The 57,220-nt window shown below is 60.8% G+C and carries 50 protein-coding genes (1 of these 50 cut by a window edge); 31 read left to right on the forward strand and 19 right to left on the reverse strand.

Annotation, left to right across the window (positions count from 1 at the left end):
- Positions 1–399: 399 nt before the first annotated feature.
- From BLQ12_RS24830 to BLQ12_RS24845, 4 genes are all read right to left on the reverse strand, one after another.
- Positions 400–2,319 (reverse strand): LTA synthase family protein, encoded by a 1,920-nt coding sequence (locus tag BLQ12_RS24830; protein WP_092215346.1) that lies wholly within the window; start codon positions 2,317–2,319, stop codon positions 400–402.
- A gap of 217 nt (positions 2,320–2,536) precedes the next feature.
- A complete protein-coding gene (locus BLQ12_RS24835) occupies positions 2,537–3,529 on the reverse strand; it encodes an MBL fold metallo-hydrolase (RefSeq protein ID WP_092215348.1) in 993 nt (330 codons plus the stop codon).
- Between the two features lie 2 nt (positions 3,530–3,531).
- A complete protein-coding gene (locus BLQ12_RS24840; protein ID WP_092215350.1) occupies positions 3,532–3,948 on the reverse strand; it encodes a secondary thiamine-phosphate synthase enzyme YjbQ in 417 nt (138 codons plus the stop codon).
- A gap of 189 nt (positions 3,949–4,137) precedes the next feature.
- A complete protein-coding gene (locus tag BLQ12_RS24845) occupies positions 4,138–4,977 on the reverse strand; it encodes an amidohydrolase family protein (RefSeq protein ID WP_092215352.1) in 840 nt (279 codons plus the stop codon).
- Here BLQ12_RS24845 and BLQ12_RS27170 point away from each other — a divergent pair.
- On the forward strand, positions 4,960–5,193 hold the full coding sequence (locus BLQ12_RS27170) for a hypothetical protein (RefSeq protein ID WP_139164105.1): 234 nt from the start codon (positions 4,960–4,962) through the stop codon (positions 5,191–5,193). The two genes, BLQ12_RS24845 and BLQ12_RS27170, sit on opposite strands and share 18 nt — an antisense overlap.
- Positions 5,194–5,348: 155 nt before the next feature.
- Here the strand turns inward: BLQ12_RS27170 and BLQ12_RS24850 are convergent, their stop codons facing one another.
- Positions 5,349–7,067 carry a class I adenylate-forming enzyme family protein gene (locus BLQ12_RS24850; protein WP_175470058.1) on the reverse strand — a complete coding sequence of 573 codons (1,719 nt, stop codon included), beginning with the start codon at positions 7,065–7,067 and terminating at the stop codon, positions 5,349–5,351.
- 259 nt (positions 7,068–7,326) lie between these two features.
- Here BLQ12_RS24850 and BLQ12_RS24855 point away from each other — a divergent pair, with 259 nt between their 5' ends.
- On the forward strand, positions 7,327–8,805 hold the full coding sequence (locus BLQ12_RS24855) for an HD-GYP domain-containing protein (RefSeq protein WP_139164106.1): 1,479 nt from the start codon (positions 7,327–7,329) through the stop codon (positions 8,803–8,805).
- Positions 8,806–9,067: 262 nt separating this feature from the next.
- Here the strand turns inward: BLQ12_RS24855 and rsgA are convergent, their stop codons facing one another.
- The gene (gene rsgA / locus BLQ12_RS24860; protein WP_092215358.1) at positions 9,068–10,135 is read right to left on the reverse strand and encodes a ribosome small subunit-dependent GTPase A; all 1,068 of its coding nucleotides are present in this window, start codon (positions 10,133–10,135) and stop codon (positions 9,068–9,070) included.
- A 315-nt stretch (positions 10,136–10,450) separates the two neighbouring features.
- Between rsgA and BLQ12_RS24865 the strand changes: the two genes are divergently transcribed.
- Both BLQ12_RS24865 and BLQ12_RS24870 read left to right on the forward strand, forming a co-directional pair.
- Positions 10,451–11,557, forward strand: a complete 1,107-nt coding sequence (locus BLQ12_RS24865) for an NAD(P)/FAD-dependent oxidoreductase (protein ID WP_092215361.1) — start codon at positions 10,451–10,453, stop codon at positions 11,555–11,557.
- 316 nt (positions 11,558–11,873) lie between these two features.
- Positions 11,874–12,701, forward strand: a complete 828-nt coding sequence (locus BLQ12_RS24870; protein ID WP_092215362.1) for an MBL fold metallo-hydrolase — start codon at positions 11,874–11,876, stop codon at positions 12,699–12,701.
- A gap of 258 nt (positions 12,702–12,959) precedes the next feature.
- On the opposite strand, the gene BLQ12_RS24875 is transcribed toward BLQ12_RS24870, so the two are convergent.
- From BLQ12_RS24875 to glnD, 4 genes are all read right to left on the reverse strand, one after another.
- Positions 12,960–13,907 (reverse strand): GGDEF domain-containing protein, encoded by a 948-nt coding sequence (locus tag BLQ12_RS24875; protein WP_139164107.1) that lies wholly within the window; start codon positions 13,905–13,907, stop codon positions 12,960–12,962.
- A 409-nt stretch (positions 13,908–14,316) separates the two neighbouring features.
- On the reverse strand, positions 14,317–16,494 hold the full coding sequence (locus BLQ12_RS24880) for a glutamine synthetase III family protein (RefSeq protein ID WP_092215366.1): 2,178 nt from the start codon (positions 16,492–16,494) through the stop codon (positions 14,317–14,319).
- Positions 16,495–16,964: 470 nt separating this feature from the next.
- The gene (locus BLQ12_RS24885; protein ID WP_092215368.1) at positions 16,965–17,303 is read right to left on the reverse strand and encodes a P-II family nitrogen regulator; all 339 of its coding nucleotides are present in this window, start codon (positions 17,301–17,303) and stop codon (positions 16,965–16,967) included.
- A gap of 33 nt (positions 17,304–17,336) precedes the next feature.
- Complete coding sequence (gene glnD, locus BLQ12_RS24890) at positions 17,337–19,937, reverse strand: [protein-PII] uridylyltransferase (protein WP_092215370.1); 2,601 nt, start codon at positions 19,935–19,937, stop codon at positions 17,337–17,339.
- Positions 19,938–20,557: 620 nt separating this feature from the next.
- Here glnD and BLQ12_RS24895 point away from each other — a divergent pair.
- The 14 genes from BLQ12_RS24895 (at position 20,558) to metK (ending at position 35,609) form a co-directional block, all read left to right on the forward strand.
- A complete protein-coding gene (locus BLQ12_RS24895) occupies positions 20,558–22,627 on the forward strand; it encodes a methyl-accepting chemotaxis protein (RefSeq protein ID WP_175470059.1) in 2,070 nt (689 codons plus the stop codon).
- A 336-nt stretch (positions 22,628–22,963) separates the two neighbouring features.
- On the forward strand, positions 22,964–23,647 hold the full coding sequence (locus BLQ12_RS24900; RefSeq protein WP_092215374.1) for an ABC transporter ATP-binding protein: 684 nt from the start codon (positions 22,964–22,966) through the stop codon (positions 23,645–23,647).
- A complete protein-coding gene (locus BLQ12_RS24905; protein ID WP_139164109.1) occupies positions 23,644–24,912 on the forward strand; it encodes a hypothetical protein in 1,269 nt (422 codons plus the stop codon). The genes BLQ12_RS24900 and BLQ12_RS24905 overlap by 4 nt, the downstream gene beginning before the upstream one ends.
- A 620-nt stretch (positions 24,913–25,532) precedes the next feature.
- Positions 25,533–26,036 (forward strand): tRNA (cytidine(34)-2'-O)-methyltransferase, encoded by a 504-nt coding sequence (locus BLQ12_RS24910; protein WP_092215378.1) that lies wholly within the window; start codon positions 25,533–25,535, stop codon positions 26,034–26,036.
- 316 nt (positions 26,037–26,352) lie between these two features.
- The gene (locus BLQ12_RS24915) at positions 26,353–27,117 is read left to right on the forward strand and encodes an MBL fold metallo-hydrolase (protein ID WP_092215380.1); all 765 of its coding nucleotides are present in this window, start codon (positions 26,353–26,355) and stop codon (positions 27,115–27,117) included.
- Between the two features lie 55 nt (positions 27,118–27,172).
- Positions 27,173–27,835, forward strand: coding sequence for a precorrin-2 dehydrogenase/sirohydrochlorin ferrochelatase family protein (locus BLQ12_RS24920; protein ID WP_092215382.1), 663 nt, complete (start codon positions 27,173–27,175; stop codon positions 27,833–27,835).
- A gap of 42 nt (positions 27,836–27,877) precedes the next feature.
- Positions 27,878–28,699: a cytochrome c biogenesis protein CcsA gene (gene ccsA, locus BLQ12_RS24925; RefSeq protein WP_226860088.1), complete on the forward strand. Its 822-nt coding sequence runs from the start codon at positions 27,878–27,880 to the stop codon at positions 28,697–28,699.
- Between the two features lie 93 nt (positions 28,700–28,792).
- Positions 28,793–30,061: a glutamyl-tRNA reductase gene (gene hemA / locus BLQ12_RS24930; RefSeq protein WP_092215386.1), complete on the forward strand. Its 1,269-nt coding sequence runs from the start codon at positions 28,793–28,795 to the stop codon at positions 30,059–30,061.
- A 69-nt stretch (positions 30,062–30,130) separates the two neighbouring features.
- Positions 30,131–31,087, forward strand: a complete 957-nt coding sequence (gene fabD, locus BLQ12_RS24935) for an ACP S-malonyltransferase (protein WP_254782113.1) — start codon at positions 30,131–30,133, stop codon at positions 31,085–31,087.
- Between the two features lie 171 nt (positions 31,088–31,258).
- A complete protein-coding gene (dksA, locus tag BLQ12_RS24940; RefSeq protein WP_092215388.1) occupies positions 31,259–31,621 on the forward strand; it encodes an RNA polymerase-binding protein DksA in 363 nt (120 codons plus the stop codon).
- Complete coding sequence (locus BLQ12_RS28105) at positions 31,611–32,486, forward strand: PHP domain-containing protein (RefSeq protein ID WP_226860090.1); 876 nt, start codon at positions 31,611–31,613, stop codon at positions 32,484–32,486. The genes dksA and BLQ12_RS28105 overlap by 11 nt, the downstream gene beginning before the upstream one ends.
- A complete protein-coding gene (gene rnc, locus BLQ12_RS28110) occupies positions 32,483–33,187 on the forward strand; it encodes a ribonuclease III (protein WP_226860091.1) in 705 nt (234 codons plus the stop codon). Before BLQ12_RS28105 ends, rnc begins: the two co-directional genes overlap by 4 nt.
- A gap of 36 nt (positions 33,188–33,223) precedes the next feature.
- Positions 33,224–34,309, forward strand: a complete 1,086-nt coding sequence (locus tag BLQ12_RS24950) for an elongator complex protein 3 (protein ID WP_092215390.1) — start codon at positions 33,224–33,226, stop codon at positions 34,307–34,309.
- Positions 34,310–34,436: 127 nt separating this feature from the next.
- On the forward strand, positions 34,437–35,609 hold the full coding sequence (metK, locus tag BLQ12_RS24955) for a methionine adenosyltransferase (RefSeq protein WP_092215392.1): 1,173 nt from the start codon (positions 34,437–34,439) through the stop codon (positions 35,607–35,609).
- A gap of 200 nt (positions 35,610–35,809) precedes the next feature.
- Here metK and BLQ12_RS24960 read toward each other — a convergent pair whose 3' ends face one another.
- Both BLQ12_RS24960 and BLQ12_RS24965 read right to left on the reverse strand, forming a co-directional pair.
- A complete protein-coding gene (locus BLQ12_RS24960; protein ID WP_092215394.1) occupies positions 35,810–36,694 on the reverse strand; it encodes a TP0624 family protein in 885 nt (294 codons plus the stop codon).
- A gap of 122 nt (positions 36,695–36,816) precedes the next feature.
- Positions 36,817–38,385, reverse strand: a complete 1,569-nt coding sequence (locus BLQ12_RS24965; RefSeq protein WP_092215396.1) for a SpoIID/LytB domain-containing protein — start codon at positions 38,383–38,385, stop codon at positions 36,817–36,819.
- A gap of 94 nt (positions 38,386–38,479) precedes the next feature.
- On the opposite strand from BLQ12_RS24965, the gene BLQ12_RS24970 reads away from it, so the two are divergent.
- The 3 genes from BLQ12_RS24970 to BLQ12_RS24980 are packed head-to-tail and all read left to right on the forward strand — an operon-like array spanning position 38,480 to position 40,934.
- Positions 38,480–39,301 carry an MlaE family ABC transporter permease gene (locus BLQ12_RS24970; RefSeq protein ID WP_092215398.1) on the forward strand — a complete coding sequence of 274 codons (822 nt, stop codon included), beginning with the start codon at positions 38,480–38,482 and terminating at the stop codon, positions 39,299–39,301.
- 14 nt (positions 39,302–39,315) lie between these two features.
- Positions 39,316–40,029 carry a P-loop NTPase family protein gene (locus tag BLQ12_RS24975; protein WP_092215400.1) on the forward strand — a complete coding sequence of 238 codons (714 nt, stop codon included), beginning with the start codon at positions 39,316–39,318 and terminating at the stop codon, positions 40,027–40,029.
- Entirely contained in the window at positions 40,026–40,934 is a 909-nt protein-coding gene (locus BLQ12_RS24980; protein WP_092215402.1) for an MlaD family protein, read from the forward strand. Before BLQ12_RS24975 ends, BLQ12_RS24980 begins: the two co-directional genes overlap by 4 nt.
- Before the next feature lie 219 nt (positions 40,935–41,153).
- Here BLQ12_RS24980 and mobB read toward each other — a convergent pair whose 3' ends face one another.
- Positions 41,154–41,636, reverse strand: coding sequence for a molybdopterin-guanine dinucleotide biosynthesis protein B (gene mobB, locus BLQ12_RS24985; protein WP_092215404.1), 483 nt, complete (start codon positions 41,634–41,636; stop codon positions 41,154–41,156).
- Between the two features lie 240 nt (positions 41,637–41,876).
- On the opposite strand from mobB, the gene BLQ12_RS24990 reads away from it, so the two are divergent.
- Positions 41,877–42,398 carry a shikimate kinase gene (locus BLQ12_RS24990; protein ID WP_092215406.1) on the forward strand — a complete coding sequence of 174 codons (522 nt, stop codon included), beginning with the start codon at positions 41,877–41,879 and terminating at the stop codon, positions 42,396–42,398.
- Between the two features lie 46 nt (positions 42,399–42,444).
- Here BLQ12_RS24990 and tatC read toward each other — a convergent pair whose 3' ends face one another.
- Complete coding sequence (tatC, locus tag BLQ12_RS24995) at positions 42,445–43,263, reverse strand: twin-arginine translocase subunit TatC (RefSeq protein ID WP_092215408.1); 819 nt, start codon at positions 43,261–43,263, stop codon at positions 42,445–42,447.
- Positions 43,264–43,338: 75 nt separating this feature from the next.
- Positions 43,339–43,623 (reverse strand): twin-arginine translocase TatA/TatE family subunit, encoded by a 285-nt coding sequence (locus tag BLQ12_RS25000; protein WP_092215438.1) that lies wholly within the window; start codon positions 43,621–43,623, stop codon positions 43,339–43,341.
- 357 nt (positions 43,624–43,980) lie between these two features.
- Here BLQ12_RS25000 and BLQ12_RS25005 point away from each other — a divergent pair, with 357 nt between their 5' ends.
- On the forward strand, positions 43,981–44,766 hold the full coding sequence (locus BLQ12_RS25005) for an IclR family transcriptional regulator (RefSeq protein ID WP_175470060.1): 786 nt from the start codon (positions 43,981–43,983) through the stop codon (positions 44,764–44,766).
- Here BLQ12_RS25005 and BLQ12_RS25010 read toward each other — a convergent pair.
- Positions 44,736–45,257, reverse strand: a complete 522-nt coding sequence (locus BLQ12_RS25010) for an adenine phosphoribosyltransferase (protein ID WP_092215410.1) — start codon at positions 45,255–45,257, stop codon at positions 44,736–44,738. The genes BLQ12_RS25005 and BLQ12_RS25010 overlap by 31 nt on opposite strands.
- 335 nt (positions 45,258–45,592) lie before the next feature.
- Positions 45,593–46,345: an S-methyl-5'-thioadenosine phosphorylase gene (gene mtnP, locus BLQ12_RS25015; protein ID WP_092215411.1), complete on the reverse strand. Its 753-nt coding sequence runs from the start codon at positions 46,343–46,345 to the stop codon at positions 45,593–45,595.
- A 328-nt stretch (positions 46,346–46,673) separates the two neighbouring features.
- Here mtnP and mtnA point away from each other — a divergent pair, with 328 nt between their 5' ends.
- The 6 genes from mtnA to pabB all read left to right on the forward strand — a co-directional run bounded on the left by mtnA (position 46,674) and on the right by pabB (position 52,886).
- Complete coding sequence (mtnA, locus tag BLQ12_RS25020; protein ID WP_092215412.1) at positions 46,674–47,798, forward strand: S-methyl-5-thioribose-1-phosphate isomerase; 1,125 nt, start codon at positions 46,674–46,676, stop codon at positions 47,796–47,798.
- Positions 47,789–48,283, forward strand: a complete 495-nt coding sequence (ahbB, locus tag BLQ12_RS25025; protein WP_092215414.1) for a siroheme decarboxylase subunit beta — start codon at positions 47,789–47,791, stop codon at positions 48,281–48,283. Before mtnA ends, ahbB begins: the two co-directional genes overlap by 10 nt.
- A 170-nt stretch (positions 48,284–48,453) precedes the next feature.
- Positions 48,454–49,290 carry a protein phosphatase 2C domain-containing protein gene (locus BLQ12_RS25030; protein WP_092215418.1) on the forward strand — a complete coding sequence of 279 codons (837 nt, stop codon included), beginning with the start codon at positions 48,454–48,456 and terminating at the stop codon, positions 49,288–49,290.
- 15 nt (positions 49,291–49,305) lie between these two features.
- Positions 49,306–49,992, forward strand: a complete 687-nt coding sequence (locus BLQ12_RS25035; RefSeq protein WP_092215420.1) for an FHA domain-containing protein — start codon at positions 49,306–49,308, stop codon at positions 49,990–49,992.
- 7 nt (positions 49,993–49,999) lie between these two features.
- Positions 50,000–50,593: an anthranilate synthase component II gene (locus BLQ12_RS25040; RefSeq protein WP_092215422.1), complete on the forward strand. Its 594-nt coding sequence runs from the start codon at positions 50,000–50,002 to the stop codon at positions 50,591–50,593.
- Positions 50,586–52,886 carry an aminodeoxychorismate synthase component I gene (gene pabB, locus BLQ12_RS25045; RefSeq protein ID WP_092215424.1) on the forward strand — a complete coding sequence of 767 codons (2,301 nt, stop codon included), beginning with the start codon at positions 50,586–50,588 and terminating at the stop codon, positions 52,884–52,886. Before BLQ12_RS25040 ends, pabB begins: the two co-directional genes overlap by 8 nt.
- A gap of 90 nt (positions 52,887–52,976) precedes the next feature.
- Here the strand turns inward: pabB and BLQ12_RS25050 are convergent, their stop codons facing one another.
- Positions 52,977–53,597: a TetR/AcrR family transcriptional regulator gene (locus tag BLQ12_RS25050; RefSeq protein ID WP_092215426.1), complete on the reverse strand. Its 621-nt coding sequence runs from the start codon at positions 53,595–53,597 to the stop codon at positions 52,977–52,979.
- Positions 53,598–54,114: 517 nt separating this feature from the next.
- Between BLQ12_RS25050 and yhbY the strand changes: the two genes are divergently transcribed.
- On the forward strand, positions 54,115–54,444 hold the full coding sequence (gene yhbY, locus BLQ12_RS25055; protein WP_139164110.1) for a ribosome assembly RNA-binding protein YhbY: 330 nt from the start codon (positions 54,115–54,117) through the stop codon (positions 54,442–54,444).
- Between the two features lie 327 nt (positions 54,445–54,771).
- On the opposite strand, the gene BLQ12_RS25060 is transcribed toward yhbY, so the two are convergent.
- On the reverse strand, positions 54,772–55,191 hold the full coding sequence (locus BLQ12_RS25060; RefSeq protein WP_092215429.1) for a hypothetical protein: 420 nt from the start codon (positions 55,189–55,191) through the stop codon (positions 54,772–54,774).
- A gap of 327 nt (positions 55,192–55,518) precedes the next feature.
- Between BLQ12_RS25060 and BLQ12_RS25065 the strand changes: the two genes are divergently transcribed.
- Positions 55,519–57,220 carry the 5' end (the start) of a hypothetical protein gene (locus BLQ12_RS25065; protein WP_092215431.1) on the forward strand. It continues 1,778 nt past the right edge of the window, so only the first 1,702 of its 3,480 coding nucleotides appear in the window; it begins with the start codon at positions 55,519–55,521; its stop codon lies beyond the right edge, outside the window.

The raw sequence follows: 57,220 nt of genomic DNA on the forward strand, positions 1-57,220 counted from the left end.
TCTGTTCGGGGAGGAGCCCCGAAGGGTGATGGGAGCGTTTTATATTTAAGGTGTCTGGCTGGCGTGTTTTGTCGGGGCGCGTGTTTAAGATACTCATTTCTGGGCGCCCGTTCGGCGGTTGAATGGGGCCATGGGGTCGGATTGTCGGGGTGGCCCATGGTTATTGCCATAGTAGCTCAAACCATGGGATTTGCGTAGAAAAAAAGTGCGGGGCTCTTACCGGAGGGCGCAGATGGCCTCCGGCGGCCCTGCCGGGGGCTAAACTTTTAAAAAGTTTAAAAAACAGATTCAGTTTAATCTGAATCAATAGCGAATGTGATTTTCCCTGAGGAACGAAGGGGAAAGCGCATTCGCAACCTGCTTTCGAGGTGGCACACCTCGCCGCCGGAGGCATCGTTTTTAGTTTGTGCCCTTCACGTTGGAAGGGGCTTTAAAGATGTCGAAAAAGTCCAGGGTCCTGCCTTCAAAGAGCAGATTCTGGGAGCGCTGGGTAAAGGCCAGGGCTTCTTTTACCATCCGGGCGTGGACGGCATCGGCGGCCACGGCCGTGAGCGGGTCCAGCGGGCCGCCGCGCAGGAAGGTGTTCGCTTCCCCGGACCCCAGGATGTTGATCTCCACCACGTGGTCCCCTTCCACCCAGCCCAAAAGACCCTGGTGATAGTAGTCGGCGGCCCGGGGGCCCTTTTTGAGCAGGGAGCGGCCGGTAAAGGCCGGTATTTCTCCTTGCAGCAGGTGCGCCACGGTGGGGGCGATGTCCCGCTGGGAGACCAGGTCGTTAAGGGCCTGGGGGGGCACCGACTCGTCGGTGGCAAAGAGGGTAAAGGGGATAAGGTACTGGGTCAGGGCCGGACCGTCGATTCCGGCGGTGTGGTCGGCCAGGAGGACAAAGAGGGTGGGACCGAAATCCGGGTCCGCCTCGTAGGCAGTGATGAACCCTTCCAGGGCCTCGTCCGCAAAGCGCAGGACGCTTAATTTTCGGTTCAGCGGGGTGTCCATGCCGAAGGCGGGGGGCACTGAAGGGGGCAGGGAGTCGTCGTGGGTGGTGCAGGTGTTGATCCCGGCCAGAAAGGGCTGCTTTGTGGTCTTGAGGGTCTTCAGGATAAAGGCGTAGAGATCCTGGTCGTACACTCCCCACTGGTTGGTGCCGAGGGGCCGTTTTTTGATCTCTTCCTTGCCGAAGCTCTGCTGGAACCCCAGCCTCTGGGCAAAGGCCCCGGTGCCGCTGGTGTCCTTGCGCGTCCCCTGGAAAAAGAGGGTGTGCCAACCGCTGTCCGCAAGGCTCTGGGCCAGGCTCTGGTAGGGGTAGGTGGTGAGCTGGCTCTTGGCCAGGGTCTGGCCCAGGGGGTTCTGATAGGAGCAGAAGGTGGTGAAGATCCCCTCGGTGGTGCGATGACCGCCTGCTATCATGGCGTCGGCCCGGAGCCCACGGTCCGCCAGGCTGTCGAAAAAGGGGGTGGTCTCGTGTTTGTACCCGTAGCTGTGCATCAGGGATGCCGGCCAGCTTTCAAGGAGGAGTACCACCACGTTCATGGGGCGAAAGGTCAGGGCCTCTTCGGAAGGGGCATCCGGGTAGAGTCGGGTGAGAATCCTGCGCTGGTCGTCCCGGGAGACGGGTGCCGGTAGAGGGACCTGGGTCACCTTGCCCCGGTTGCGAAAAAGGTAGTAGAGGCCACTGTAGCCGCCGTTAAGGGCCAGGTCGGCCAGGACAGGGTCCCCGATTTTGTAGGCGAAAAGGGGCTTCATGGGAAGGTCGGTGACACCGCCGCGCACGGAGATGACAAGGACGGCCGCGGCCATCAGGCAGGCCAGAGGTCCCTTAACGAAGCCCAGTCGGGTCGGGGTCTCCTTTAAAATCCAGCTTCGGGTTTTGAAGATGGTTCCGACGGCCAGGCCCAGCACAAGAAACCCACCCATGGTGATGGGGGTGTATTGGGAGAAGGCTGTGGCCACAAGGCTTCCCAGATCTGTGGCCGCATCCGAGAGCTCGTAGCCGATGTGGCGGTTGGCATCATGGAAGTACATGATGTCCGAGGTCTGGAGGGCCACCACGGCCGTTGCGGACAGGGCCAGGGGGGCCAGGGCCCATGGTCGTTTTTTGAGGCCGAAAAAGAGAAGGGCCCCCAGCAGGAGGCTCAGGAGGGTGAAGATGGCCGCCAGGGCAACATCGAACCGGAGGCCCCAGGCCAAGGCGTAGCCCACCTCGCCGAGAGAAATGCCGGGGAAGCCTTCCCGGTGGCAGAGGTAGAAAAACAGGCGTAACAGGGTTCCCAGCCCGGTTAACCCGATGAACGACACAGAAAACAAACGAAGCCACACCATGATGTCTTGAACCTTTAATGGTAAATGATTCGGTAATTATTCAACCCCAAATAGCCTCCGGGGCCCTGCTGGAGGTCAACTGAGCAGCTAACATGAGTGTGTGGAAAGTCCCCCCACCCTAAACGAATGGCCCCAACGCAAAATGCAAAGTTTATCCCATGGCTGGTGGCATTGTAAATATCTACGGCACGTCGTGACCTTTGGCATGCCTTTTCCTTTACAGCGGGTGGTAGCGCCAGAGCCCTTTTTCCGCGGTGCGGGCCACGTCCCCTTCCTGGAGGAGGTACAGAAGGGTGGCTTCGATCCAGCCCTGGGCGATGCTGCGTTTTAAGGGCGCCATGCGCGGGTAGTAGTGACGGACCAGGCTCCTGCCGGTGAGCCCCCTGGGGCCTGCGGCCTCCACCTTTTCCCTGATCTCGGTGAGCCGTTTTTTTCGGTGGGCGATGAGCTGGGTGGTGCGCTTGACGGGGTCGGTGACGGGTCGGCCGTGGGCCGGGAGGATGAGTCGCAGCCCGGGCAGCTCCCGGATGGTCTCCAGGGTTTTCTGGTAGGCGATGAGGTCCGATCGGGGCGGGCCCAGCCAGGTGGTGATGTGGGATAAGACGTTGTCCCCGCCGAGGAGGATGCCGGTCTCCGCGTTCCAGAGCATGATGTGGGCGTCGCAGTGCCCCGGGCCGGCCAGGACCTCCCAGGTGCCCGCGTCGGTTGCAAGGTGATCCCCCACGGCCAGGGGGGAAAAGGGGCCGGTGACGGCCCGGATGCCCATGGACAGGGAGAAGGCTTCGTCGATGAGGCGTCCCCCCAGGGCCCGGCATGCCTCGTTGAGGGCGCCTGCCCTGGGCCGAAGGGCGCTTGTCCCTTCCCGGTATGCCGCCCGGTAGCAGGCCCGGGTGCGGACCAGGGGCACCATGGCTTCGGTGAGCAGGACCCGCATGGGGCGCTTGTCGGCCAGGGCCGAGGCCCCGGAAAAGTGATCCCAGTGGGCGTGGCTGGGAAGGATCTGCCGAACCCGTGAGCCGGTCTCCCGCTCCAGGTCTTTAAGGCACCGAGCCACATGGGCCACCGCCCCTTTGGTCCCGGAACCCGCGTCAAACAGGAGCCCGTCCGTACCGGGCAGGGCATACAGGTTCATGGCAAAGGGGACCCAGCCTTTTCGAACTTCCTGGCGGATCCGAAACACCCCGGGCGCCATTTTTTCATATCCGGCCATGCCTACTCTCCGATGATTTTCACAAGGACCCGCTTGGGCCGCCTGCCGTCGAACTCTCCGTAAAAAATCTGCTCCCAGGTGCCGAAATCAAGGGCGCCTTCGGTGACGGCCACCACCACCTCCCGGCCCATGACCTGGCGCTTCATGTGGGCGTCGGCGTTGTCCTCTCCCACGTTGTGGCGGTATCCGCTCACCGGCTCGTGGGGAGCCAGCTTTTCCAGCCACACCTCATAATCGTGGTGGAGCCCTTTTTCGTCGTCGTTGATAAACACCGAGACCGTGATGTGCATGGCGTTGACCAGCACCAGGCCCTCCTTGACCCCGCTTTCGGCCAGGCAGGCCGAAACCTCCGGGGTGATGTTGATAAAGGCCCGCCGGGCAGGCACCTCAAACCAAAGCTCTTTTCGGTAACTCTTCATGGATCGTCGACGACCTTCCAGAATGTCCAAACAGTTGGCAAAATCTGTTTGTTAAACTTTTTAAACGTTTGGCCCCCGGCAGGGCCGCCGGAGGCAAATTGGTGCTGAATAGTTACTTTTATTTTAGGGTATTGCCTCAGGGAATGTGATGAGCCTGAGGAACGAAGGCTCAAGAGCATTCCCGATCTTTTATATTCCGAAGAGGTCCGCGGCGTTTTTCCCTAAGATTTTTTGCCTCAGGGCCTCGTCTGCCACGTTGCCTTGGACCTCTTTGAGGTAGCGGGAGGGCCGGATCAGGGGGTAATCGCTTCCGAAGAGGATGCGGTCTTCCCCTGCAAGCTTTGCTGCTGTTTCGTATATCTCGGCATCGTAGAGGTACGGGGAGGCGGCGGTGTCGAACCAGAGGTTTTTCAGGGTCTTTTTGGCCTCTTTTTTGAGCAGGTTGAAAAAGAAGATGCCCCCGCCCCAGTGGCAGAGGACGATGCGGTTGTCCGGGTAGCGGGCGGCCAGGTTGTAGATTTGCCCTAAGGTGATGGGGGTTTTGCCCGGGTAGGGGTGGCCCACGGGCTCGTTGGTGTGGATCACCACCGGCACGTTTGCTTCCCGGCAGAGGCCCATGACGGGTTCCATGAGGGCAAGGGCCTCAGAGTCGATGCCGGAGTGGTAAAAGGCCAGCTCCCCTACCCCTTTGAGCCCTGCATCCAGGCAACGGGTGGTCTCGGCGGCCGCGCCCTTGGCGCTCAGGTCAAAACAGGCCATGCCGATGAGCCGGTCCGGAAATTTTTTTACGGCTTCGATCACTGCGTCGTTGTTGTCCCGGAATCGTTTCTCGCTTCGCCAGGGAAACCCGAAGATCACCGATTTGTCCACCCCGTCTTCGTCCATGACGGCGATGAGGGTCTCGGCGTCCACCATGGTGGACTTGGGGGATTCGTAGAGCAGGGCGAACTCGGGTTCGTCGGCCAGGTGGGCGGCGCGGTTTTGTATCACCTCGTCCTGGAACACATGGGTGTGGAAATCAATGACCATGAAAATCTCCTCCCGTGGAATGCGTTTGGTGAAAAAGAAGCACAATTTCCACGTGTTGTAACACCGCTGACGGAAAATGAAAACGTCAAAGCCGGTGCAGGGCCTTTGTGTGACTCTGGAAGGTACACCGGGGGCAACCCGTTTTTGCGATGTTTTGCCTTACGTGGTTTGGAGGCATCGCCTTGCATGAATGAAGCAGAGCGGCATAAAGGATAAATTTACAGGGTGAAACGCTCTCAATGGTGGAGGCAGAGCCTCCGTGCATCATTCCCAGGCGGAGCCTGGGAACGAAGGCGAAAGAGCATTCACAAACCTGGGGTCCAGGGGATTTATCCCCTGGCCGCCGGAGGCTTGTTTTTGCTCTGTACCTCCTACCTGTCCCACCCCCCCTGTTCCCTGAGTTCTTCCACAATCTCCTCGGCCTGGTGGGTGAGGGTCAGCAGGTCCACCTTGTTGACTTTGTTGACGGGAAATTGTTCGCCCACGGGCCAGAAGTGGACGTGGCAGGGGCGCTTGTAAGAGGCGATCTGTTTGCAGTGGGCGGCCAGCTCCTCTTCGGTGATGCCCCCCTCTTCCGTGGGCTGGACAAAGGCAAAGACCCCGTCGGTGAAGAGGTCGTGGGGGGCGCCCACCACCTGGGCCTGGCTCACCTTGGGGTGGCGGGTGAGGTGGTCGGCCACCTCGTCCGGGAAGACCAGGTAGCCCTTGGGCTTGATGACGAACTTGCGGCGCCCGGCAAAGACGATGGCCTCGTAGCCGCCCATGGGTTTTAAAGACCCCATGTCCCCTGTGTAGAGGATGCCCTCGGTGGTGCGGCAGGCCCGGGTGGCCTCTTCGTTGTTGACGTAGCCTAAAAAGACAATGCCTCCCTCCACGCAGATTTCACCCACCTCGCCTTTGGGCACCACCTCGCCTGCGGTGCCATCCGGGTTCATGGGCTTGCGGATGGTCACCGGGGCCAGGTCCGGGAAGAACTGGCCCACCTGGCCGGACATTTCGGAAACGGAGAGTCCTTTGGGGGTGGCGGAGAAGAAGCCCCCGGACTCGGTCATGCCGTAGGCCGTGCCGAAGAGGGGGGACATCTCGGCCAGCTGCTCCAGAAAGGCGGTGTCCACGGCGCTGCCGCCGTAGAGGGCAAAGCGCAGGCTTCTGCGGTCGTAGGTCTCGTAGTCGGGCAGGGCCCAGAGCATGCGGAAGTGGGTGGGTACCCCGCCGATGAAGGTGCTCCGGTAGGTTGCCAGGGCTTCCATGGCCTTGTCCGGGGCGAAAAAGCCCATGGAGCAGACGGAGCCGCCCGCGAACCAGGCGCTCATGGGGCCCTGGGAGGTGCCGGCCACGTGGCTGGTGGGCATGACGTTCAGGAGGCGGAAGTTGGTGCCGTAGAGGCTGGCTCCCCGGCCGGCCACCATGTTGTTGATGAGGATGTTCTCGTGGCAGAGCAGGGCGGGCTTGGGGTCCCCGGTGGTACCGGTGGTGAAGATGATAAGGGCCGGGTCGCGTGTGGTGAGGGCGTTTTCCACGTTGCGCACAGCGCCTCGGAGGGCGGTGTCCTGCTTGAGGGCGGCAAGGGCTTCTTCCCCGAAGAGTCTGTCGAACCCAAGGGAGCCCTCGGCCATGTCCCCGGGCAGGCCAAAGGGCATCCACTGAACGATGTGGGTAACCGAGGGGCACTCCTGCCGGACGGCTTGAACCACCTCGGTGAAGTCTTTCATGGGGGTGGTGCCCGGACAGAAAAACGCTTTGGCCTGCACTTTGCCGATGTCCCGCACCACCTCGTGGGGCTGGAGGCGGATGTCCACAGGAGAGATGATGACCCCGGCCTTGAGGCAGCCGTAGACCAGGAGGAAGAATTCCGGCACGGCCAGGAACTGGGTGACGAGGATGTCGCCTTTTTCAAGCCCCATCTTTGTCAGGGCCATGGCGTAGAGGTCGCTTGCCTCGTCAAACTCCCGGTAGGAGAAGCATTGGCCGGTTTCCGCCGATATGAGGGCGTCGTTTGAAGGGGTGAGTTTCGCCCATTTGCGGACATAATCCGAGATGAGGGGGAGCTGCCAGCTGTCGTAATCTTTGATCTCCGTGCCTGTCGTCATTTTCTCTCTCCTTTTCCTTTGTTCGCATACCAAACAACCTTCAAGGTCATAAACCTCTGATGCGGGTGGTGTAAAGCTTTTTGGGGCAAGGGGAGCCCGGTGGTGAAAAGCCTGGGAACAGGGGCATGGTGCCAAGCGGCGGAAATAGCGCCCTGACAGGGCCTCAACGCATTGACATAAAAACATATTCCATGCCACGATTGGGTTGCGCCACGTCCTGTCAAACACGCAAGGGCTTTTCATTTTTATGGAGGTGTTCATGCGATACCGGGTTGTCAGCGAAGAGCTGGAGCACGACGGTCGGGCCTCGATCCATTTTGCCCTGCTCGTCTGCGTCATGGGGGTGTACGGGGGGCAGGTGTGCCCGGTGGTGGAGAGTTTTCCCCTCTGGCTCTGGGGGCTTCACCTGGTGGTGCTGCTTTTGGTCTGCCGGGGGCTTCGCATGGCATCAAGCCGGTGGGTCTTCACGCGGGTGGGGCTCCAGCGGCAGGTGGGGGTGCAGCTGGTGGTGGACCTTTGCCTCTTTGCCCTGGCCGGGTACGGCATCGGGGTGCACAACATGGTGCGCTACGGGGCGGACATGGAGAGCACCCTCAGGCTGGGCACCGGGTTTTTGATCATGGGGTTTTTCATCGGCGCGGACCTGGCCCTTACCCAGGATCGCCTCCTGGCCCTGCGGCGCGGGGGCAACCCTTTGGCCGTTGCCGTGCCGCTCTTGACCGTCCCCCAGAAGTTTACCCTGGTGACGGTGATCTCTCTGTTTTCCGTGATGGTGATCCTCTACTTCGTCATCTCCTTTGACCTGAACTGGCTCATGACCGTGGGCATCGACAACCTGGCCATGGCGCGGCGGGCGGTCCTGGTCGAGATCGGTTTCATCATTCTCATCCTGGCCGCCTACACGGCCAATCTTATCGTCACCTATGCCAAGAACCTTCGGCTCTTTGTCTCCGAGGAGACACGGACCCTCACGGACGTGGCCCAGGGGAACCTGGACACCCGGGTGCCCGTGGCCTTTAACGACGAGTTCGGCATCATCGCAGGGTACACCAACCGCATGATCGAGGGCCTTAAAGAGCAGAACGCCGCCATGGAGCTGCTCCGGGATGTGATCATCAACAGCATGGCTACCCTGGCCGAGACCCGGGACAACGAAACCGGCGCCCACCTTCGCCGCACCCAGCACTACGTCCGCCTGCTGGCCGAGGAGCTGGCAGAACCCCACGGCCTGGATGGCCCCCTCATCGACCTTTTTTACAAGACGGCTCCACTGCACGACATCGGCAAGGTGGGGGTGCCCGACGCCATTCTCCTGAAACCCGGGCCCCTGACCGAGGCAGAGTTTGAGATCATGAAAAAGCACACCACCTACGGGGAGGAGGCCATTGCCCGTGCCGCCGAGCAGATGGGGGAAGACGCCGCGTTTCTCATTCATGCAGGGGAGATCGCCTCGGCCCACCACGAAAAGTGGGACGGCAGCGGCTACCCCAGGGGCCTGGCCGGCACGGCCATCCCCTTGTCCGCCCGCCTCATGGCCCTGGCCGATGTCTACGACGCCCTGCGCTCGGAGCGGGTCTACAAAAAGGCCTTCTCCCACGAAGAGGCCAAAATGTTTCTCTTGGATCAGGGGGGCTCCCACTTCGACCCCGACGTGGTGGCGGCGTTTTTGCGGTGTGAGGCGGCCTTTATCCGGGTTGCCGAGCGGTTCCGGGATGAGGGGGAGGAGGCGCTTTCATGATGGGGGGAGGGGGCAGGGCCAACGCCTTTAGATTTTGCCTCCGGCGGCCAGGTGGGGGCATCTGGAAACCCTATGGCGAATGCATGGAGGTTGTCATTTTTTGGGTGTTATCGAGGCATTCGCGTGACGTGTGACATGTGGCAACCGCCTCTGCAGGAGAGGCGGGTTTTATCGTTTACTTTCATTATTTCCGACATCGGTGGATCATCATCGCTTAAAGGGCCAACACTGCTGGGGGAACGATATTTTTTTGGCCGAGCCTCTACGTCCTTTTTTTCGCGTCTTTCAGGTATTTGGCCACGTCCCGCCACTTCTCTTTTTCGATGCGGTCGGCGGTTTTTGCGTCCCGGTCGGAGAGGAAGGTGAGTTCTAAACGCATTTTAAGGAAGTTGAAGAGGCGGTCCGGGGCCAGGGTGCCCTCTTCCACGGCGCGGATGACGTTGCAGCCGGGTTCCTGCTGGTGGGAGCAGTCGTTGAAGCGGCAGCCTGCGGCGAGGTCTTCGATGTCGGGGAAGGTGTCTTTGACGCCGCCCTCTTCGTCGGAGAGGGAGATTTCCCGGATGCCGGGGTTGTCGATGATCATACCCCCGGAGGCAAGGAAGATCATGTCCCGGGTGGTGGTGGTGTGCATGCCCTTGCCGTCGAAGTCGCTCACCTCGCCCACGATGCGGATCTCATCACCTGCGATGGCGTTGACCAGGCTGGACTTTCCGGCACCGGACGAGCCCATGAGGCACACCGTTTTTCCCTCGCTGATGTAGGGGGCCAGGGCGTCCACCCCCGAACCGTCCGTGGAGGAGATGAGGTGCACGGGCACGTCCACGGCGATTTCTTCCACCTCGGCCTTGAAGGGGGCGGGGTCGTCGTGGAGGTCGGCCTTGTTCAGGATCACCACCGGGGCCATGTTGCTGTTGTAGATGAGGGTGAGGTAGCGCTCGATACGCCGCAGGTTGTAGTCCCGGTCCAGGCCGGTGACGATGAAAACCGTGTCGATGTTGGAGGCGATGACCTGCTTGGCCTTGGGGGCGGCGTCCAGCTTGCCGCGCCGTCCGGCAGCTCCCCTTACCAGCTGGTTTTTCCGGGCAAAGACCCGGGTGACCACCCCGTCCTTTTCAATGACAAAATCACCGGGAACGGGGAAAAGGGTGTTCTTGCCGTGGCCCCGGACGATGCGTCCCCGGGCCTTGACCACCACCTCTTCCTCTCCGTCATGGATGCGGACGTGGTTTTTCTGCAGGCCCGTGACCCGCGCAAGGCGGCCGTTGACCTTTTTCAGGGCCTTTTTCTGGTCTTCAAAAAACGTATCCCATCCCATGGTGGAAAGGTGCATCTGATCTTGTCTCCTTGGCTTGCGGGGGCTTTTTGCCTCCGGCGGCCCTGCCGGGGGCCAAACTTTTATGTGAATCCTGCTTTCAAGGTGGGGTGCCTTGCCACCGGAGCTCTTCCGGTTCACGTCAAGGGAATTCCAAAGACCCTCGTTGGTCCGTGCTTACACAAAGCACATCATACACCATTGCGGCTTTTTTTGCGCCGGCTTCCTCGCCTCGGCGGCCCCATTTCCTTGCCCTGATCGCCCTGAGTGATATAACCGAACGCAAGCGGGTGTCAACGTTTTCCAACCCAGGATCAAGGAAATGAAATCACCATGGATTTTGACGTGACCGTTGTGGGTGCCGGGGTGGTGGGGCTGGCCGTGGCCGAGGCCCTTTCGAAAGTCTTTGGCCGGGTCCTTGTCATCGACAAAGAGGAAGGCTTCGGCAGGGGCGTGAGCAGCCGCAACAGCGAGGTGATCCACGCGGGGATCTACTACCTCCAAGGGTCCCTTAAGGCCCGGCTCTGCGTGTCGGGCAGGGAGTTGCTGTATGGGTTCTGTGAGCGGCACCGGGTGCCTCACCGCCGCTGCGGCAAGCTGATTGTGGCCACCTGCGCCGAGGAGATTGCCGAACTGGATCGCCTTGAGGCCAACGCCCGCGCCTGCGGGGTGACGGATTTAGAGCGGCTCACCTGGGCCCAGGTCCGGGCCATGGAGCCCAATGTCCGTGCCCGGGAGGCCCTTTATTCGCCCTCAACAGGCATCGTCAGCGCCCACGGCCTCATGCGAAAACTCTTCGCCCGGGCCAAAAAGGCGGGCACCCTTTTCTCCTTTGAAACCGAAGCCGTGGCTGTGGAGACCGAAGCCTCGGGCAGCCGCCTGACGGTGCGCTACCGGGACGGCCGACAAGAGGCCGTCACCACCGGACTTCTCATCAACGCCGCCGGTCTTTTTTCAGACCGCGTGGCAGGCTTCATGGGCCTGCCACCGGAAACGGCGGCCCTTCACTGGTGGAAAGGGGAGTACGCCGCCCTGGACCTGCCCGCAGGCCATCTCACCACCCTGGTCTACCCGGTGCCCGAACCGGCCAACCAGGGCCTGGGCACCCACGCCACCTTAGGCCTTGACGGCACCGTTCGCCTGGGCCCCAACGCCCTTTACCTTCCCGACAAAGAGGAAGACTACCGGGTCGACCCCAGCCACCTGGCTGATTTTCACCGGGCTGCAAGCCGCTACCTGAAAGGGATTGCCCCTTCCATACTCCGCCCGGACATGGCAGGTATCCGCCCCAAGCGCCAGAAACCCAATGATCCGGCGGCAGACTTTCTCATCCACAGCGATCCCCTCAAAGGCCATGTCCACCTCATCGGCATCGAATCCCCGGGCCTCACCGCCTCCCTTGCCATTGCCAGGGAGGTGTGCGCCCTGATCGGGGGGTAGGCAGGGGATGGGGAAAAGAGCCTCCGGCGGCCAGGGGAAAAATCCCCTGGACCCCAAGGTCGCGAATGCTCCGGGGCTCGTACCTCGCCCCGTCACATTCGCTGACGGGCTGCGCCCGTGGACAACTGGCGCGTCGTTTGTTTTTTTGAAGAATGAAAAGGGTCTTTTTCGCAGAAACGGTTATCGGGTCTTACACGTCACGCGAATGCCCCGAAAACGTAGTACAATGACAGCCTCCATGCATTCGCCATAGGGTTTCAAGGTGCCCCCACCTTGCTGCCGGAGGCAAACTCGAATATTTCCCAAGGAGCATCTGATGAAACTGACCATTCTCGTGGACAACACCACGATCATTGACCGCTATTTTCTGGCCGAGCCGGCCTTTTCCGTTCTGATCGAAGCCGATGGGCAGAGGGTGCTCTTTGACTGCGGGTACAGCGATATTTTCTTGAGGAACGCGGAGAAGATGGGGGTGGATCTGTTGCACTTGGACCACCTGGTGTTCTCCCACGGTCACGCGGACCATACCTGGGGGGTGGAGCCGTTGATGCGGGCCTTTTCCGTTGCCGCCATGGAGGGGCGGCCCCACCATCGGCCACAGGTCACGGCCCATCCTGAGGCGTTTGCCACCCGCACCTTTCCGGGTATGGGGGAGATCGGGTCCCTGGTTTCCGCGGAGAAGCTTGGCGAGCATTTTCCCATGGGCCTGACCCGGGAGCCGGTGCAGCTGACGGAGCGCCTCTGGTTTCTGGGGGAGATTCCCCGGGAGAACGATTTTGAGGGAAAAAGCCCCCTGGGGGTCATGAACGGGGCGCCGGACATGCTTTTGGACGACACGGCCCTGGCCTGGAAGGGGGACAAGGGGCTGGTGGTGATCACCGGCTGCTCCCACGCGGGCATCTGCAACATCGTGGAGCATGCCCGGCGGGTGTGCGGAGAGGACCGGGTGACAGACATCGTGGGAGGGCTTCATCTGCTTTCCCCGAGCCCCCACCAGCTGGAAGGGACTCTTGCGTACATGAAATCGCTCAACCTCTCAGCCCTTCACGCCTGCCACTGCACCGATTTCCCCTCGCGCAAAGCCCTGGCCGAGGTGGCCCCCCAGCAGGAGGTGGGCGTGGGGCTTGTGCTGGGGTATGAGTAAATCGGACGCCACGGATTTCTTTAAAAAAGCGCCGCCGGAGGCAGCCAAGTTAAAGATGCCTCCGGCGGCCCTGCCGGGGGCTAAACTTTTAAAAAGTTTAATAAACAGGTTTTAAAAACAGATTCGGTTTAATCTGAATCAATAGCGAATGTGATTTTCCCTGAGGAACGAAGGGGAAAGCGCATTCGCAATCTGCTTTCGAGGTGGCACACCTCGCCGCCGGAGGCATTGTTTTTGTTTTTCCTGAGCCCTCTGTGGTTACCCCAGGATTACGCAGTTGCGCCCTTTGGCCTTGGCGGCTTTGAGGAGGCTGTTGCAGCGGTCGAGGCAGGTGTCCTGGGTCTCTTCGGGGGCGAGGTTGGTGGCCCCGGCGCTTAAGGTGACCCGGGGATCGGGCTCGTTTTTCGTGGTTGCCTCCACGATGTGCCGGATGGATTCCACCACCTCCACGGCGCCCATGAGGGGGGTGTCGGGCAGAAGCAGGAGGAACTCGTCGCCTCCCCAGCGCCAGACAAGGTCGTGGGTTCTCAGACGCGCCTTGAGGAGCCCGGCCAGGGTGACCAGAAGGGCGTCGCCCCGGGCGCGGCCCATGGTGGCGTTGTACGGCCGGAAGTGGTCCAGGTTGCAGAGGATGAGGGACAGGGGGTGGTGTGCCCGTTTGTGGCGGGCGATCTCCTGGTGGAACCGATCGGCAAAGGTGCAGCGGTGGAGGAGGCCTGTCAGAGGGTCGGTGAGGGCTTCCCGGGCAAGCTGGCTGGAGAGGGCTTCGGCCCGTTCCGTCTCTTTTTCTAGGTTCCGGCGGGTCTCCATGAGGGCGAGGTGGGACTCCATGGTGTGCCGGAACTCGGTGAGCAGGGCCCGGTGGCTGAAGGGGTTGGGTTTTGTGTCCATGGCGCAGAGGGTACCGAACACCCGGCCGTCGGCGTGGCATATGGGTTCGGCAAGGAAGGCTGACTCCTTTGGGGTACCCATGCCCTGGGCCAGGGCAGACGCCTCTTCTGTCCATGGGGGTGCCGCATCGTCCCGGCTCACCATCACCGTTTCCGTGCCGTTTGCACAGAGGCGCATGACAAGGACCACGGGCACCTCCAGCAGGGAGCGGAGCAACGAGAGCATTCGTTGCCAGGCTTCCTGTATGTCGGGGGGGAGCTCGTCTGTCTCCGGTGGCCGGGTGTCTGTGTGTCGGGCGGTTTGGGACCTAAGCACGTGCGGGTATCCTTCATATCGGGGTGGTTCAGGTACAGGGGGGCGGCACATGATGCCCACCGCACCAGGCTCTTCGCCTTTGGGGCGGCGAAGCAAGGTGTCGGCTGTCTGTGATCAGTGTCTCCGTGAGGCCCTGCGGGGTGTTCCTCTTTTATGGGCCAGGTGCCGAGATTTTGCAAGGGGGGATCGAGGTTCTTTGGTGGGGAACGGCAGGTGGTTGAAAAAATAAAAAAAGGGAGGCCGTCATCGGCCTCCCCTTTTTCGTTTTGGCACAGGATCATGCCGGCGTGCGGGACGCCCCCGGGAAGATTCCCGGAGGCGGGCCCTTTGCGTTCGATCCATCCGCATAAAAAGAACGCGCACGTTAATCGTGGGGACCCGGGGCCCAAGAGGGGGTCCGGGTTCCGTGCTATTTCATGAAGAGCATCTCCTGGTAGGTGGGCAGGGGCCAGAATTCATCGGCCACCATCTCTTCGATGGCGTCGGCAACGGCCCGGAGCTCGCCCATGGCGGGGATGACCTTTTCGCAGCAGTGCTTGGCTTCGGCAAGTGTGTCGCCGTGGTGATCGGCCATGAGGGCCTTGAGGTGCGCTGACGCGGCCCGGAGTTCCGCCGACAGGGAGGTGATGCGCGCCAGGGACTCATCGTCGCAGGGCAGGCCCAGCTCCCGGAGCTTGATGCAGTTGTCGGCCAGCATGGTCTGGTGGGCCACGGCTGCCGGGTAGATGAGGGTGTCGGTCATTTTGATGGATGTCTTGGCTTCCACGGCGATTTTCAGGTTGTACTGCTCCAGGTAGATCTCGGTTCTGCTCTCCAGCTCGGCCTTGGAGAGGACCTTGAATTTGCTGAAGAGGGCCACGATGTCCTCGTCTATGAGGGTGGGCAGGGAGTCCGGTGTGGTCTTCAGGTTGGGAAGGCCCCGTTTTGCCGCCTCTTCCTGCCAGGCGTCGGTGTATCCGTCGCCGTTGAAGATCACCTCGCCATGGGCGTCAATGATCTCTTTGATGACCTCTTTGACCGCATCGTTGAGCTTGGCGCCGTCGCCCCCGGTGCGTCTTTCCAGCTCGGTGGCGATGTAGTCGATGGAGTCGGCAAAGATCGTGTTCATGGCCACAAGGGGGCCGGAGACAGACTGGGCGGAGCCCACGGCACGGAACTCGAACCGGTTGCCGGTGAAGGCAAAGGGGCTGGTTCGGTTGCGGTCTCCTGCGTCCTTGGGAAGGCGGGGCAGGGAGTCCACGCCGATGTTCAGGGTGCCGCCGCCCTGGGATGAGGTGGCGTCTCCGTTTTTGATCTGCTTGAAGACCTCGGTGAGCTGGTCCCCCAGGAAGATGGAGATGATGGCCGGGGGCGCTTCGTTGGCGCCCAGGCGGTGGTCGTTGCCCGCTGTGGCTGCCACGGCGCGCAGGAGCTTGGCGTATTTGTGGACCCCTCGGATTACCGCGGCACAGAAGACGAGGAACTGGGCGTTCTCGTGGGGGGTTTCTCCGGGATCGAGGAGGTTGCCCTGGGAGGCGTTGCCGAAGGAGTAGTTGACGTGCTTGCCGGAGCCGTTGATGCCCGCAAAGGGTTTTTCGTGCAGGAGGCAGGCCAGGCCGTACTTTCGGGCGACTTTTCGCAGGGTGACCATCACCAGCTGCTGGTGGTCTGTGGCGAGGTTGGCTGTCTCAAAGACCGGGGCGAGCTCAAACTGGGAGGGGGCCACCTCGTTGTGCCGGGTCTTGACGGGGATGCCGAGCTTGCAGAGTTCTCGTTCCACCTCGCACATGTAGGCCAGGACCCGGTCGGGGATGGCGCCGAAGTAGTGGTCGTCGAACTCCTGCCCTTTGGGCGCAGGGGCCCCGAAGAGGGAGCGACCGGCGGCCAGGAGGTCCGGCCGGGCGGTGACGAAGTTGCGGTCGATGAGGAAGTACTCCTGCTCGGCCCCGCAGGTGGAGTTGACGATTTTGTTGGAGTCGTCCCCGAAGAGCCTCAGGATGCGCTGGGCCTGGGTGTTGAGGGCCTGCATGGAGCGCAGGATCGGGGTTTTCTTGTCCAGGGCCTCGCCGGTCCAGGAGACAAAGGCGGTGGGGATGCACAGGGTGGCCCCGTTGGGGTTCTCCATGATGTAGGCGGGGCTGGTGACGTCCCAGGCGGTGTATCCCCTGGCTTCAAAGGTCTCACGCAGGCCGCCGTTGGGAAAGCTGGAGGCGTCGGGTTCCCCCTGGATGAGGGTGGACCCGGAGAACTCGGCGATGGCGTTGCCGGCCAGGTCGGGCATGAGGAAGCTGTCGTGCTTCTCGGCGGTGAGGCCGGTTAAGGGAAAGAAGACGTGGGCGTAGTGGGTGGCGCCGTTGTCCAGGGCCCAGTCTTTCATGGCCGAGGCCACCACGTCCGCCACCGAGGCGTCCAGGCGGGTCCCTTCTTCCATGGTGGTGCTGATTTTCTTGAAGATGTCCTTGGGCAGGCGCTTCTTCATGATGGAAATACTGAAGACATTGTCCCCGAAGAGATCAATGGACGATGAGTTTTTAAAGTCAATGGTTGTCTCGAACGAGTAGTTGTTGATGGCCCTGATGGCTTCCCTTCTCACCGTGTTGCCGTTCATAATGCTCTCTCCGTCTTGTGGATTGATGAAGCACCGTTGCCCTTTGGGGGGCGTTTGCGCGGTTTCGTTATCGTGGTCCCGAAACAGTTCCGCAACGGGTTATGGGGGGATGATATTGCAACAGGTGTGCCAAGATAGGTGTTGGCAGGATAGGATGCTGTTATCCAAGAATATTTCATTTGATGCCGCGGGGCAAGGGGGAATGTTGAATATGACATTTTTGTGAGAAGCTGCCGGAAAGGTCTTACAAAAGTGTCGGTTGTTCCCGGTCTGTTCCAGGAAAAAGCCATGAAATCCGGTGTTTTTTCCCACTCGAAGAACACGGATGGGGGGCATTTCGGGGCGTTTGGGTAGATCCAGCATGTGCAGAGGTCACAGGCGACAAAAATGTAAACGGCCCACGCCTTGCCTTGGGGCACAAAAAAAGGGGGGGCTGTGAGGCCTCCCCCTTACCGATGGACCGGATGCTGTTAGAGGGCGTCGTAACCCTCTTCGCCGGTGCGGACCCGAATGGCGCGTTCCACGGGGATGATAAAGATCTTTCCGTCACCGATTTTGCCTGTGTTGGCCACGGTGCGGATGGTCTCCACGATCTGGTCCACCCGGGAGGCTTCGGTGATGATTTCGATCTTGAGCTTGGGCACGAAGTCCACATCGTACTCGGCACCCCGGTAGATCTCCTTGTGGCCCTTCTGGCGTCCGTAGCCCTTCACCTCTGAGACGGTCATCCCCTGGATGCCGATCTCCCCTAAGGCTTCTTTGATTTCGTCGAGTTTAAACGGCTTGATAATCGTTTCGATTTTGCGCATACCCCACTCCTTTTCTTTATGATCCCATGTTTTTTATAATCGCATTCGTAAAATGGCTTCAAGGATGGCCTCCTTGACCCGGGCGATGGCGTCCGCCCCGATCACCTTCTGGCCGTCCACGGTGCGCACGTAGAAGATATCCACCACCTGGTCCACGTGGGTGGTGATCTTGGCGTAGTGAATGTTGAGGTCCAGGTGGAAAATGGCGTCGGTGACGGCAAAGAGCAGGCCCGGAAAGTCGTCGGAATAGACCTCGATGATGGTGAAAAAACTCGACCCGAGGTTGTCCAGCTCCACCCTGTCGGGCTTGTCGGAGATGGTGATCTTTTTACGGATGGCCGGGTTGAACTCCTTTTCCATGAGGGCCCAGTGGATGTCCAGGCGTCCGTCCAGGGCCTCCTTGATGTTTTTTTCCACCCGCTCCCAGCGCTCCTCTTCCCGGGTGAGGTCGAAAAAGGGCTTCACCGTGAAGATATCAAGGGCTGTGGAGTACCCCCAGGTGTAGACCTGGGCGTAGAGGATGTCGAGGTCGTTTAAGGTAAAGACCCCTGCCAGTTTGGAGAAGAGGCCGGGGCGGTCGTTGCCGCAGACCTCGGCACGCCGGGAGGCGCTCCCCTCCTTTCTCTTGATGCTTAAGGTCACCCCTTCTTTTCCCATCATGAAATAGAGGCGCAGGTGCTCCACGATCTCCTCCACCGAGGCGTAGAGGAGGTACCGGGGGGGCATGGTGTGCAGGTACTTTTCCACCTTTCCCGTGTTGACCAGCTTGAGCACGGCCTGCTTCTTTTTTTCGATGCAGCGTTCGCTCTTGGCCGTTGCCAGTTCGCCCTTTTCGATGATGTCCAGCACCTTGAAGAAGAGGTCCCGAAGCAGGTTCTCCGTCCAGGCGTTCCAGGCCTTGGGGCCGGTGGAGATGGAGTCGGCCACGGTGAGGAGGTAGAGCATCTTGAGCCGGTTGGGGTCACGGATGGTCCGGGCACAGGAAACCACCGTCTCTTCATCGTCGATGTCCCGCCTGCGGGCCACGTTGACGAGGTAAAGGTGGTGCTGGATGAGAAAGACGATGTCATCCACCTTTTTTTTGCCCATGCCCCAGGAGAGCAGGAGTTTTTTTGCCAGACGGGCCCCGGAGATGCCGTGGTCCTCTTCCCCGGGTTCCCCTTTGCCGATGTCGTGGAGCAGGGCGGCCCAGAGAAGTCGGCCCTTGCCCTGGACCTCGCCGAAGATTTTTCCGTAGAGGGTGCAGAGCTCGGATTTGGGGTCTGAGAATTCGTTGATGGTCTGGACGGTGTAGAGGCTGTGCCGGTCCACGGGGTAGATGTGGTAGCGGTTGTACTGAATCCTGTTGACGATGCCCTCAAAGCTGGGGATCAGGGTCTCCAGAAAGCCTGAGATCAGCATCTTTTCAAGGACGTTGAATTTTTCCGTGGCCGTGGAGAGGATGCGTTCCATGGCTTTCATGACGGTGACATCGCGTCTGAAGCCCCGGACCAGGTGGCTGAACTCCCCGATGGTGCGCAGGGCGTCGGCCCCCAGGGCGTACTGGAGGCGGGCGCTCTCCTCGAAGAGGTCCATGATGAGGGAGGGGCGGTTCACCACCTCGGCGGGATCGGCGAAGTTGACCAGGCCGCCGTCGGAGATGATGCCGGCCTTGCGGGAGCGTTTGAGGAGGCTGCGCCCCAGAAAGCCCTTGGTGGATCGGGTGCACTGGGTGAGCATGAGGGTGAGGTGGTGCTTGATGAACTCCATGTGGCCGTGGAGCTCTCCCATGAAGCGCTCCACGGGCTTCTGGCCGTGGGTGTGGCCCCGGAACCGCATGGCTTCGGCAAGCTCCACCTGGTGCTCGAAGTGGATCTGGTCGAGTTTGCGACCGCTCATCAGGTGGAGGTGGTTTCGTACCTTCCAGATAAAGGCCAGGGCCTCTTCCAGGCGCTTGAACTCTTTGTGGGAGAGGAAACCCGCGTACTCCATGTCCCGGGGTTCCCGGGCCGCCACCAGCACACGGGAGAGCCAGTACATGCTGTGGTAATCCCGCAGGCCCCCTTTGCCGTTTTTGATGTTGGGCTCCATGAGGTAGGAGGCGTCCCCGAAGGTCTCGTGGCGGCTCCGGCACATGTCGTTGATCTGGGTGACGATGCGCTTGGGGTTGCCCTCCACGAAGCGGCTGCGGAACTGCTGAATAAAGGCGCTGTAGATGGGGGACATCCCGCAGAGGAAGCGGGCGTCCAGGATGGAGGTCAGGACGTGGAGGTCGTTGGCCGCCATCTCCAGGGTTTCGGGGATGGATCGCGTGGCGTAGCCCACCTCCATCTTTAAGTCCCACAAGGGGTAGATGACTTCCTGGATGAGGCCTCCGGCTTCGTCGGGCACCTCTTTGTCAAACAGAAAAAGGATGTCCACATCGGAGTGGAGGCAGTGCTCCCGCCGTCCGTATCCCCCCAGGGCCACGATGGAGAAGGGGTGACCGCCCATGGCCAGGGCCTGGCCGGATTCACTCTCACCAAAGCATTGGGAGAAGTAGTTGTCCACGGCCACGGTGCTCTCCATGAGCAGGGCACTGCCCCGCCCTTTGCGAACGAGGGCTTGTAGTTTTTCCCGTGATTTTTTTAACTCGACGGTTGCCGATTGTACCATAATTGCACCCCGATATCACCCGTGGCCGCCTGTCCCCATCTTTAAAGTTGTGGAGAAGAAAAAAAGGACGCCCCGGACTTCCGGGGAGGGTCCCCGTGTCCTGGTCTGCGTTTTCCTTTCGGCGATCTGGTGATCATCCTTTCTGAATTGCTCTTCACTGCACTGGGGGTATCATATTTCCATTTTCGGATTTTTTCAAACACCAAAATGAACTGACAATTTTGTAGATTTTTTGATCCCGGTGCCGGAAAGGCCCGGGCCGGGAGGAGACAGCCTCCGTGTTCCGGCCCAAGGGGTGGAGGCGCAGCCTCCCAGTGGCAGCCATTGGTTCCCTGGGACCTCAGGAAAAATATGTCAGTGGTTTTTCAATCATCCCTCAACCATCCCCCGGGTGTGTCCGATTTATTTGATAGAATATTTTATAAAGTTCAGCCACCTGTTGCCTGAGCGATCCCTTGACAGCCGGGCGGCCTGAACAGGAAACCCCATGGTGCCGTGCGTCTTCCCCCCCTGGAAATCCGGTGAGCTTCCCCTCCCGTTTCGGGGAGCGCGGCACGTGGGTTTTGATGTGGTTTCACCTCAAGGCGGCCCCCTGCCGGGGGGCCGAAAAGGATGTGTGTATGTTCAGTAAGCTCAATATCAAGGCCAGGCTGCTGCTCTTTGTCTGCCTGGTCACCGTGGTCTCGTTTTCCGTCACCGTCTGCGTGATCTCCTTCAAGGCGTTTCACTCCTCAAGGGAAGAGACGCTCGCCTACACCCGGGAGATGGCCTATCGCCACGGCGGCGAGGTGGGAGCGCAGATCCAGACCGCAGCCGATGCGGCGCGGTTCATGGCCGAGGCCATGGCCGGCCTGGCAAGCGACGGCACCCCTCCGGAGCGAGCCCGGCTCAACGCCCTTTTAAAAGGGGTGTTTGATAAAAACCCGGATTTCTGGGCCGTCTACACGGGGTGGGAAAAAGATGCCCTGGACGGTCGGGACGCATCGTTTGTGGATACCCCCGGCAGCAACGGGGAGGGGCGCTACCAGGCCCTGTGGCTTCGCGGGGTCTCCGGAAACACTCTGTCCACCTTGAAGACCTATGCAAAAGACGACCCCAAGGGCAAGTGGTACTGGATCCCCATGACCTCGGGCCATGTCTATGTCTCGGAGCCCAATGTGTACAACGTGGGGGGAAAGGACCGGATGCTGGTGAGCATCGTGGCGCCCATCCGGGTGAACGGCAAGTCCGTGGGGGTCTGCGGCGTGGACTACGGCATGGACCGGTTTGCCGCCATGGTGGGGGAGATCGCGCCCATGGGTTCCGGGTACGCGGCCCTTGTCTCCAACGAAGGCAAGGTGGCGGCCTACCCGTCAGCCGAGGCCGTGGGCAAGAACATCCGCGAGCTCGGCATGGGCGATAAGGTTGCCGCCGCCGTTGCCGGTGGGGAAGAGACCCGGTTTGTCTCCTCGGCCAATGCCCTTGGAAAAGAGGCCTTCACCGTGTTCACCCCCATTGCCATCGATGGGTGTGCCACCCCCTGGAGCCTTGCCGTGACGGTTCCCATGGACAAGGTGCTGGCCGGAGCGCGTCATATCCGAAACATCAGCATTCTCATCGGGGTGGTCTCGGTGCTGGCCATGGTGCTGGTGGTTCACCTGCTTACCGGGGCCATGATCCTTCGGCCCATCCACCAGGTCTCCGAGGGGATGCGGGACATCGCCGAAGGGGAGGCAGACCTCACCAAGCGCCTTGCCATCGCAAGGCAGGATGAGATCGGCCACCTGGCCGGGTGGTTCAACACCTTCATGGGGAACCTGCACGGGGTGATCTCCGACGCCAGCCGGAGTGCCCGGGAGGTGGGAAAGGCCTCGGAGACCCTGTCCGGGATCTCCGGGACCCTCTCCGAGGCCACCCAGGAGACCGAGGATCGGGTGGCGGAGGTGGCCGATGCCGCCCGCACCTTGAGCGACAACATCGATGCCGTCTCCGCGGCCATGGAGCAGGCCTCGGCCAACGTGAACACCGTGGCCACGGCCACCGAGGAGATGACCTCCACCATCACCGAGGTGGCCGGACAGGCGGAGAGCGCCCGGGGCGTCTCGGAGACGGCGGTGCGTCAGTCCACGGGCGCGTCCGAGAAGATGGGCCGCCTGGACGTGGCCGCCGCAGACATCGGAAAGGTGACCGAGGCCATCTCCGAGATCTCGGAGCAGACCAACCTTTTGGCCCTGAACGCCACCATCGAGGCGGCCCGGGCCGGAGAGGCCGGCAAGGGCTTTGCCGTGGTGGCCGGTGAGATCAAGGCTCTGTCCAACCAGACGGCCGATGCCACCCGGGAGATCCGGGAGCGCATCGCAGGGATTCAGCAGGTGGCATCGGAGTCGGTCAGCGAGATCAAAGGGGTGGCCGGTACCATCCGGCAGGTGGACGGGATCATCGCCGCCATTGCCACGGCCGTGGAGGAGCAGTCCGCGGCCACCGGCGAGATCGCAAGAAACATCTCCCAGGCGGCCGGCGGCATTGGCCACGTAAAGGACAACCTGGGCGAGTCCGCCGGTCTGGCCTCCCGCATCTCCGGGGAGATCGCCGACGTCAACCAGGCCGCAGGGGAGATCAACCGCAGCAGCTCCGAGGTGCAGGCCAGCGCCGGAAACCTGGCGGGACTGTCCGAGGGACTTGGCGGCCTTGTGGTGCGGTTTAAGCTGTGATACCACATAATAACGTCTGCTTCGGTGACCGGGTGTCCGCACCCGGCCACCGGAGATTTTCCGGTGAGTGTTGATGCTGACCGGTGAAAGATGCCTCCGGCAGCCCTGCCGGGGTCCAAACTTTTGAAAAGTTTGATAAACAGGTTAAAAAAAACAGATTCAGTTTAATCTGAATTAAAAGCGAATGTGATTTTTCCTGAGGAACGAAGGGGAAAGCGCATTCGCACCCTGCTTTCGAGGTGGCTCACCTCGCCGCCGGAGGCAAGCTTTTTCTACCCAACTTTAACCATAGACGGTTCATTGTCCCCACTGTTTTCTTACCTAGAGGAAAAAAACATGACCATGGTGGCGGTTCGGGAGGTTCGAAAGGTTTACAGGCAGGGGGATGTGGAGGTGCCGGCCTTGTCCGGGGTCTCCCTGTCCATCGACCCGGGAGCGTTTCTGGCCCTGGCCGGGCCCTCGGGATCGGGAAAGACGACCCTGCTAAACCTCATCGGGGGACTTGACGTGCCCGACGACGGCAAGATCACGGTGGATGGCCGGGACCTGGGGACGCTTTCGGCAACGGCCCTTACCGAGCTTCGCCTTCATCGCATCGGGTTTGTGTTCCAGGCGTACAACCTGATCCCCGTGCTCACGGCGGTGGAGAACGCCGAGTACGTGATGCTGCTTCAGGGGGTCCCCAAACAGGAGCGCCGGGAGCGGGCCATGGCGGTGTTGGATGAGGTGGGGCTCTCCGGGCTCTACCACCGGAAACCGGCGGAACTCTCCGGGGGACAGCAGCAGCGGGTGGCCGTGGCCCGGGCCGTGGTCTCAAGGCCTGCCATCGTTCTGGCGGATGAGCCCACGGCAAATCTTGACTCAGCCACAGGGGAGGGGCTCCTTGCCATGATGCGGGAGATGAACGAGGCCAGGGGCGTGACCTTTGTCTTTTCCACCCATGACGCCATGGTGATGGATGCCGCCCGCAAGGTGATCCGCATGAAAGACGGACGCCTGGACGGGGACAAAGGGCTGTGAAATCATGGAGAGTGGCCGTTGCGGCAGCTCTTTTCCTGATGTGCCCCCGGGGGGCCTTAGCCGTTTCCGTGGATGTCGGGGGACAGGTCAAGGCCTCGGTACGGGGGATCCGGTACGATGCCGACGATGCGCGTGGAAGCCTGGATCCCGTTGGGGAGTCACCCTACGACGACCTGGAGAGTTCTGCCGGGTTTCGGCTGGCCTCCCGGACGGCGTTTTCCCCCACCCTGACCCTTGACCTGGACTATGAGCTTTTCTACGAGGGCGGAGACGCGACCAAGCGCCGTTCGGACCTTGAAGGGGCAGGCCTATCCGTGCCTGGTAGCGACCGGGGCGATGAAGACCGGTATCGCCTCTTTGACCTGACCTCCGAGATCTCCGACTCCTCCCACCACCGCACCGTTCACCGCCTGGACCGCCTCAGCCTCAACAAGGAGCTGGGGAGCCTCGATGTAAGGATCGGCCGCCAGGCCGTGACCTGGGGCGGGGGCCTTCTCTTTAACCCCATGGACCTCGTGAACCCCTTTTCCCCCACCGATACCCTGCGGGACTACAAGGCCGGAGACGACCTGGCCTCCTTTCGCTACACCACCGCAGATGCCATGGAGCTCCAGGCCATAGGCCGTCCGGGGCGCGATGGCACCACAGGGGACGTCTCCTCCGATGCCTCAAGCTACGCCACCAAACTGCACGGCACCTACGGCAGCCTGGAAGGGGATATTCTCGTGGCCAGCCACCGGGGCCACACCCTGTCCGGGGTGGGATTTTCAGGGTATGCCGGGGAGGCGGCCTGGCGTTCGGACCTTGTTGTCTCCGATGAAGACGGGGGCACCCTGTCCGCCGTTGCCAACATGGACCTTTCCTGGATCGCCTGGGGCAAAAACTGGTACGGCCTCGTGGAGTTCTACCACAACGGGTACGGCACCTCCGATTACGCTGCCGCCCTCACCGACCCGGACACCCTGGAACGGCTGGACCGCGGGGAGGTCTTTACCTTGGGGAAGAACTACCTCGCCGTCAGGGTCCAGCTGGAAGCCCACCCCCTTGTGAACCTGACCCTCACCGCCATCACAAACACAGGGGACCCCTCCGGAGTCCTTCAGCCTACCGTGGTCTGGGACGCCCGCCAAAACCTTCGCCTGGACATGGTCGCCCTTCTCCCCTGGGGCGCTTCCGAAACCGAGTACGGGGGATTTACCCTCCCCGGCGGCTCACAGGCCGCCCCCGCCCGGGAGCTTATTGTGCGGGGCACCTTGTTCTTTTGATCCCAATGCAAGCGTTTGGCCGCCGGAAGCGTCTTTAGCATCAGAAAAAGAATGCCTTCTATGGTTAAAGTCTGATGAATCACAGGATCAGGAAAAAACAAAAGCAATGCCTCCGGCGGCGAGGTGTGCCACCTCGAAAGCAAGTTGCGAATGCGCTTTCCCCTTCGTTCCTCAGGGAAAATCACATTCACCTTTAAAACGGCATTCATTCAAAAAGAGCTTTTAAGATCTGTGTTAAACTTTTTAAAAGTTTAGCCCCCGGCAGGGCCACCGGAGGCATCTTTAACCGGACTGCCTCCGGCGGCAAGGTGTGCCACCTTGAAAGCAAGTTGCGAATGCGCTATCCCCTTCGTTCCTCAGGGAAAATCACATTCGCCTTTAAAACGGCATTCCTTAAAAAGAGTTTTTAAGATCTGTTTGTTAAATTTTTTAAAAGTTTAGCCCCCGGCAGGGCCGCCGGAGGCACCTTTAGCCGGGTTGCCTCCGGTGGCAAGGTGGGGGCTCTGGTTTTCCGATTCCTTAGGTGTCGCGGGGGACAAAAACCTGTTATAAGGTGAGGGATTTTTAACCGGAAACAGGCCCCGCATTGCGGGTCACGCAGGAAAGGATGTGTTGTGGGGATGGAACAGGAAGGGGCACCCGAGCGCCACGTGGTGCTGGTGACCCCGGAAGTACATTGGAACACGGGGAATGTGGGGCGGACCTGTCTGGGGACCGGTGCGCACCTGCATCTGATCAAGCCCCTGGGGTTTTCCTTGGACAGCGCCCAGGTCAAGCGCGCCGGCCTGGATTACTGGGAGCACGTGGCGTTGTCCGTGTGGGATAACCTTGACGCGTTTTATGGGGCCATGGCGCCCGAAGACGATGAGGTGGCCCTCTTTGCCAAGCTCGGGTCCCGGCCATTCTGGGAGATGCCAAAGGCAAGGCGGCTTTTTCTGTTTTTCGGATCGGAGACCAAGGGGCTGCCGGCTTCGGTGCTGAATCGGTACCCGGCGTCGCGGTACCACATTCCCATCAACCGGGAGATTCGATGTCTCAACCTCTCCACCAGTGTGGGGATTGCACTTTATGAGAGCCTTCGCGGGGCGGGTGTGTCCCATGGGTGGGGCGGGGACGGAGACTGATTTCGGCGAGGTAAAAAGGCGGCCCGTTGCGGGCCGCCCATGGCGTGAAACGGAGGGAAATGTGTGGCGGGTAAACAGGTGATCATGATTATAGGGTGGGGGCGAGTGTGAGTCTATAAGGGCAGCCCTTCATTTTACCGGGAAGATCTCCCTGTACCCCCGGCCCCCCTGGGGGCGCTTTCGGATCGGCCCCGGTGGTTGCGAAGAGAGCGGCAGGGCCCTAAAATAAACGATATCTGGCCTTGAAATACCCTTGGCACCCGTCGTCCTTTGCACCAAAATCCATTCACCTTTTACTAAGGGAGGCCCGTAACCCATGGCACGAATCACCCTTCTCGGAACGGGGACCTGTGTCCCCTCGCTGGCTCGAAGTGCCTGTGCGGCCCTGGTGCAGACCGGGACCGAGACCCTTCTCATCGACTCCGGCCCCGGGACCATGCGCCGTCTCCTGGAGGTGGGGGTCTCCATCGATGAACTTACCGGCATCTTTTACACCCACATGCACCCGGACCATACGGCGGAGCTGGTTCCCCTGCTGTTTGCCACCAAGTACCCGGAGTGTGGCCGTACCCGGCCTTTGTCCATTTACGGGGGGGAGGGGTTCGGTGCCTTTTTCGATCAGCTTAAAGGGGTGTACGGGGAGTGGATGGATCCCGGGCCGGGTCTGGTTCGATTGACCGAGCTCTCGGTGGCGCAGCGGGACCTGTTCCACCAGGGGGACCTGGCGGTGCTGACGGCCCCGGTCTCCCACCGGCCCGAGAGCCTGGCCTGCCGGGTGGTGTTTTCCCAGGGGCGCTCCGTGGTCTTTTCAGGGGACACCGGCCCCTCCGAAAGCCTGGTGGGGCTGGCTGCGGGCACGGACATGCTGGTGTGTGAGTGCTCCACCCCGGATGCTGAGGCCGTGCCCCATCACCTGACTCCCTCCCTTGCCGGAGAGATGGCAAAAGCTGCAAAAGTCGGGATGCTTGTGCTCACCCATTTTTACCCGGCCTGTGACAAAGTTGATATTGAAAAAGAGTGCCGCAGAACATATGATGGGCAGCTGGTCCTCGGAGAGGACCTGAAACCCTTTGATCTTTAAGGTGATCTGCGCCGGGTTTTGCGGCGTGCGTCACAGACTGAAAGTGAGCAGACCCATGCGATACTATCCCGTAAGCCTTGATATTATGGGGAAGGCGTGCCTGGTGGTGGGCGGCGGTGCCGTGGGCACCCGGAAAGTCGAGACCCTGGTGCGTTGCGGAGCCCATGTGACCGTGGTGAGCAAGGCCTTTACCGACGAGCTGAAGGCCATGGCGCAAGACGCGCCCATCACCCTTGAGGAGCGCGCCTACGATGCCTCGGACATGGACGGGAAATTTCTTGTCATCGTGGCCACCGACGACCAGGCCTTCAATACCCGGGTGAGCCGGGACGCAGAAGCCACCTGCAAGCTCTGCAACGTGGCCGATTACCCCAGCGCCTGCAACTTTATCCTCCCTTCCATCGTGCAGCGGGGGGACATGACCCTGTCCATCTCCACCTCCGGAAAGAGCCCCGCCTTTGCCAAGTGGATGCGGCGTCGGCTGGAGACGGAGTTCGGGGACGAGTACGGGGAGTTCCTTGAACTCATGGGGCTGGTGCGCAAAAAGCTGCTGGCCGAGGCCCACGAACCCGAGGCACATAAGCCCCTTTTTGAGGCGCTCATCGCCGGCGGGCTCCTTGAGATGGTGAAGGCCGGAGACAAAAAAGGGGCAGATGCCTTCCTCACCGAGGTGCTGGGGGAGGGCTACACCTGCGACACGCTTGGTTTTTCTCTGTAATCACGACACCGTATGGTATCGGCTTCAACCATGGGAGGCGGGATGATGGACATACTGACAGCAGCTTTCTACCTGGCAAGTGCGGTGGCCTACCTGCTCTACCTCTTTTTTCAGAAGGAGAAGGTCCAGGAGGCGGGGTATCTTCTTTTCGGTGCGGGGTTTGCCGTCCACACCATCTCTCTTGTGGTCACCTCGGTGCAGACCGGTTACCTGCCCGTCCATAACCTGCGAGAGACACTGGGGCTGGCCGCCTGGGCCGTGGCCCTGGTCTTCCTTTTTTTAAGGGCGCGGTACCGCATCAAGGTGATGGGGGTCTATGCCGCTCCCCTGGCCCTTTTGGCCTACACGGCGGCCCTGCGGGTTCCGGACCTGCCGCCGACACAGCCGGAGGCGGTATACGCCAACTTCTGGTTTTTTGCCCACGTCATCACCATTTTTGTGGGGGAAGCCGCCCTGGCCATGGCCTGCGGTGCGGGTATTCTTTATATCCTCCAGGAGAACGCCATCAAGGAGAAGAAACGGGGTTTCTTTTACCGGCGCCTGCCTTCCCTTGAGCAACTCGACGACATGGGATACGCCAGCATTATTGTCGGTTTTTCCGCCCTGACCCTGGGGCTGGTCACCGGCCTGCTCTACTCGAAGATCATCTGGCATCGGTTTATCAGTTGGGATCCCAAAGAAGTCTGGTCCGGGATCTCCTGGGTAATCTATGCCGTGCTTCTCCACGAACGGCTCGTGGGGGGCATGCGGGGGCGCAAAGCGGCCTGGCTGGCCATTGCGGGGTTTGCGGTGCTGCTTTTCACCCTTTTCGGGGTCAATTTTTTCATGGAAGGTCACCACGGGGAGTTCACCCGGTTCAGGTGAGTTCATCCGGTTTTAACGGACGAGATGTCCCTGCGGACGGGGAGCAGTCCCCCACGGACGGGGCACTGTCTGTGGGACGAGAGATACGGCGTTATGCGAGAAATTGTACTGACAGGTTTGAATCACAAGACGGCTCCGGTTGCCATACGGGAGCGCCTTGCCATGAGTCGGCAGGAGTGCATGGAGGCCATCGATGCCTTGCGGGAGCATCCCCATGTGGACGAGGTGCTTCTTTTCTCCACCTGCAACCGGGTGGAGGTGCTGATGGCCGCAAAAGACGGCGAGGCTGCCGTTGCCGCGGCCAAGGACTACATCTCAGACCTCAAGGGGCTGCCCGTGAGCGAGTTTGAGTCCTGCCTCTACGTGCACCACCGGGAAGAGGCGGTGCGGCACATGTTCAGCGTGGCCGCAAGCCTTGACTCCATGGTGGTGGGGGAGCCCCAGATCCTGGGGCAGGTCAAGGATGCCTACCACCTGACCGCGTCCAAAAAAGCAACGGGCCCCCTTCTCAACCGCCTGATGCACCGCACCTTCCATGTGGCCAAACGGGTGCGAAGCGAAACGGGGATCGGCGACAGCGCGGTGTCCATCAGCTACGCGGCCATTGAGCTGGCCCGGAAGATTTTCGGCTCCCTTGAGGGGCGCAAGATCCTTCTCGTGGGGGCCGGTGAGATGGCGGAACTGGCCGTGGAGCACCTCATCCAGCATCAGGCAGGGGACATCTTCGTGGCCAACCGGACCCTGGACCGCGGGGTGGAGCTGGCCCGCCGTTTCAACGGCAGCGCCATTGCCCTGGAGGAGATCCCCGAAACCCTGACCGGGGTGGACATCATCATCAGCTCCACGGGGTCCCCCACCTGCGTCATCACCCGCGATATGGTCAAGCCGGTGATCAAGCGCCGAAAGGGGCGGTCCATTTTCTTTATCGACATTGCCGTGCCCCGGGACATCGACCCGGCCATCAACCGACTCCCCAACGCCTATGTGTACGACATCGATGACCTGAAAGAGGTTATCGACGGCAACATTGAGACCAGGCGGGCCGAGGCCATTAAGGCCGAGCGCATTGTGGAGGAGGGGGTGGTGGCCTTTTCACGCTGGGTGGAGGGGCTCCGGACGGTGCCCACCATCAAGGCGTTGCGCGCCAAGGTGGAATCCATCGCCGAAGGGGAGGTTGAAAAGACCCTGTCGGGGCTGACGGGCCTCTCCGAGGAGGAGAAGGCAGCCATTCGCCGCATGGGTCAGGCCATCGTCACCAAGGTGGTGCACGATCCCATCCGTTTTATCAAGGACGGCTGCCACAACCGGGACGAATCCCGGGCCTTGAGCTACGCCCGCAGTTTTTTTGACATTCACGATTAGGCCGGAAACGGCGTTGCGGGAGAGCCCGTGGCGGCTCCCCCACTTTTTTAGTTTACGGGAGGTTCAGACGTGACAAAGACCGTGTTTCTTTTTCCCGGCCAGGGGTCCCAGGCCATCGGCATGGGGGAGGATTTTTACCAGGAATTTGCGGTGGTGCGCGAGGTCTTTGAGATGGCCGATGAGGTCACCAAGTCCCACCTGACCCGCCTCTGCTTCAAGGGCCCCATGGATGAGCTGACCCAGACCGTCAACCTCCAGCCCGCCGTGACCGCCGTGAATTTAGGGATGATGGCGGCCCTTGCCGAGGTGGGGGGGGATCGCTTTGAGGTGGCCTGCGGTCACAGCCTGGGCGAGTATGCGGCCCTTTGCGCCGCCGGTGTCGTTTCCCCTGAAGACACCCTCACCCTTGTGAAGAGCCGCGGTGAGCTCATGGACAGGGAGGCCCGGAAACACAAAGGGGCCATGGCCGCGGTGCTGAATCTCGATTTTGCCACGGTGGATGCCCTGGCCGAGAGCCTCCGGCAGGAGGGGGCCCCTTCCACCAGGGGGGTCTGGGCGGCCAACCACAACGGCGAAAAGCAGATCGTGGTGAGCGGCGATCCCGATTCCGTGAAACAGTTCGGGGCGGCGGCCCGCGAAAAAGGGGGACGCGCCGTGCCCCTGCGCGTGAGCGGTGCCTGGCACAGCCCTCTGATCCAGGGGGCGGAAGAGCCGTTTCGAAGGGTCCTTGACTCGGTCTCCTTTAACGGGCCGGCCAAGGGGCTTTTGTTCAACGTGACGGCCGATGCCGAAGAGGATCCCGCCGCCATGAAGGAGAACATGGCCCGCCAGCTTGTGTGCCCGGTGAGGTGGTACGACACCATGACGCGACTCCTCGAAGACGGGGTGACCCGGTTTGTGGAGGTGGGCCCCGGCAAGGTCCTCTCCGGGATTGCACGAAAAATCATTCCCCAAGACGGCCCTTGCGAGGTGGTGAATATCTCCACCCTGGCAGAATTGGAGTCCTGGATGAATACCCTGGGGTAGTCCTGCAATTCGTTGAAATACCAAGTGCTTGATGTGCTTTTTCGCGCCTTTGTCTCCGTCGCGGGGCCAAGGCGCCTTCCTCAATATATCTTTACAAAAATCGTAAACTGTGTTTACAGTAGGCAGGTTAAACAAAAATTCGCCAACCAAGCTCAGAGGAGAGGTTTGAGTATGGATCAGGAAACACTGGAATATTTCAGGAAGTTTTTAACTGATCGGCTTAATGACCTTCTGGAACAGGCTGACAGCACTGTTGAAGGGATGACTGCCCAGAAGGAGAGCTTCCCCGATCCCACGGACCGAGCATCTCACGAGGAAAACAGGAACTTCATGCTTCGTATTCGCGACCGCGAACACAAGCTGATCAAGAAGATAAAGCAGGCCCTGGAACGTATTGATAACGGGGTGTTCGGTGTCTGCGAAACCTGCGAAGAGTATATTACCGTCGAGCGGCTCAAGGCACGCCCTGTCACCACCCAGTGCATCGATTGCAAAACCCGGGCAGAAGCCAGAGAAAAAGCCCTTGGCCTCTGATCGCGCTTCGGCGGGGATCGATCTGCACATCCATACCACCGCCTCGGACGGGTCCCTTTCGCCGCTGGAGGTGGTCAGGTGCGCCCGCAAGGCCGGTCTCGCCGCCATAGCCATCACCGATCACGACACCGTAGAGGGGGTCCGGGAGATTTTGTCCCATGGGCTCCCCGACGATTTGCGTTTCATCACCGGGGTTGAGATCAGTTCCCTTCCCCCTGCGCCTTACCGCAGCAAGGGCAGCTTCCACATCCTTGGTTACGGTATCGATCCTGAGTCCCCGCCCCTGGCGGAGGCCCTCGAATCCCTGCGCCTTCAGCGCGAGACGCGAAATCCCCAGATGATTTCCCGGCTCAATGATCTCGGCATGGACATCACCCTGGCCGAGGTGGCTGCGGAGGCAGGCGGTGCTGTGGTGGGCCGTCCCCACATGGCCTCGATCATGGTGCGCAAAAAATGGGTGGCGTCGGTTCCCGAAGCCTTTGACCGGTACCTGGCCACCGGGCGTCCCGCCTATGTAGAAAAGGGTCGCATTGATTTTGAAAATGCGGTAAGTCTCATTCGTGCCGCAGGGGGGCTTCCCGTGCTGGCGCACCCTGTGACCGTGGGGCTTTCCCCAGACGACCTCAAAGGGCTCCTCAAGAGCCTTGCAGGGCTTGGTCTGGCCGGTGTGGAGGCGTATTACTCCACCCACTCTCCGGAACTCACCCGGTTTCTTCTTGGCTGCGCCGAGTCCTTGGGGCTGGTGGTGACCGGCGGATCCGATTTTCACGGGGCGTATAAAACCGGTATAAACCTGGGCGTGGGGAGAGGCGATCTCCATGTACCCTTTGACTGTTACGCCACCTTAATCGCTGCATTGCCATGAATCACATTGAAGACCTGTCACAGTTGGAGACCCACCTCAACTACACCTTCGGCGACCGAAGCTTTCTCGCCACGGCCCTGATGCACAGCTCCTATGTCAACGAACAGGGGGATGCCATCCTTGAGGACAACGAGCGCCTTGAGTTCCTGGGAGATGCCGTGCTGAACCTTGTCGTCGGAGATGCCCTGATGCACAATTTCCCCGAGCTCAACGAGGGGAACCTGTCGCGCATGCGCTCCAACCTGGTCAACGAGACCCAGCTGGCCGAGATTGCCAGGCAGCTGGAGCTGGGGCTGTTTATCCGCCTCGGCAAGGGGGAGAGCCAGACCAACGGCCGGGACAAGAACTCCATTTTATCCGATGTCCTTGAAGCGGTCATCGCCGCCGTCTATTTAGACGGAGGGTTCGACGCCGCCTACCGCCTTATCAGTCGCCATTTCAAGCCCCTTTTAAGCGGCGCACGCCCTTCCCGTCTCAACAGCGACAGCAAGAGCCTGCTCCAGGAGTACTCCCAGGTCCACCTCAAGGAGATTCCCCGCTACCGCGTGGTCTCTGAGATGGGTCCGGACCATGACAAGACCTTTCAGGTCTGCCTGAAGACCCGCGACATCGAGACCATGGGCTACGGAAAGAGCAAGAAGGCCGCCGAGCAGGATGCCGCCCGCATTGCCCTGGATCTTTTGAAGGAACGGGGGCTTTAGGACCATGGCCCCCTTCAGCTGTCGGTGAGCCGCCCCATGGTCACCGGCACCCCCCGCGCCTTTGTGGTTCCCCTCTTTATCCCCCATGCGGGATGCCCTCATCACTGTATTTTCTGTAACCAGCATGCCGTCACCGGTCAGGGAAATGCCAATGCCCCTGCCATGCCCACGTTTTCCGCCATGGAAGAAGAGATCGAGCGCTGGCTGGGCTGGGCCGCAAGCCGGCACCCCGTGGAGATCTCCTTTTACGGCGGGACCTTTCTGGGGTTGCCCGTTGAGACATTGACAGCCTGTCTGGACCTGGCCCATGGCTACGTCAAGTCCGGCCGGGTCCAGGGGATTCGTTTTTCCACCCGCCCCGACACCGTCACCCCGGAGACCCTGGCGATCCTGGCCAGGTATCCCGTCACCACGGTGGAGCTCGGGGCCCAATCCATGGAAGATCTCGTGTTGAAATTAAGCACCCGGGGCCATACGGCCGCAGACACGGAAAAGGCCATGGCGCAGCTGAAGGCAAGGGGGTACCGCACCATCCTACAAATGATGCTGGGGCTTCCCGGGGAGACCCCGGCGCGGTTCCGCACTTCCCTTCATCGCATCCTGGCCCTTGCCCCCGACGGCATCCGCATCTACCCCACGGCGGTTCTGGCCGGAAGCGGGCTGGCTGCCCTCTGGCGACGGGGCCAGTATGAGCCCCTCTCCCTTGACGAGGCGGTGCAGCGGAGCAAGGAGGCATGGCTGGAGGCCACGCGCCGGGGTATCGCCGTCATCCGCATGGGGCTCCAGGAGAGCGAGGAGATGCGTCTTGAGGGGATCCTGGCCGGTCCCCATCACCCCGCCTTCGGCCACCTTGTCCACAGCGCTCGGTTCCGGGACATGGCCGAGACCCTTGCCAGGCGCCTCTTTTCTCCGGGGGATTCCCCGACGTTTCGCGTCCACCCCCGCAGCGTTTCGCGCCTTCGGGGAGACAAAAACAGCACCATGGAGAGCCTTGCGGCGCGTTGGAAATTGGCCGCCATCCAGGTGGTCCCGGACAACACCCTGGCCGAGACGGCCCTGGCCGCAGGGGGATGGATTGTGGATTCGGTCCGGCAAAGCTTTGCAAAAGAGATGGAAAGTTGATAAAGAACATCGGATGATCGGCAGTGCCCGGCAATGGCAAGGGGCTGCCTGTCTGACTCCCGCCCGACAGACACCGATCGATTCATACGAAGCGATTTAGATTTCAAGTGTTCCAAAGGAGCAGAGAATGACCAACGCAAACTACTTTTTTACTTCGGAGTCCGTAACGGAGGGGCACCCCGACAAGGTGGCCGACGCTATTTCCGACTCCATCCTGGATGCCATCATGGCCCAGGACACCCGATGCAGGGTTGCATGTGAGACCCTGGTTACCACCGGCATGGCCTTTATCGCCGGAGAGATCACCACCAGCTGCTATGTTGACATGACCCAGATCGTGCGCGACACCATCCGCGAGATCGGTTACGACTCCTCGGACATGGGCTTTGACTGGCAGACGTGTGCGGTGATTTCAAGCATCGACAAGCAGTCCGAAGACATCGCCCAGGGCGTGAACGAAGGCGAAGGCCTGTTCAAGGACCAGGGCGCCGGCGACCAGGGGCTTATGTTTGGCTACGCCATCGACGAGACCCCTGAGCTGATGCCCATGACGGTTGTGTTCGCCCACAAACTCACCCAGCGCCTTGCCGAGGTGAGGAAAACCGGCGTACTCCCTTACCTTCGCCCGGACGGAAAAGCCCAGGTCACCATTGAATACGAAGACGGAAAAGCCACGCGCGTGGACACCGTGGTGGTCTCTTCCCAGCACACCCCCGAGGTGAGCCACGAAGACCTTCAGGAAGGCATCATCAAAGAGGTCGTGCTCAAGGTCATTCCCCTGGAGATGATCGACGACAAGACCCGCTTTTTCATCAACCCCACCGGGCGGTTCGTTGTGGGTGGCCCCATGGGTGACTGCGGCCTCACCGGTCGCAAGATCATCGTCGACACCTACGGCGGCAGAGGAAGCCACGGCGGCGGTTGCTTCTCCGGAAAAGATCCCTCCAAGGTGGACCGAAGCGCCTCCTACATGGGACGCTACATCGCCAAGAACATCGTTGCCGCAGGCCTTGCCAAAGAGTGCGAGGTACAGGTGGCCTACGCCATCGGCGTGGCCGAGCCCGTGTCCGTCCTCGTGGACACCATGGGCACCGGGGTTATCCCCCAGGAGCGCATTGCCGAGATCGTCCGGGAGGTCTTTGACCTGCGTCCGGCCGCTATCATCGAGCAGCTCGACCTTCTGAAACCCATCTACAAGATGACCTCTGCCTACGGCCACTTCGGCCGCACCGACAGCGAGGGCTTTACCTGGGAGCGCACCGACAAGGTGGATGTTCTCCGGGAGAAAGCCGGCATCTGAGACTTTGCCGGATCACGGGTCTGACGGGTAGATTATAAAAAGGGGCGCCTCCTGATGGGGGCGCCCTTTTTTATTGTTACCCTTCAGTAACGATTCCGTTCATATACGAGTTCGTTGGCTTGCCTTTTGATTCCGGCCAAACGAACCGGAAAGCTTTTGCGGAGCTTTTTTCAAGACGCGACCCGCCGGAGGCAGTTTTATTACTGCTGGCGTTTGACCTGGGGCGGGTCCAGGACAATGACGACCCGGCACTGGCTGAGAAAGGTGGTGTGGGCCACGTCAGAGCGGATGCGGGCGGCGTCCTGGCTGCTGATGATGATGTCGGTACGGGCGCCGTCCGTGGTACCGATGCCGGTGACCATCAAAGGGTTTTCCCCGGCTGAGAGTCCCTGGCCGGCCCGGGCCAGGGTGCTTTCATAGGTGGCCACCCCGCGCTGGACCGCATACTCCCGGCTGATGATGGTGGGGCCGTAGACCTCTTCGCCGGATTCGGTGACCAAACGCGGGGCAAGCCCGGGGATCACATCCACCCCGCGGGCATCCACGATAAGGCCCGTGAAGGCGCCGTGGGGGGCCGGGGTCTCGGGAGACTCCGAGGAGAACAGGGGCCTGATGGGGTTGATCTGGCGAATCTCTTCGGGAAGAATGAGCTGGGAAAAGGCCCCCCTTAAGGGCAGGGTGAGGGTGACCTGGACAGAGCCGTCGGTGAGGAATCGTTTTTCCGTGATGGGGATAGACAGGAACATCAGGTCCACCTGGGCGAGGACCTCCCGGTTGGCGTCCATGACATCGCTGCCGGTGGTTTCGCCGTGGATGGTGAGGCGTCGGAGGATGGCCGAGAGGTTGGCCCGGGACGCTTCGATGGCCCGGTTGACGTAATGCTCCCTTGCCTCCGGGGAGGCGGGGTGTCCGGCCTTTTCGTTGGGGGCATGCATCCCTTCCGCCCGGACTGTGCCGTTGCTCCAGTCGATCCGGCCGTTATCAAAGCTTTCCGTGATCCCCTGGCCCGCGGCACCGAAGAGGGGGCCGGAAGAGAGGAGCGTCAGGGCTCCCAGGAGAAGAAGGGTCATCAGGCGTCGTTTCATGACGGGCCTTATAAATAAGGTCGTGGGCAAAAATGCTCCGGGCGTATACGAAGGGCCCTGGAAAAAGTCCGGTGACGGCGTTTTTTCCAGGCGCCCGTAACGCGGGGCGCAAAAACCCGATATCAGCGAACCCCCTCTTTGTCAATGGTGACCAGCGAGACGTTTTTGTAATAGTGATGCAAAATGGTGTCGTAGGTGAACCCGGAGGCGGCCATTTTTCGGGCACCCCACTGGCTCATGCCCACGCCGTGGCCATAGCCGCACCCCTCAAAGATGAAATGCCGCTTTTTCCGGGTGACTGAAAACCGGGCGCTTTTGATTACCTCAGGGCCCATGGCCAGCCTGAACTCGTTTCCGGTGAGCTCAAGGCGTCCCCGGGAGGTGCTGATGACCACCCGCCCGTTGCGGCCGGAAGGGGAGGGCTCGGAGGTTTCCAGGGAGATGATCCCCCCGGGGCGGTATCCTTTTTCCCACAAGCGCTTGACCATGCTGTCGGCATCGATCTCCCCTGTCCAGCAGGCATCGGGGGCCAGGCTACTGAAGCTGTCCTTGACCCCTTGAAGGTAGGGAAGGGCCGCTCCCCAGACCGCATCGGCGCTTTCGGTCATGCCGCCGCTGTTGGCGTGGAAACAGGCGATGATGGGGAGTCCCTGATACGCAAGGTAGCGTCCATTTGTGGTATCCACCGGAGCGGTGGTCTCCGGGGTTTCGGCATCGGCACCGCCGTAGACCTGAAAGGCGGTGGAGGCCTCCAGGTCAAAGCGGGGGTGGTCCTTCCGGTTGAGGAGGGTGTGGTAGGTGTAGGAGCGTGAGGCAATGGCCTGGGCCTTTAAGGCCTCTTCCGGCCAGAGGTGGCTCATCTCCTTGGGAAGCACCCCGTAGAGGTACTCCTCCACCGGGAGGGTGTTGACCACGGAGATCCCGTCTTCGTCGGGCCAGAGGGTCACCACGCCGCGGTAGGCGTGTCCGTCCACGCGGGGTCTCTTGGCCCCGGGGCCGATGGTGAGGGTGAGGTTACCGGCCACGACACCGTTGACCACCAGGCCCTCTTCCCCGGGGGTGACGGTGACCGGGCCCACCCCTTCAAAGAGGGGGGATCCGTCCCGCAACACGGCCATGGGCTCACCGGCCTTGCCCAGGGTCACCTTGTCCGCCCGGTGGCGGATGAGCACCCGGACCTTGTCCGGGAGTTGTGCCATGGCCTTGTCCTGGACATCGATCTGTTTGTCCTCGCCGGACAGGGCTTCGGCCTCGCGCAGCCAGGCCCGTGCCGAGGAGCTGCGCATGTGGTCGGGGTAAAGCTCGATGAAGCGATCAAAGTGGGTGACGGCCTTGGCAAATTGCCCGTTTCGGTAGGTGACGGCTCCTAGGGCAAAGCGGGCATCAATGATCACCGAGGTATCGGGGTAGGTGGTCTCGATCTGCTCAAGGCAGGCCACGGCCGTGTCGGGAAGGTTTAAGTTGTGGCTATAGAGAACGGAGAGAAAGAGCAGGGCCCTGGCGCGATCCTCTCGATCGGTGCTGCTCTCCAGGATGCGTCGGAACAGGGCGGCCGCTTCAAGGGGGCTGCCCTGTTCAAGGAGGCCGGAGGCCTCTTCAAAGAGGTCGTAGCGCGGTGCGGGTGCTGCAAAAACAGGCAGGGCGACACACAGGAGAAGGCAGAGGGTGACAAGGTGTTTCAGGCGAATCATGGGGTGAGTTCCCTCCGGGTGATACGGTTAAAATCGGTTGATCTTTGTCGGTTGAATTGACTATACTTTTCCGGCAGAACAAGAGTAGCGGATAATGAGCATATTGACAACCAATCCACGGGGGCTTGCGTTGAAATGGATCGGGCGAACATGCGGTTATGTCGGACGCGCCACCCTGGATATCATGGGGATGGCCCTGCTGCGTGCCGCCTTTACCCTGCGTATTCTCACCCTGCTGGTGAGGCGTCCCGCCGACGGGCGCGCCCAGGTGAAGCGGGCGGTGGTGGAGCAGATCTACTTTACGGCCGTCCAGGCCCTGCCCCTGATCATCCCTTTGGCCCTGCTCGTGGGCAGCGCCATGATCATTCAGTTCACCAAGCTTTCCGGCGAGTTTGAACTCGGCAAGGCCGCGGTGATCCTCACCGTTCGTGAGATCGGGCCCCTTATCACCGCCCTGGTGGTGATCCTGCGTTCTGCCACGGCCGTCACCGCCGAAATGAGCTGCATGACCGTCTTTAATGAGATCGAAGCGCTGGAGATGTCCGGGGTGGACCCCATGTGGATCCTCTCCTTTTCCCGGTTTACGGGCATCACCTCGGCGGTGGTCTGTCTTTTTGTGGTGTTTGACCTTGCCGCCCTCTTCGGCGGGCAGGTGGTGGCCTGGGCCACCACGAGCCAGTCCGGTGACATCTTTATCTATCAGGTGGCCAAGGCCATCAGCGGCACCGATCTTGTGGTGAGCCTTCTCAAGGCCCTTCTTTTCGGGCTCATCATCACCGTGGTGAGCCTGTTTCACGGGTACACCACCGTGCGCAAGGTCTCCCGGATTCCCGTGAGTGTCTCCAGGGCGTCCGTGGAGAGTTTTTTTGTCTGCATGCTTGTCAACGCCTTTGTTTCCATCGTTTTTTACCTGTAGAGGAGGCCATGCCCATGCCGACACCTGGCACCGAGGATTCCGGCACAGACCCCACGCCAGTGGTCCAGTTGACGGATCTTTCGGTGGAGGACGCCTGGAAAGGGCGCTCCCTCTCCGGCCTGAACCTGACCCTGCCCCCGGGGACAGCGGCCCACCTCTCCGCAGACAACCCCGCCGATGCCCACCTTCTGCTGCGGTGCCTGGCCACCTTGAGCTGGCCGTCCCGGGGCCGGTATCGCTTCAACGGCGAGACCCTGCCCTTTACCCGGTACGAGCGGCTGTTGCCCGTCAAGCGCCGGATCGGCTACCTCTACCCCATGGCCGCCATGGTGAGAAACCGCACCGTGGAGGAGAACCTCGATTACCAGGCCCACTACTTCAGCGATACGGATCTTGCCCGTCACCAGGGGCTGAAAGAGAGCCTGGTGAGGGCCTTTGGCATCGAAGAGGCCCTTGCCTTCTGCCCGGAGCTGGTGAGCGCCATGGAGCAGAGGCGAGCCATCGCCGTGCGGGATATCCTCAAAGAACCCCTTCTCTTTCTGGCGGAGTACCCGGAAGAGTTTGTGGGCCGCGGGTTCTTCTCCGGGTTTATCGGTGAAATCCGAAAGATTCTTTCCCGCGGGGGCGTGTTTATCTACACCACCAACTACCGGGGATTCGGCAAAGAACTGACCCCCCTTGACCTTCGCCTGGAAAACGGCACGCTCGTAAAGGAGCTGGCACCATGATTGTTCGGTACGACACCCGTGAAAAGGTGGTGGGGGCCTTTATGCTCTCCATCATGATCCTTCTGGCCCTGACCGTTCTGGCCATCGGTCGCAGCAAGGACTGGTTCCGGGAGAAGGTGACCTACTTTACCACCTTTAAAGAGAGCTACAACTTAGAGACCAACGCCGCGGTCAAGCTCTTCAACGCTGACATCGGAAAAGTCCGGGAGGTGACCCTGGTGGGCAACGTGGTCCACGTCCGGATGTCCATCTTTGCCGAATACGCCCCGCGTATCCGAAAAGACTCCATTGCCACGGTTCAGAGCGTCAACTACATCGGCAACAAGTACATCTCCATCACCCCGGGTACCCCGGAGTCTCCCCAGCTCCTTGCCGATGAAGAGATCTCTTCGGAGGAGCAGCAGTCGGTGGCGGACCTTCTGGCCAAGTTCGAGGTGGAGGAGACAGCCAAGATGGTGATCCGGGCCGTGCAGGATGTCTCGGAGGTGGCCACGCTGCTCAGGGACCCCGAGGGTCCCCTTTTCGCCGCCCTGACCAGCATCAACAATTCCCTGTCCGCCGTGGAGGTCCGCGTGGGAGCGATCCTGGACAGCCTGGCCGTGGCCGTGGACAAGGTGCCCCATACCGTGGACCTGGTGGACCGGGACCTTGAAAAGGTCCACGAGATCGGTGTGGAGATCCAGGCCAACATCGCCTTGCTGCAACAGGTTCTCACTAACGTGGAGGTGGGGAGCCGGGACGTGCCGGCCATCACCGAGACGACGGTCAAGGGGATCGAGGAGATACGGGTGGGGGTGGAGCAGATCGATGAGGTGGTGAAGTCCCTTAAAAAGAGCATCCTCATCCGGGGCAACCTGCCCCCGGGCCCCGAGGTGCAGGTCAACGACGCGGGGAGCCGTCCTTGAGTGTGATGCAGGTGGCCTTCTATGGCTAAAGTGCATGGAAAAGCCTGCCTCCGGCGGCGAGGTGAGCCACCTCGAAAGCAGTTGCGAATGCGCTTTCCCCTTCGTTCCTCAGGGAAAATCACATTCGCCTTTGGTTCAGATTGAACTGAATCTGTTTTTTCAAACCTGTTTATCAAACGTTTCAAAAGTTTGGCTCCCGGCAGGGCCGCCGGAGGCTTTTTATTCCAAAAAGGTGGTGGCAATGAAGTCGGCCACGCCCTGGGGATCGTCGGGATCCAGCGATGGCAGGCCGTCGGCCTGGGGGGCATCGGTGATGCGGGCCACCAGTTTTGTAAGACCCTTTAAAGGGGCCTTGCCGGTTTCGGTGCGGTGCACCTCGATCTTGGGGCGGGCCGATCCCTTATACCCTTCGGTGATGATAAGATCCAGGTCCTTCATCTGTCCTTCCAGCTCTTCCAGTCGCACCGGCGTCACTTTTTTCACCAGGGCATAGGCGGTCTCCGAGGCCACCATCACGGCATCGGCTCCTGCCTGCTGGTGCTTCCAGCTGTCTTTTCCTTCATGGTCCATGGAAAACCCGTGGGCGGTGTGCTTGATGACGCCCACCCGGTATCCCTTTTGCTGCAGCAGGGGGATGATGCGCGTGATGAGGGTGGTTTTTCCGGACCCCGATGTGCCCACGATGGAGAGGGTGACTGTCATGGTGCCAGTTCCTTAAGGTGTTTAACGTTTGGATCTCACCGCCGTCGGGCGATGGGGTATCGATACCCTATGGGATCGCCTTCGGCCATGTCAAGGCTAATGCACAGGAGCCCCTTTAAGGTGAAGGCACATTTTTTTGTTCTTTGTGAAGGACCCTTTGAAAGGATGGGGACAATGGGGTATTCTGGGCTTCTTTTAAGCTTTTGATTCACGAGAGGTTACGGCAGGAGAGAGACAGTGATGAAGAAAAACGTGGTACTTACCGGCATGCCCGCCGCAGGGAAGAGCACCGTGGGGGTGATCCTGGCCAAGCGACTGGGCCTGAATTTTACCGACAGCGATGTCTACATCCAGACCCGGGAGGGGCGGCGCCTCTCCGAGATCATCCGGGACGAAGGGCTGGACCGGTTCAAGGGCATCGAAGAGAGGCTCCTCTGCGAGATGGATGCCACCGGCACGGTCATTGCCACCGGCGGAAGCGTCATCTACGGAGCCAGGGCCATGGACCACCTGGCCGACCATGGGGTCATCGTCTACCTCCACACCCCCCTTGCCGTTCTCATGGAGCGGCTCAGCGATCTGGGCGCCCGGGGCGTGGTGATCCAGCCGGGCATGAGCGTGGAGAGCCTCTACCAGGAGCGCCACCCCCTGTACATGGATCGCGCCCACATCGTCATCCCCACCGACGGCCTCACCCCGTCTGGAGTGGCCGATGCCGTCCACGACGCCCTAATAAATATGGAAGGCGACGTCTGGCTGTAAGGATGATCTGCAACGGGGCCTCCTGCAAAGGGAGGCCCTTTTTATTTTAGGCATCCTCTTTGGGCGCCACCCCATCGCTTTTTACAGCGGGTTCGGCGTCCTGATTCTCATCTTTTTCTTCATCCTCGTCATCGGTGGCTCCCAGGGGGCGCCTGCCGAAGGCCATGGCCCCGAAGATACTCAGCTCGTAGAGGAGGATCATGGGGGTGGCCAGCAGGATCTGGGTGACCACATCCGGCGGGGTGAGGATGGCGCCGAAGATGAAAAAAAAGACCACGGCGTACTTTCGGTTTTTTCTGAGAAAAGCGGGGGTCACCAGGCCCAGCACGGCCAGGATGGTGATGAAGATGGGCAGTTCAAAGGCCAGGCCGAAGGCCATGAGCAGCTTGGAGGCAAAGGAGAGGTACTCCTTCATGGTGGGCAGGGCCCGTAAGGACTCCGAGGCAAAGCCCAGGAAGAACTTGAACCCGAAGGGGAAGACAAAGTAGTAGCCGAACAGGGCCCCACCGGTGAAGAAGAGCACGGAGAGCAGCACGGCCGGGCCCATGACCCACTTCTCCCGTTTGTAGAGCCCCGGGGCGATAAACATCCAGATTTCAAAGATGATCACCGGGCTGGCCAGGAGCAGTCCGGCCAGGAGAGAGACCTTGAGGTAAGTGAAGAAGGCCTCGGGAAGGCCCGTGAAGATGATGGCGTCGCCTTCGGGGAGCACCTCAATGAGGGGCCGGGTGAGGAGGTTGAAGATGACCTCCTTGAACGCGTAGGCCGCGGCCGCTCCGATGGCGATGGCGATAAAGCAGCGGATGAGCCGGGTTCTCAGCTCTTCCAGATGATCGGTGAACGGGAGTTTGTCCTCTTCCTGCATGGTCCGTGTCTCTTTAGGGGTGACTTCGCGGGGCGAAGCGAGGGGTATCGTCTCGGGGGACGGCCTCCTTGAAGGCTATCCCTCGGTGTGGTCCGGCGTCTCGGGTTTCGGCATGTCGGCGTCGGGGGAGGCGTCGTCGTTGGCGGCCAGGGTCACTTTTTTCATTTCACCACCGGCCTTTTCGGTGGAAGGGGTCTCCAGGTCCACCGTAAAGGTCTCCTTGAGATCGCTTGTTGCCTTGCGAAATTCTCCAAAGGCTCTGCCGAGGGTCTTGGCCAGCTCCGGCAGCTTTTTGGGGCCGATGACGATGAGCGCCACGGCCATGATCAGGAGGATTTCGGGCATCCCCATTCCAAACATGGTGGTCATCTCCTTGAAAAAATTGAGAGTTGTGTCGGGTAAAAACGCATGGACGGTTGTACTTGTTTTGGGGTGCGGTGTCAAGGTGAAGGGCCCGTCTCGCCAGTACTGAGGGGGTAAAAACCGGCAGCACCGTCTATCGGGAATCACGGCTGGAACGCAAACGGCTCAGGCGGGGCGTGATTTGTCTCTTTTGGGTTTTATTTCAAATGGTTGAGATGGGGGGCGGCACAGGGGGCAATTGACAGGGCCCGGCGGAATGTACTACAACGGATTGGCTGGAACATAAAGGGGTTGGCGGGGTGCGCCGCTGTCGGGCGCCGACGGAAACAGTTTTTGTGCTGCATGGAGGCGATCATGACGATTCAATCGGTAAAGCGGGCTCTTGACATACTTTCCCTTTTCACCCCGGCCCAGCCTTCCCTGGGCATTACCGAGATGTCCCGCCTGCTGGGCCTTGCCAAACCCACCATCCACGGCCTGGTGCAGACCCTGGCCGACGAGGGCTTCCTCAGCCAGAGCGATGAGACCCGCAAATACGCCCTGGGGCTGCGGGTCTACGAGCTGGGGACCTGTGTCATCAGCCACCTCCGGGTGAACCAGATCGGCGGGGCCGCGGTGCAGCGCCTGGCGCGGCAAACCTCCCTGATGTCCCGCATCGCCATCTGGGACCGGGACATGGTCCTGGTGACCCTGAACAGGTTTCCCCATGACCAGTGCCCCCCCTTTACCAATTTAGGACCCAAGGTTCCGGCTTACTGTTCGGCCGTGGGAAAGGCCATGCTTTCCACCTTGCCTGCCGAGGCCCTGGCTACCTATTTTTCCCAGACCCGGCTGGTTCCCCTGACCCCGAAAACCCTCACCGACGAGAAGGCCTTGCGGGATGAGCTGACGCGAGCCAGGGGCCTGGGCTATGCCTGCGAGTCCGAGGAGTACATCATGGGCCTTGCCTGCATCAGTGCCCCCCTTTTTGATCACAGCGGGCGGGCCTGCGCAGCCATCAGCGTCTCCGGAGCACCGGAGCTTCTGGAGAGGGAGGAGATGCCGGCCATTGCCACCGATGTCATGCGAACCGCCGGCGAGATCTCCTTTGCCCTGGGCTTTACCCCTGATCAGTCGCCTTCAAACTCACACATGGCGTAGATGGGGGTGTCACCGGTTTTGGCGCGGCCGTCCAGGTCGGGAAGTTCCACGATAAACCCGCACTCCACGATGTCGCCGCCCAGGCTGCTTACGAGCTTGATGGCCGCTTCAATGGTGCCGCCGGTGGCGATGAGGTCATCGATGATCACCACTTTCTCGCCCTTTTCAATGGCGTCTTCGTGCATCTCCACTTCGGCTTCCCCGTACTCCAGGGCGTAGGACTCCTCAATGGTTTTCCAGGGCAGTTTCCCCTTTTTTCTCACCGGCACAAAACCGACACCGAGCTGGTAGGCCAGAACCGCGCCAAAGACAAACCCCCGGGCGTCGATGCCAACCACCTTCTGGATGCCTTTGTCTTTGTAGCGTTCGTAAAACAGGTCACAGGCCTTTCGGTAGGCGTCAGGGTCCTGCATGAGGGTGGTGATGTCCCGGAAGATGACGCCCTCAATGGGCCAGCCGGGGATGGAGCGAATGGTCTCTTTGATGTTCATGGTTATTCCTGTATGGGGTTATTGCGTGTGTTTAAAAAATGACCCACCGGGGGCGGGTTGAATCGGTGTCATTTTGTAGCTATTCAGCGTATGCCTCCGGCGGCCCTGCCGGGGGCTAAGTTTTTAAAATGTTTAATAAACAGGTTTTAAAAACAGATTCGATTTAATCCGAATCAATAGCGAATGTGATTTTCCCTGAGGAACGAAGGGGAAAGCGCATTCGCAAATGCTTTCGAGGTGGCACACCTCGCCGCCGGAGGCATTGCTTTTGTTTTTTTATGAGCCCCCTTGACCCTGTTATCTTTACCCTTAGAGGGCTGCTTTTATTTCGATTTTTATGCTTCGCCGATCCTGGGGACGGCCTTGGTGAGCAGTCCTTTGACCCGGTCGGTGTTTTTGTGGAAGACCTCGAGAATTTCTTCCCAGGAGACGGGGGCCTCGTCTTCTTTCCAGCAGTCGTAGTCGGTGCTCATGGCCACGGCGGCGTAGGGGATGCCTGCCTCGTTGGCCAGGGCCGCTTCCGTTGCCACGCTCATGTTGATGACGTCGGCACCCCAGGCGCGGAACATTCGGGATTCGGCGCGGGTGGAGAAGCGGGGACCTTCGATGGTCACCACGGTTCCTTTTTCGTGGGTGTGGTTTCCGTGGGTCATGCTGGTTTCGTAGAGCACCTTGCGGAGATGGGCGTCAAAGGGGGTGGCCATGCCGGTGTGGACGGCGCCCCCGGAGAAGTCCTCGTGGAAGGTGTTGGTCCGCTTGCGGGTGAAGTCGATGAACTGGTCGAGGATGACGAAGTGGCCCCGGTCGATCTCTTCGCGCAGGCTGCCGCAGGCCGTGGTGGCCACGATGTGGGTGGCGCCCAGCTCTTTCAAGGCGTGGATGTTGGCCCGGTAGTTCACCTGGCTGGGGCTGTACTGGTGCCTCCGGCCGTGGCGGGCCAGGAGCAGGACCCGTTGGCCGTCGATGACGCCCCGGGTAATGGGGGATGAGGGCGCGCCGAAGGGGGTGGTGAGGGTGACCTCTTCGGCCTGTTGCAGGATGTTCGGATCGTCGAGTCCCGATCCGCCGATGATACCCACCTGAATCATGTGCATCTCCTTGGGAATGTCTGTGGCCCCATGCCGTACTATGGGGTCAGGCCACAGAAAAAAAACGTGCGCAACCGATCCCATGGCATGGTGCCTTGAGGTATTTTTAAGCGGGCCGGTTGCCGTTTTTCCCGGCACCGGAAGGCAAACGCCGGTGGTGTTCCGGTGTCCCGGATTCCCTTGAAAACCGCCGGATACCGCTATACGAGGCCCTTGAATTATGGTAATAAGGCTTATACGTTAATACGTGATATGAGACAATATTTTTGTTCCGGCCCCCTTGCTCACCCCGTCAACGGGGGGAGCCCACGATAGATATGAGGTCCCTATGAAGGTAGACGGCAAAGAGATGCGCCCCATCTGGCTAAGCAGCGACAACCCTTTGGAAGTCCATGTGATCGATCAGCGTATGCTCCCCCACGAGCTGGTGATCGCCCCCTTAAAGGACGTGGATGACACCATCCACGCCATCCGGGAGATGTTTGTGCGGGGGGCTCCCCTCATCGGTGCCACCGGTGCCTGGGGTGTCTACCTCGCCTGCATCAACGCACCCGGGGGGCAGGTGACCGATGCCTGGGTGGAGACCGAGGCAAAGCGCCTCAAGGCTTCCCGCCCCACGGCGGTGAACCTGGCCTGGGCAGTGGACCGGATGACGGCACGGATCGCGGCCGTGGACGGTGACGGCCCTCGGGTTCGCGCGGCCCGGGAAGAGGCGGCTGCCATCACCGATGAGGAGGCGGAGAACTGCCGGCTCATCGGGGAGTTTGGCGTTGCCCTCATCGAAGAGATCAGCCGGAAGAAAAAGGGAGAGACCGTCAACATTCTTACCCACTGCAACGCCGGGTGGCTGGCCTGTGTGGAGTACGGTACGGCAACGGCTCCCATCTACGAGGCCTACAACAGGGGCATCGATGTCCACGTCTGGGTGGACGAGACCCGGCCCTTGAACCAGGGCGCCCGCCTGACGGCCTGGGAGCTGGGCAAACACGGGGTGAAACACACCGTCATCGCCGACAATGCCGGGGGGCACCTCATGCAGCACGGCATGGTGGATCTGGTCATCACCGGTACCGACCGCACCACCTGGACCGGGGACGTGGCCAATAAGATCGGGACCTACCTCAAGGCCCTTGCCGCCCAGGACAACAACATTCCCTTCTGGGTGGCCCTTCCCTCCTCCACCTTTGACTGGGAGATGGACGACGGGGTCAGGGAGATTCCCATTGAGGTGCGCAACCCCGATGAGATCCGCTACATTCAGGGAAAGGTGGACGGAAAACTCGTGCAGGTGCTGGTCCCGCCGGCCGGGTCTGCCTGCGAGAACCACGCCTTTGACGTCACCCCGGCTCGCCTGGTGACCGGCTTTATCACGGAACGAGGCCTGTGTGAGGCCAGTGGGGACGGGGTTCTGGGCCTCTTTCCCGAGAAGGGAAAGGAGGCGTCATGCCGTTAAGCGATCAGGAAAAACAGGTGATTTCCGCCATCCAGGGAGATATCCCGGTGTGCGAGAACCCTTATCAGGTGCTGGCCCAGGGGCTGGACATGACCGAAGAGGACTTTCTTACCGTTTTAAACAGGTTGCACGACAAGGGCCTGATCCGTCGGTTCGGGGCCACCCTGCGCCACCAGAAGTCGGGGTTCACCGCCAACGCCATGGTGGCCTGGCAGGTGGAGGAGGCCCGTGTGGAGGAGGTGGGGAGCACCATGGCTTCTTACAAAGAGGTGTCCCACTGCTATCGGCGGAACCCTGCCGAGGCGTGGCCGTACAATCTCTACACCATGATCCATGCCACCAGCCGCGACGCCTGTCTTGACACGGCACGCCGTATTTCCGAGGAGGCCGGGGTGTCCGTCTACCGGGTGCTTTTCAGCAAGCAGGAGCTCAAGAAGATCTCCATGACCTATTTTTCACAACCCGGGGCGTCGGTGGGCGCCTGAGGGTAGCGCGTTCACCTTGCGTGACGGCCTGTTTGGGCTTGTTTAAGGTGTTTGAACGTATTACCTTGACCCCTGTACCAAGGCCGCAGCCTTAGAAACTCTATCTATCGTAAACTTTTTGGATGCTTTGTTTTCAAGGCCCCCTTGCGTGATACCGGGGGCCCCATCGGATGCGAAAAGGCTTGATGACCATGCGCGTGGAACATGCCGCCCTTACCGACGTGGGATGCAAACGGTCCCGGAACGAAGACGCATTTTTTGTCAGCGATGCGTTGAAACTCTATGTGGTCTCCGACGGCATGGGGGGACACAGGGCCGGTGATGTGGCCAGCAGGCTGGTGGTGGAAGGCATGCAGGAGCATATCCACCGGGCGACATACCGGGAAAGCGGCCTCGGATCCCCGTCGCCGTCCGGGCTCTCCCCGGCGGCTTCGTGCCTTGTAGACGCCATCGGCCACGCCAACCGCAAGGTGTGGGATGCGGCCCGGAGCGAGGCCGCCTGTGACGGCATGGGAGCCACGGTATCGGCGGTCTGGATCTGCGGCGGTACCTTTGTGTCCGCCAACGTGGGGGACAGCCCGGTTTACTGCGTCCATGGCCAGACCATCGAGATGGTCTCCGTGCCGCACACCCTGTCGGCCGGTTCCCCGGGCGATGAAGGGGCCGGACACACCCATGTCCTGACCCGCGCCGTGGGGGTGAACGAGCAGGTGGTGGCCGATGTGTGCGAGAGTCAGTGCTATCCGGGGGATCGGTTTGTGCTCTGCTCCGACGGCTTGAGCAACCGGGTCTCTGAAGAGGAGATCCTCGATGCGGTGCGCCGTTTTTCAGCAGGGGATGCCTCGCGGTTCCTGGTGGATCTGGCCAAAGATCGGGGCGGGGACGACAACATCACCGTGGTGGTGGTGACGGTGGGGGCAAGAAGGGGTGTGGCACGATGGCTTCGCCGGGTGTTCGGGCCCCTTTTGCCCGGTATGAAAACGCGCGCGCGGCGCGGTGGGGCATGATGAAAGGATAAATCGATGCCGGTAGTTCAACTGCAGTACAAAGATCGGGTGATCAGTCGACACCGGGTAGAGCCGGGGGGGAGCCTGACCATCGGGCGTCACCCCGAGAGCGATGTGGTGATCGACAACGCCGCGGTGTCGGGGAAACACGCCAAAATCGACGGCCTGGAAGGCGGGTATTTTATTACCGACCTCAAAAGCACCAACGGGACGTTTTTAAACAGCATCATGATCACCACCGGTCAGTTGAAACATGGCGACAGCGTCGTCATCGGGCGTCACCGGTTGATTTTCGGATATGCCAAGGGGGAAGCCCGGCCGGAAAAAGAGCAGGCCCCCCTGGACAAGACCGTGGTGATGGACGCCGGCAGGCACAGGGCATCGGTGCCGTCGGCGGATGTGAACGCCTACCTCTCCGTGCTGAAGGGCGGAAACGGTGAAATTCCCCTGACCAAAAAGGTGACGAAGGTCGGCAAAGACCCTGTCTGCGATATCGTGGTGTCGGGCTTTGGGGTGGGCAAGGTCTCCTTTACCATCAGCAAAATGCCCAAGGGCTTTCAGGTGAATTACATCAGCGGGTTCAAACGCCCGCGCGTCAACGGGGAACCTTTGAAGACGTCCCTGAAGCTCCGGGAATTCGACACCGTGGATATCGGGGCGATGCGCATCCAATTTGTCTACCGTGAATCCCTTTTTATGTGAGGTGGACGTGGCCACACTGCTTGTTATCGACAACTACGACTCCTTTACCTACAACCTGGTTCAGATGTTCAAAGGCGTTCCCGGGCTCACCACCAAGGTGTTCCGAAGCGATGCCATCTCCCTTCGCCAGGCCGAGGTGCTGTCTCCTGACTACATCCTCATCAGTCCGGGTCCCAAATCCCCAGCCCATGCCGGGATCTCCATTCCCATGATCCGTGCTTTTTACACGCGGGTGCCGATCCTGGGGGTCTGCCTCGGCATGCAGTCCATCAATGAAGCCTTCGGCGGGAAAACCGTCAGGGCCCCGGTGCCGGTGCACGGCAAGCAGAGCCCCGTGGCCCATACCGGCACCGGGGTGTTTCAGGGGGTGCCCTCCCCGGTGCGTGTGGCGCGGTACCACTCCCTCATGGTGGACATGGCCGACGAGGCTCCCCTGGAGATGACGGCCCACTCCGAAGACGGGGTCATCATGGGCCTTGCCCACCGGGACCACCCGTTGTGGGGGGTGCAGTTCCACCCGGAGAGCTTCATGACAGACCACGGCCGGACCATGGTCGCCAATTTTCTCAATCTCGGCCCTTTGAACAGGGGCAATGCGTAGCCACTCAATCTATGGCGTCGGTGCGAACCCGGCGGAGCAGCAGGGAGGCCCCAAGGTGTTGGACAGGCTTTTTAATTCATGGCCGGACGGCCTGGTGGTAAAGCGCAGAGCGCTGACGTTGAAGGAATCCTTTGAAGACCTTGCCTCACGGTTTGCAAGGGACGAGGGCACCGTGGTGCTGCTCAGCGGAGGGGAACTCGATTCCGCCCGGTACCATATGCTGGCCACCATGCCCTGGCTGACCCTCTCGGGGTACGGCCAGGCCATGACCCTTTCCGCCGGGGGGCGACAGGAGCGGTTCACCGCGGATCCCTTCGATGCGCTGCGGGCCCTTTCCAGGCGGTTTGCCCTGGAGGGAGGCCAGGGATGGGGGCCGGTGGCTTCGGGCCTCTTCGGCTACCTTGCCTACGATCTGAAAGACGCCGTTGAAAAACTTCCCCGCACCACCCTGGACCGCCGGAAGCTCCCCCAGCTCTGGTTTACCGCCCCAAGGGCCCTGGTGGTCAAGGACCGCCGCACCGGGGAGGTCTCCCTCTGGGTGACAGGGGAATCAGAGGCCGCACTCCACCGCACCGAGCAGGCCTTCACCGAGCGACTGGCTGGGCCCTTGCCCGCCCCGGGACGTTTCGGCGGGGACGGTGGCTTTGTGTCCAACTTTGACATGCCCGGTTACATGGCCGCCATCGAGCGGGTCAAGGAGTACATCCGCGCCGGAGACATCTACCAGGTGAACATGTCCCAGCGCTTTGAAGGGGGCTTTTCCGGGGATCCCTACGCCCTGTTTACCGAGCTTTTTGCCGCCAACCCCGCCCCTTTTTTCGCCTATGTCCAGGCCGGTTCCCACCAGATCGTCTCCACCTCCCCGGAGCGTTTCCTCAAGCTGGATCACCGATCCGTGGAGGCTCGTCCCATCAAGGGGACCCGCCCCAGGGGCAAGACCCCCCATGAGGACGATGCCCTGCGGCATGAGCTGGAAACGAGCCCCAAGGACGATGCCGAACTCTCCATGATCGTGGACCTGATGCGAAACGATATCGGGAAGGTGTGCCGGGCGGGGAGTGTTGCCGTGACCCAGCACAAAGGGGTGGAAGCCTACAAAAACGTGTTTCACCTCGTCTCCATTGTGGAAGGGCAGCTCGATGATGCCGCCGATGGCGTGGACCTGCTTCGGGCCACCTTTCCCGGGGGCTCCATTACGGGCTGCCCCAAGATCCGGTCCATGGAGATCATCGATGAGCTGGAGACCGACCGCCGCCATATCTATACAGGGTCCATCGGGTACGTCAGCTTCCACGACACCATGGATCTTTCCATCGCCATCCGGACCGCAACGGTTTCCGACGGTCGGGTGACCTTCTCCGTGGGCGGCGGCGTGGTCTACGACTCCGATCCCGAGGCGGAGTATCATGAGACCCTCCACAAAGGAGAGACCCTCATGAACGCCTTTACCGGCAGCCCCTCGGCCAGGGGCCCGGAGGAGAGGGTCTGGCTGGACGGCCGCCTGGCACCGGCAACGGCTGCGGGGCTTCCCGTCATGAGCCGGGCCGTTCAGTACGGAGCCGGGGTGTTTGAGACCCTGCGGGTGGAAAAGGGGCAGGCCCCGTTTCTCGCCCGTCACCTGGCGCGCCTCAATAAAAGCTGGTCCGGGCTCTTTGGCGGGGCCCTGCCCGATTTGACCTGGGAACCCATTATCTCTCGGGTTGTGGAGGCCAACGGGCTTGCCGACCGCACCGCGGCGGTGAAGATCATGGTGGGGGAGGGGCGGGGTGAGGGCCTTGCCTTCGGCGGCCACGTGGCCGTCACCGCCCGGCCGTACACCCATCGCCTGAAGGTGCTGGACAAGCCGGGGCTCAGCCTGGTCTCTTTTCCCTCACCCCGGACGTCGGCACTGGCCGATCACAAGAGCTTCAATTACCTCCTGAGCCTCAAGGCCCTGGCCTATGCCGGAGAGATGGGGGCTGATGAATCCCTGTTGATGAACGGAGATAAAACGGTCTCGGAGCTGGCCACGGCCAACCTGCTGGCCCTCTCCGGGGACCGGGTGATCCTTCCCGCATCGCCCCATGTGCTCCCGGGGGTGATGCAGTCCCTGGTGCTCCCCGTGCTGGAGTCCTGGGGGTACACGGTGGCCCGTGAGCCCCTGGGCGTAGCCGATCTGCTTGCCATGGACGGGGTGATGGCCACCAACGCCCTCATGGGGGCGGTGCCGGTTTTGGAGGTGGATGGAAAGGCTATCAAGGGGATGGTGACAGGCCTGTGCGCAGACCTTAACGCGGAGTTGGGGATTCGGTAACGGCCGTCGCCCAACAAAAAAGCAGGCCTTACGGCCTGCTTGGTTTGCGTGGCGGGGTGCCGCGGGGCTGGGCCCATGGCCCAGGGGCGGCTAATCTTCGACGCTGGCGGCGCGAAGCATTTTGCAGAGAAGGGCGGAAAGTCGGTTGACGTGCTTTTCGATCTCTTCACGGGTCCTGCCGGGGTAGTTCCTGAAGGTCATCAGGATGCCGTTGAGGGAGGCGTAGAAGGCGTGGGCGTGAATACGGTCGGCACAGGCAATGCCGTTTCGCTGCAGCACCTTCTCAAACTTGTTCAGCATGGCGCGCTGGACGCCGTTGTACTTGCGGAGCAGGTCCGGGGTCATGGATCCCTTGATCATGAGGTAGCTCATCATCTGGAAGGTCGGCTCTCGGTCGATCAGGTACCTGATCAGCGATTCCGAGAAATTTTCCAGGGTCAGCTCCTCGTTTGATTCCAAAAGATTCCCGAGCCATTTTTCCATCTCCCGGAGGTCCTTGATGAAGGCCTCCACAAAGAGATCTTCCCTGCTGGGGAAATACCGGTACATCGATGCGGGGGAGACGCCGACAGCGGCTGCAATGTCCCTGACGCCGATCTCATCGAAGGGTTTCTTGCCGAAAAGTTCCAGGGTGGCTTCAATGAGAATCTCTCGTCGAGCCTCCCGCTCTCCTTCTTTCAGCTTGAGAAACTTTGATTTATTGTCCATCATGTCCAAGAATCCTGATTGTTGCGTTTAAACTTCCCTTACCCGCATGCAAGTGGTCACTTCCATCGTGCGCAAAAATATCCATAGAGGAAGGTACAGCTCCGAATTGTGACGGATTGATCCAACTTGTGTGGAAGGGGCTTTGATAAAACCTCTAGTGACAGATATCGCTGTTTGGAAGGGTTCGAGCTGAGCTGAGCTGTGTATGGCTTCCAGAAATGAAAACGATATACCGTAAAGTTAACACCAGTATACCAGACGAAATGTGACTTATCAAGGAGAATTGACAGGGTTGTCTTGCCATGGAAGACGGGCAAATGTATGATGCGGGATTCGGATGTTTCCCCCTTATCGGGGCCGGGCCCGTGCCTCACGAACGGGGCCTCGGACACATGGATAGACAACAGAGAAGGCCGGTTCTTTCGTAGAAGCGGTCGGTACCCCAAAGATGCGCCGTGGCGCACAAGCCGGCGAGGCGCCGGAACCATATGGCCCAAAGGGCCCGGGAGAAACAGATAAAGTGGAAGAGCTTCAGGGATTTCAGAGAAAATATTTACGGGGCCTGGCCCATGGCATCAAGCCCGTTGTTTTTGTAGGTCAAAAAGGGGTGACGGATGCCGTGATCCTCTCCATGGAGGAGGCGTTGAACGCCCATGAGCTGATCAAGGTCAAGTTCATTGATTTCAAGGAGAAGGAGTCCAAGCAGGTCCTCTCCGAAGAGCTCAAGGATCGCACGGACAGCTGCCTGGCAGGGACCATCGGCCACATGTCGATTTTTTACCGTCCCCACAAAGACCCGAAAAAAAGGCAGATCACGGTGCCCAAAACACGGAAGGATATTCCCGCCTAACCGTGGGTGGCAGGGCTGTCTTTTATTGATTGAAAATAGATGAAAAAAGGCGAGGGGCCGGCAAGGCCCCTCGCCTTTTTTTTGTTTGATTGTAACTGTTCAGTTAAAAAAAAACAGCCTCCGGCGGCAAGGTGTGCCACCTTGAAAGCAGGTTGCGGATGCGTTTTGCCCCTCGTTCCTCGGGTCAAATCACATCCGCCTTTAAAATAAAATTCACTCAAGAAGATTTTTAAAACCTGTTTGTTAAACTCATCTTTATAAAATCGGGTAAACGGTTAGCCCCCGGCAGGGCCACCGGAGGCATAAGCTGAATAGTTACACCTGATTTTAAGATGCGTTGGCACAGGCTTCGTCAAAGCGGGCTTTGAGGTAGGCTACCTTGTCCGCATCGAACTCATCCATGTCAAAGCAGTAGCCGTCGCTTCCCTTCAAGCCGTCGGGGATGAGGTCCCCCTCTTCGTCCGGGTCGGTGATCATGTCCCCGTAAAAACAGACGGAGAGCCATCGCTCGTCGGGGTCGTCGTCAATGACATCCACCATGACGAACAGGTCCCGCTCGGTCTGGGCCGCGTGGCATGCCCTGAGGGAGTAGCTGACGCCGGGGCGGCTGTGGAAATCCAGGGTGACCCCCTCTTTGGCGTCGAGGTAGTCCTTGAGGCTGAGGAAGGCTTCTTTCATGCGTGTGTCCGTCTCGGTCCAGCTTGTGGTGAAGGCGTTTACGGCATCCAGGATGGTTGAGTCGGTCATGGTCGGGCTCCTTGCAGTGTATAGGGGCTGAGAAAAAATAAATGATGCAACCACGCCCTGCGGCACCGTGCCGAAAAGGTATCTGGCCCGGGCTGTCTATGTGCATCTTTACCTTTTACCCGAGCCCTGGGGTGATCGGCGCTGTGGGTTCAGGCCGGTGGGTTTCCGGGTACTTTGTATGTAACTGGGGAGTATAAAAGATGGCTCGCCGCAGTGTCAAGGCGGGTGTTTATTGGTCGTTGATGTCTCGGGATTTCCGGTGTATATGGGGTAACCGACGGGAAGAAGCGGCAATACGGCGTGGATGTTCTACAGGGAGGCAAGGCCATGGGGTGCAGGGTGCTTGAGGAAGCCGGATACACGGAAAACCTTTACTGGGCGTTTCAGGCCTTTGCCCGGCATGAGATGTGGCATGGGCAGTGGGCCGATATGGGGGCCCTGGTGCGCATGGCCGCAGACGCTCCCGCCGTGGTGACGGCACTGAAAAAAAGGCTTGCCCACGGGGATGTCTCTCCCCGGTCCGTTTCTCCTGTGCAGACCCCTTCCGGCATGGGGTGCCGTATCGATCCCATGGATCAGGTGCTCTGGATTGCCATGGTCCAGGCCATGGGGCCAACGGTGGAGGCGCTGATGCCCCTGTGGAGCTACGGCAGCCGCCTGCACCGGTCCGAGTGGATCGACAGGCGAGGGGGCATGGCCCGGTACCGAGAGGGGTGGCACCGACGGTCCCCGGCTTGTCTCTATCGCCACCCCACCCGGGTCTGGCCAGCGTATCGTCGTCATATCCTCCAGGCCACCCGGGCCATGACGGGCCTTCAGAGTGAGCTGGACATTCCCGGTTTTTTCCGGGGAGACGAAGGGCGCATCCTTCTGGATGAATCCACGCCTTACCTCACCGGATCGTCGGGAGAGGGCCCGGTGAGGCGCCTCTACTGGGCCAGCTTTGTCCTGGATACCACGGGGGTGGACCCTGTGGCCGCCACCCTGCGGGGATTCTCATCCGTTTCAGGGGAGATCGGAGAAGAGGCGGTTACGGCCATCACACAGATGCTCTCCTTCGGCCCCCACGGGGTGCCCGACGAGCTTGCCGTCTCCGGGTTTCTCAATAACGTCCGCATGCTGCCGGCAGATCGCGCCGTGGCATCCTCCCTTGAGGCCGAAGGCATGACCGGGGCCGTGGCCCATTTCCGCCATGACGCGGAGCACGTGATCATTGCCCGGGACCCCCACCGCCTGGCCCGCTGGATCGATCTTTATGAAAGCCTGCTGGCCGGAGCAGGCCTCGGGACAATCCACCGGGAGACCTTGTTGCCAAAAGGCCTGGGGGCGAAGGGGGCAGCCTCCGACCACGGGGTGCGGCTGGATGCCATCAACCCACTGCCCGAGGTGACCCGACCCGTCGAGGCCATGGCCTCCATCCACACCACCGATTACACCCTCCTTGACCGCGCGGGAAAACGCGAGCACATCGCCCGCCTGGAAACCCTTCTCCTGGATCCCTTTGCCGGCACCGGAATTTCCGAGCGCCTGCGCATCGATTTTGCCTCGGCCCTTCTCTCCCGCCGGGCGGCGGATGCCTCGGAGCCCGATCATTCGGTGGTCTGTTCCCTGGAGCGGGGGGGCGGCGAGGCCTCCCAGGGCGAGGCGGGGCGCCTTCTCTACCGGCAACGCATGGCCTCGGTGCGCCAGAGGCAGCGGAGCCTGCTGGTCCTTCTGGAGGCGGCAGAGCGCAACCCCGGGGTGCCGGCCCTCTGGAGCCGGGCCCTGGGCCACATGCGTCGCAGCGGGTTCACCACCCTGGCTCCGCTGCTGGACCGACTTCCCCAGGATCAAAGCCACGGCCCCTATCTTGTCGCCCTGCTTCTGGGGCGCATGGCCCGCGAGGTGGGAATCTGCATGCGGGTTCTTTTGGATACCCGTCGCCTGGATGCAGAAAGGGCCGAGGCTCGAGGCTTTCTTGAGGCCGTGGCCCGGGAAGGCCTGGGCTTTGGGAATCATGGCTCGTCCCTGGTGGCTTCGGCGCGACGGG

Source organism: Desulfoluna spongiiphila (assembly GCF_900101345.1).
GTDB lineage: Bacteria > Desulfobacterota > Desulfobacteria > Desulfobacterales > Desulfolunaceae > Desulfoluna > Desulfoluna spongiiphila.

Excerpts from the sequence above, each read along its gene's own strand:
- BLQ12_RS24830 (WP_092215346.1), bottom strand. The coding sequence starts at position 2,319 with ATGGTGTGGCTTCGTTTGTTTTCTGTGTCGTTCATCGGGTTAACCGGG.
- BLQ12_RS24835 (WP_092215348.1), bottom strand. The coding sequence starts at position 3,529 with ATGGCCGGATATGAAAAAATGGCGCCCGGGGTGTTTCGGATCCGCCAG.
- BLQ12_RS24840 (WP_092215350.1), bottom strand. The coding sequence starts at position 3,948 with ATGAAGAGTTACCGAAAAGAGCTTTGGTTTGAGGTGCCTGCCCGGCGG.
- BLQ12_RS24845 (WP_092215352.1), bottom strand. The coding sequence starts at position 4,977 with ATGGTCATTGATTTCCACACCCATGTGTTCCAGGACGAGGTGATACAA.
- BLQ12_RS24850 (WP_175470058.1), bottom strand. The coding sequence starts at position 7,067 with ATGACGACAGGCACGGAGATCAAAGATTACGACAGCTGGCAGCTCCCC.
- BLQ12_RS24855 (WP_139164106.1), top strand. The coding sequence starts at position 7,327 with ATGCGATACCGGGTTGTCAGCGAAGAGCTGGAGCACGACGGTCGGGCC.
- rsgA (WP_092215358.1), bottom strand. The coding sequence starts at position 10,135 with ATGCACCTTTCCACCATGGGATGGGATACGTTTTTTGAAGACCAGAAA.
- BLQ12_RS24865 (WP_092215361.1), top strand. The coding sequence starts at position 10,451 with ATGGATTTTGACGTGACCGTTGTGGGTGCCGGGGTGGTGGGGCTGGCC.
- BLQ12_RS24870 (WP_092215362.1), top strand. The coding sequence starts at position 11,874 with ATGAAACTGACCATTCTCGTGGACAACACCACGATCATTGACCGCTAT.
- BLQ12_RS24880 (WP_092215366.1), bottom strand. The coding sequence starts at position 16,494 with ATGAACGGCAACACGGTGAGAAGGGAAGCCATCAGGGCCATCAACAAC.
- BLQ12_RS24885 (WP_092215368.1), bottom strand. The coding sequence starts at position 17,303 with ATGCGCAAAATCGAAACGATTATCAAGCCGTTTAAACTCGACGAAATC.
- glnD (WP_092215370.1), bottom strand. The coding sequence starts at position 19,937 with ATGGTACAATCGGCAACCGTCGAGTTAAAAAAATCACGGGAAAAACTA.
- BLQ12_RS24895 (WP_175470059.1), top strand. The coding sequence starts at position 20,558 with ATGTTCAGTAAGCTCAATATCAAGGCCAGGCTGCTGCTCTTTGTCTGC.
- BLQ12_RS24900 (WP_092215374.1), top strand. The coding sequence starts at position 22,964 with ATGACCATGGTGGCGGTTCGGGAGGTTCGAAAGGTTTACAGGCAGGGG.
- BLQ12_RS24910 (WP_092215378.1), top strand. The coding sequence starts at position 25,533 with ATGGAACAGGAAGGGGCACCCGAGCGCCACGTGGTGCTGGTGACCCCG.
- BLQ12_RS24915 (WP_092215380.1), top strand. The coding sequence starts at position 26,353 with ATGGCACGAATCACCCTTCTCGGAACGGGGACCTGTGTCCCCTCGCTG.
- BLQ12_RS24920 (WP_092215382.1), top strand. The coding sequence starts at position 27,173 with ATGCGATACTATCCCGTAAGCCTTGATATTATGGGGAAGGCGTGCCTG.
- ccsA (WP_226860088.1), top strand. The coding sequence starts at position 27,878 with ATGATGGACATACTGACAGCAGCTTTCTACCTGGCAAGTGCGGTGGCC.
- hemA (WP_092215386.1), top strand. The coding sequence starts at position 28,793 with ATGCGAGAAATTGTACTGACAGGTTTGAATCACAAGACGGCTCCGGTT.
- dksA (WP_092215388.1), top strand. The coding sequence starts at position 31,259 with ATGGATCAGGAAACACTGGAATATTTCAGGAAGTTTTTAACTGATCGG.
- rnc (WP_226860091.1), top strand. The coding sequence starts at position 32,483 with ATGAATCACATTGAAGACCTGTCACAGTTGGAGACCCACCTCAACTAC.
- BLQ12_RS24950 (WP_092215390.1), top strand. The coding sequence starts at position 33,224 with ATGGTCACCGGCACCCCCCGCGCCTTTGTGGTTCCCCTCTTTATCCCC.
- metK (WP_092215392.1), top strand. The coding sequence starts at position 34,437 with ATGACCAACGCAAACTACTTTTTTACTTCGGAGTCCGTAACGGAGGGG.
- BLQ12_RS24960 (WP_092215394.1), bottom strand. The coding sequence starts at position 36,694 with ATGAAACGACGCCTGATGACCCTTCTTCTCCTGGGAGCCCTGACGCTC.
- BLQ12_RS24965 (WP_092215396.1), bottom strand. The coding sequence starts at position 38,385 with ATGATTCGCCTGAAACACCTTGTCACCCTCTGCCTTCTCCTGTGTGTC.
- BLQ12_RS24970 (WP_092215398.1), top strand. The coding sequence starts at position 38,480 with ATGAGCATATTGACAACCAATCCACGGGGGCTTGCGTTGAAATGGATC.
- BLQ12_RS24975 (WP_092215400.1), top strand. The coding sequence starts at position 39,316 with ATGCCGACACCTGGCACCGAGGATTCCGGCACAGACCCCACGCCAGTG.
- BLQ12_RS24980 (WP_092215402.1), top strand. The coding sequence starts at position 40,026 with ATGATTGTTCGGTACGACACCCGTGAAAAGGTGGTGGGGGCCTTTATG.
- mobB (WP_092215404.1), bottom strand. The coding sequence starts at position 41,636 with ATGACAGTCACCCTCTCCATCGTGGGCACATCGGGGTCCGGAAAAACC.
- BLQ12_RS24990 (WP_092215406.1), top strand. The coding sequence starts at position 41,877 with ATGAAGAAAAACGTGGTACTTACCGGCATGCCCGCCGCAGGGAAGAGC.
- tatC (WP_092215408.1), bottom strand. The coding sequence starts at position 43,263 with ATGCAGGAAGAGGACAAACTCCCGTTCACCGATCATCTGGAAGAGCTG.
- BLQ12_RS25000 (WP_092215438.1), bottom strand. The coding sequence starts at position 43,623 with ATGTTTGGAATGGGGATGCCCGAAATCCTCCTGATCATGGCCGTGGCG.
- BLQ12_RS25005 (WP_175470060.1), top strand. The coding sequence starts at position 43,981 with ATGACGATTCAATCGGTAAAGCGGGCTCTTGACATACTTTCCCTTTTC.
- BLQ12_RS25010 (WP_092215410.1), bottom strand. The coding sequence starts at position 45,257 with ATGAACATCAAAGAGACCATTCGCTCCATCCCCGGCTGGCCCATTGAG.
- mtnP (WP_092215411.1), bottom strand. The coding sequence starts at position 46,345 with ATGATTCAGGTGGGTATCATCGGCGGATCGGGACTCGACGATCCGAAC.
- mtnA (WP_092215412.1), top strand. The coding sequence starts at position 46,674 with ATGAAGGTAGACGGCAAAGAGATGCGCCCCATCTGGCTAAGCAGCGAC.
- ahbB (WP_092215414.1), top strand. The coding sequence starts at position 47,789 with ATGCCGTTAAGCGATCAGGAAAAACAGGTGATTTCCGCCATCCAGGGA.
- BLQ12_RS25030 (WP_092215418.1), top strand. The coding sequence starts at position 48,454 with ATGCGAAAAGGCTTGATGACCATGCGCGTGGAACATGCCGCCCTTACC.
- BLQ12_RS25035 (WP_092215420.1), top strand. The coding sequence starts at position 49,306 with ATGCCGGTAGTTCAACTGCAGTACAAAGATCGGGTGATCAGTCGACAC.
- pabB (WP_092215424.1), top strand. The coding sequence starts at position 50,586 with ATGCGTAGCCACTCAATCTATGGCGTCGGTGCGAACCCGGCGGAGCAG.
- BLQ12_RS25050 (WP_092215426.1), bottom strand. The coding sequence starts at position 53,597 with ATGATGGACAATAAATCAAAGTTTCTCAAGCTGAAAGAAGGAGAGCGG.
- BLQ12_RS25060 (WP_092215429.1), bottom strand. The coding sequence starts at position 55,191 with ATGACCGACTCAACCATCCTGGATGCCGTAAACGCCTTCACCACAAGC.